68 protein-coding genes and 2 other annotated features are annotated in these 53,623 nt (G+C 49.1%); all 68 genes read right to left on the bottom strand.

Features of this window, described 5'->3' with window-relative positions:
• Positions 1 to 428: 428 nt before the first annotated feature.
• Positions 429 to 1,079: a KinB-signaling pathway activation protein gene (locus KNP86_RS14790; protein WP_034781671.1), complete on the bottom strand. Its 651-nt coding sequence runs from the start codon at positions 1,077 to 1,079 to the stop codon at positions 429 to 431.
• A 10-nt stretch (positions 1,080 to 1,089) separates the two neighbouring features.
• The gene (locus tag KNP86_RS14785; protein WP_021066632.1) at positions 1,090 to 2,121 is read right to left on the bottom strand and encodes an Mrp/NBP35 family ATP-binding protein; all 1,032 of its coding nucleotides are present in this window, start codon (positions 2,119 to 2,121) and stop codon (positions 1,090 to 1,092) included.
• Between the two features lie 141 nt (positions 2,122 to 2,262).
• Positions 2,263 to 2,655: a 30S ribosomal protein S9 gene (gene rpsI / locus KNP86_RS14780; RefSeq protein ID WP_021066631.1), complete on the bottom strand. Its 393-nt coding sequence runs from the start codon at positions 2,653 to 2,655 to the stop codon at positions 2,263 to 2,265.
• Positions 2,656 to 2,680: 25 nt separating this feature from the next.
• Positions 2,681 to 3,118 carry a 50S ribosomal protein L13 gene (gene rplM, locus KNP86_RS14775; RefSeq protein WP_034781675.1) on the bottom strand — a complete coding sequence of 146 codons (438 nt, stop codon included), beginning with the start codon at positions 3,116 to 3,118 and terminating at the stop codon, positions 2,681 to 2,683.
• Positions 3,119 to 3,272: 154 nt separating this feature from the next.
• On the bottom strand, positions 3,273 to 4,013 hold the full coding sequence (truA, locus tag KNP86_RS14770) for a tRNA pseudouridine(38-40) synthase TruA (protein ID WP_034781678.1): 741 nt from the start codon (positions 4,011 to 4,013) through the stop codon (positions 3,273 to 3,275).
• Complete coding sequence (locus tag KNP86_RS14765; RefSeq protein WP_034781681.1) at positions 4,010 to 4,801, bottom strand: energy-coupling factor transporter transmembrane component T family protein; 792 nt, start codon at positions 4,799 to 4,801, stop codon at positions 4,010 to 4,012. Before KNP86_RS14765 ends, truA begins: the two co-directional genes overlap by 4 nt.
• On the bottom strand, positions 4,798 to 5,676 hold the full coding sequence (locus KNP86_RS14760) for an energy-coupling factor transporter ATPase (protein WP_034781683.1): 879 nt from the start codon (positions 5,674 to 5,676) through the stop codon (positions 4,798 to 4,800). Before KNP86_RS14760 ends, KNP86_RS14765 begins: the two co-directional genes overlap by 4 nt.
• Positions 5,652 to 6,488 carry an energy-coupling factor transporter ATPase gene (locus KNP86_RS14755; protein ID WP_021066626.1) on the bottom strand — a complete coding sequence of 279 codons (837 nt, stop codon included), beginning with the start codon at positions 6,486 to 6,488 and terminating at the stop codon, positions 5,652 to 5,654. Before KNP86_RS14755 ends, KNP86_RS14760 begins: the two co-directional genes overlap by 25 nt.
• Before the next feature lie 69 nt (positions 6,489 to 6,557).
• Positions 6,558 to 6,911 carry a 50S ribosomal protein L17 gene (gene rplQ / locus KNP86_RS14750; RefSeq protein WP_012727650.1) on the bottom strand — a complete coding sequence of 118 codons (354 nt, stop codon included), beginning with the start codon at positions 6,909 to 6,911 and terminating at the stop codon, positions 6,558 to 6,560.
• A gap of 24 nt (positions 6,912 to 6,935) precedes the next feature.
• Entirely contained in the window at positions 6,936 to 7,880 is a 945-nt protein-coding gene (locus tag KNP86_RS14745; protein WP_021066625.1) for a DNA-directed RNA polymerase subunit alpha, read from the bottom strand.
• 92 nt (positions 7,881 to 7,972) lie between these two features.
• A complete protein-coding gene (rpsK, locus tag KNP86_RS14740) occupies positions 7,973 to 8,368 on the bottom strand; it encodes a 30S ribosomal protein S11 (RefSeq protein ID WP_021066624.1) in 396 nt (131 codons plus the stop codon).
• A gap of 16 nt (positions 8,369 to 8,384) precedes the next feature.
• Positions 8,385 to 8,750 (bottom strand): 30S ribosomal protein S13, encoded by a 366-nt coding sequence (gene rpsM / locus KNP86_RS14735; RefSeq protein WP_024372197.1) that lies wholly within the window; start codon positions 8,748 to 8,750, stop codon positions 8,385 to 8,387.
• 19 nt (positions 8,751 to 8,769) lie between these two features.
• Positions 8,770 to 8,883 carry a 50S ribosomal protein L36 gene (gene rpmJ / locus KNP86_RS14730; protein ID WP_003156543.1) on the bottom strand — a complete coding sequence of 38 codons (114 nt, stop codon included), beginning with the start codon at positions 8,881 to 8,883 and terminating at the stop codon, positions 8,770 to 8,772.
• Between the two features lie 30 nt (positions 8,884 to 8,913).
• Complete coding sequence (infA, locus tag KNP86_RS14725) at positions 8,914 to 9,132, bottom strand: translation initiation factor IF-1 (RefSeq protein WP_021066622.1); 219 nt, start codon at positions 9,130 to 9,132, stop codon at positions 8,914 to 8,916.
• Positions 9,133 to 9,237: 105 nt separating this feature from the next.
• Positions 9,238 to 9,996 carry a type I methionyl aminopeptidase gene (map, locus tag KNP86_RS14720; RefSeq protein ID WP_034781687.1) on the bottom strand — a complete coding sequence of 253 codons (759 nt, stop codon included), beginning with the start codon at positions 9,994 to 9,996 and terminating at the stop codon, positions 9,238 to 9,240.
• Entirely contained in the window at positions 9,993 to 10,643 is a 651-nt protein-coding gene (locus KNP86_RS14715; RefSeq protein WP_029594431.1) for an adenylate kinase, read from the bottom strand. The genes map and KNP86_RS14715 overlap by 4 nt, the downstream gene beginning before the upstream one ends.
• A 78-nt stretch (positions 10,644 to 10,721) precedes the next feature.
• Positions 10,722 to 12,011, bottom strand: a complete 1,290-nt coding sequence (gene secY, locus KNP86_RS14710; RefSeq protein WP_034781688.1) for a preprotein translocase subunit SecY — start codon at positions 12,009 to 12,011, stop codon at positions 10,722 to 10,724.
• The gene (rplO, locus tag KNP86_RS14705; RefSeq protein WP_021066618.1) at positions 12,011 to 12,451 is read right to left on the bottom strand and encodes a 50S ribosomal protein L15; all 441 of its coding nucleotides are present in this window, start codon (positions 12,449 to 12,451) and stop codon (positions 12,011 to 12,013) included. The genes secY and rplO overlap by 1 nt, the downstream gene beginning before the upstream one ends.
• Positions 12,452 to 12,482: 31 nt before the next feature.
• The gene (gene rpmD / locus KNP86_RS14700; RefSeq protein WP_021066617.1) at positions 12,483 to 12,668 is read right to left on the bottom strand and encodes a 50S ribosomal protein L30; all 186 of its coding nucleotides are present in this window, start codon (positions 12,666 to 12,668) and stop codon (positions 12,483 to 12,485) included.
• 15 nt (positions 12,669 to 12,683) lie between these two features.
• The gene (rpsE, locus tag KNP86_RS14695) at positions 12,684 to 13,184 is read right to left on the bottom strand and encodes a 30S ribosomal protein S5 (protein WP_021066616.1); all 501 of its coding nucleotides are present in this window, start codon (positions 13,182 to 13,184) and stop codon (positions 12,684 to 12,686) included.
• A 20-nt stretch (positions 13,185 to 13,204) separates the two neighbouring features.
• Positions 13,205 to 13,567 carry a 50S ribosomal protein L18 gene (gene rplR, locus KNP86_RS14690; RefSeq protein WP_012727661.1) on the bottom strand — a complete coding sequence of 121 codons (363 nt, stop codon included), beginning with the start codon at positions 13,565 to 13,567 and terminating at the stop codon, positions 13,205 to 13,207.
• Between the two features lie 34 nt (positions 13,568 to 13,601).
• Complete coding sequence (gene rplF, locus KNP86_RS14685) at positions 13,602 to 14,141, bottom strand: 50S ribosomal protein L6 (protein WP_034781691.1); 540 nt, start codon at positions 14,139 to 14,141, stop codon at positions 13,602 to 13,604.
• A 33-nt stretch (positions 14,142 to 14,174) separates the two neighbouring features.
• Complete coding sequence (rpsH, locus tag KNP86_RS14680; RefSeq protein ID WP_021066614.1) at positions 14,175 to 14,573, bottom strand: 30S ribosomal protein S8; 399 nt, start codon at positions 14,571 to 14,573, stop codon at positions 14,175 to 14,177.
• Positions 14,574 to 14,604: 31 nt separating this feature from the next.
• Positions 14,605 to 14,874, bottom strand: a complete 270-nt coding sequence (rpsN, locus tag KNP86_RS14675) for a 30S ribosomal protein S14 (protein ID WP_034781694.1) — start codon at positions 14,872 to 14,874, stop codon at positions 14,605 to 14,607.
• Between the two features lie 20 nt (positions 14,875 to 14,894).
• Positions 14,895 to 15,434 (bottom strand): 50S ribosomal protein L5, encoded by a 540-nt coding sequence (rplE, locus tag KNP86_RS14670; RefSeq protein ID WP_016508927.1) that lies wholly within the window; start codon positions 15,432 to 15,434, stop codon positions 14,895 to 14,897.
• A gap of 32 nt (positions 15,435 to 15,466) precedes the next feature.
• On the bottom strand, positions 15,467 to 15,775 hold the full coding sequence (rplX, locus tag KNP86_RS14665) for a 50S ribosomal protein L24 (RefSeq protein ID WP_021066612.1): 309 nt from the start codon (positions 15,773 to 15,775) through the stop codon (positions 15,467 to 15,469).
• Positions 15,776 to 15,812: 37 nt separating this feature from the next.
• Positions 15,813 to 16,181 (bottom strand): 50S ribosomal protein L14, encoded by a 369-nt coding sequence (gene rplN / locus KNP86_RS14660; RefSeq protein WP_012727667.1) that lies wholly within the window; start codon positions 16,179 to 16,181, stop codon positions 15,813 to 15,815.
• 43 nt (positions 16,182 to 16,224) lie between these two features.
• Positions 16,225 to 16,485 (bottom strand): 30S ribosomal protein S17, encoded by a 261-nt coding sequence (rpsQ, locus tag KNP86_RS14655; protein WP_021066611.1) that lies wholly within the window; start codon positions 16,483 to 16,485, stop codon positions 16,225 to 16,227.
• A gap of 33 nt (positions 16,486 to 16,518) precedes the next feature.
• A complete protein-coding gene (gene rpmC / locus KNP86_RS14650; RefSeq protein ID WP_012727669.1) occupies positions 16,519 to 16,722 on the bottom strand; it encodes a 50S ribosomal protein L29 in 204 nt (67 codons plus the stop codon).
• A complete protein-coding gene (gene rplP, locus KNP86_RS14645) occupies positions 16,709 to 17,146 on the bottom strand; it encodes a 50S ribosomal protein L16 (protein ID WP_016508922.1) in 438 nt (145 codons plus the stop codon). Before rplP ends, rpmC begins: the two co-directional genes overlap by 14 nt.
• Before the next feature lie 32 nt (positions 17,147 to 17,178).
• On the bottom strand, positions 17,179 to 17,838 hold the full coding sequence (rpsC, locus tag KNP86_RS14640) for a 30S ribosomal protein S3 (protein WP_034781696.1): 660 nt from the start codon (positions 17,836 to 17,838) through the stop codon (positions 17,179 to 17,181).
• Between the two features lie 13 nt (positions 17,839 to 17,851).
• Positions 17,852 to 18,184 carry a 50S ribosomal protein L22 gene (gene rplV / locus KNP86_RS14635; protein ID WP_034781699.1) on the bottom strand — a complete coding sequence of 111 codons (333 nt, stop codon included), beginning with the start codon at positions 18,182 to 18,184 and terminating at the stop codon, positions 17,852 to 17,854.
• Between the two features lie 20 nt (positions 18,185 to 18,204).
• Positions 18,205 to 18,480: a 30S ribosomal protein S19 gene (gene rpsS, locus KNP86_RS14630; protein ID WP_012727673.1), complete on the bottom strand. Its 276-nt coding sequence runs from the start codon at positions 18,478 to 18,480 to the stop codon at positions 18,205 to 18,207.
• A gap of 66 nt (positions 18,481 to 18,546) precedes the next feature.
• Complete coding sequence (rplB, locus tag KNP86_RS14625) at positions 18,547 to 19,377, bottom strand: 50S ribosomal protein L2 (RefSeq protein ID WP_034781701.1); 831 nt, start codon at positions 19,375 to 19,377, stop codon at positions 18,547 to 18,549.
• A gap of 34 nt (positions 19,378 to 19,411) precedes the next feature.
• Positions 19,412 to 19,693, bottom strand: coding sequence for a 50S ribosomal protein L23 (gene rplW, locus KNP86_RS14620; protein ID WP_034781704.1), 282 nt, complete (start codon positions 19,691 to 19,693; stop codon positions 19,412 to 19,414).
• Complete coding sequence (gene rplD / locus KNP86_RS14615) at positions 19,693 to 20,316, bottom strand: 50S ribosomal protein L4 (protein WP_034781706.1); 624 nt, start codon at positions 20,314 to 20,316, stop codon at positions 19,693 to 19,695. The genes rplW and rplD overlap by 1 nt, the downstream gene beginning before the upstream one ends.
• A gap of 28 nt (positions 20,317 to 20,344) precedes the next feature.
• On the bottom strand, positions 20,345 to 20,971 hold the full coding sequence (gene rplC, locus KNP86_RS14610; RefSeq protein ID WP_034781707.1) for a 50S ribosomal protein L3: 627 nt from the start codon (positions 20,969 to 20,971) through the stop codon (positions 20,345 to 20,347).
• 61 nt (positions 20,972 to 21,032) lie between these two features.
• On the bottom strand, positions 21,033 to 21,341 hold the full coding sequence (rpsJ, locus tag KNP86_RS14605) for a 30S ribosomal protein S10 (RefSeq protein ID WP_012727678.1): 309 nt from the start codon (positions 21,339 to 21,341) through the stop codon (positions 21,033 to 21,035).
• A 378-nt stretch (positions 21,342 to 21,719) separates the two neighbouring features.
• Positions 21,720 to 22,229 (bottom strand): nucleotidyltransferase family protein, encoded by a 510-nt coding sequence (locus KNP86_RS14600; RefSeq protein ID WP_214755080.1) that lies wholly within the window; start codon positions 22,227 to 22,229, stop codon positions 21,720 to 21,722.
• 110 nt (positions 22,230 to 22,339) lie between these two features.
• Positions 22,340 to 23,527: an elongation factor Tu gene (gene tuf / locus KNP86_RS14595; protein WP_131437953.1), complete on the bottom strand. Its 1,188-nt coding sequence runs from the start codon at positions 23,525 to 23,527 to the stop codon at positions 22,340 to 22,342.
• A gap of 115 nt (positions 23,528 to 23,642) precedes the next feature.
• Complete coding sequence (gene fusA, locus KNP86_RS14590; RefSeq protein ID WP_214755078.1) at positions 23,643 to 25,721, bottom strand: elongation factor G; 2,079 nt, start codon at positions 25,719 to 25,721, stop codon at positions 23,643 to 23,645.
• Between the two features lie 116 nt (positions 25,722 to 25,837).
• Positions 25,838 to 26,305 (bottom strand): 30S ribosomal protein S7, encoded by a 468-nt coding sequence (rpsG, locus tag KNP86_RS14585; protein ID WP_021066600.1) that lies wholly within the window; start codon positions 26,303 to 26,305, stop codon positions 25,838 to 25,840.
• Positions 26,306 to 26,352: 47 nt separating this feature from the next.
• Positions 26,353 to 26,775, bottom strand: coding sequence for a 30S ribosomal protein S12 (gene rpsL / locus KNP86_RS14580; RefSeq protein WP_012727683.1), 423 nt, complete (start codon positions 26,773 to 26,775; stop codon positions 26,353 to 26,355).
• 288 nt (positions 26,776 to 27,063) lie between these two features.
• Entirely contained in the window at positions 27,064 to 30,663 is a 3,600-nt protein-coding gene (rpoC, locus tag KNP86_RS14575; protein ID WP_214755076.1) for a DNA-directed RNA polymerase subunit beta', read from the bottom strand.
• Positions 30,664 to 30,685: 22 nt separating this feature from the next.
• Positions 30,686 to 34,234 carry a DNA-directed RNA polymerase subunit beta gene (rpoB, locus tag KNP86_RS14570; RefSeq protein ID WP_034781750.1) on the bottom strand — a complete coding sequence of 1,183 codons (3,549 nt, stop codon included), beginning with the start codon at positions 34,232 to 34,234 and terminating at the stop codon, positions 30,686 to 30,688.
• A 193-nt stretch (positions 34,235 to 34,427) separates the two neighbouring features.
• Positions 34,428 to 35,024 (bottom strand): class I SAM-dependent methyltransferase, encoded by a 597-nt coding sequence (locus tag KNP86_RS14565; protein WP_034781715.1) that lies wholly within the window; start codon positions 35,022 to 35,024, stop codon positions 34,428 to 34,430.
• 85 nt (positions 35,025 to 35,109) lie between these two features.
• Entirely contained in the window at positions 35,110 to 35,475 is a 366-nt protein-coding gene (gene rplL / locus KNP86_RS14560) for a 50S ribosomal protein L7/L12 (RefSeq protein ID WP_024372175.1), read from the bottom strand.
• 59 nt (positions 35,476 to 35,534) lie between these two features.
• Positions 35,535 to 36,041, bottom strand: a complete 507-nt coding sequence (gene rplJ / locus KNP86_RS14555; protein ID WP_214755074.1) for a 50S ribosomal protein L10 — start codon at positions 36,039 to 36,041, stop codon at positions 35,535 to 35,537.
• A 45-nt stretch (positions 36,042 to 36,086) separates the two neighbouring features.
• Positions 36,087 to 36,240, bottom strand: a sequence feature (ribosomal protein L10 leader region).
• Between the two features lie 59 nt (positions 36,241 to 36,299).
• Complete coding sequence (rplA, locus tag KNP86_RS14550; protein ID WP_034781720.1) at positions 36,300 to 36,986, bottom strand: 50S ribosomal protein L1; 687 nt, start codon at positions 36,984 to 36,986, stop codon at positions 36,300 to 36,302.
• A gap of 98 nt (positions 36,987 to 37,084) precedes the next feature.
• Positions 37,085 to 37,510: a 50S ribosomal protein L11 gene (gene rplK, locus KNP86_RS14545; RefSeq protein ID WP_021066593.1), complete on the bottom strand. Its 426-nt coding sequence runs from the start codon at positions 37,508 to 37,510 to the stop codon at positions 37,085 to 37,087.
• 147 nt (positions 37,511 to 37,657) lie between these two features.
• Positions 37,658 to 38,209 (bottom strand): transcription termination/antitermination protein NusG, encoded by a 552-nt coding sequence (gene nusG / locus KNP86_RS14540; RefSeq protein WP_034781725.1) that lies wholly within the window; start codon positions 38,207 to 38,209, stop codon positions 37,658 to 37,660.
• Between the two features lie 17 nt (positions 38,210 to 38,226).
• Positions 38,227 to 38,397 carry a preprotein translocase subunit SecE gene (secE, locus tag KNP86_RS14535; RefSeq protein WP_012727692.1) on the bottom strand — a complete coding sequence of 57 codons (171 nt, stop codon included), beginning with the start codon at positions 38,395 to 38,397 and terminating at the stop codon, positions 38,227 to 38,229.
• 34 nt (positions 38,398 to 38,431) lie between these two features.
• Positions 38,432 to 38,578 (bottom strand): 50S ribosomal protein L33, encoded by a 147-nt coding sequence (gene rpmG, locus KNP86_RS14530; protein WP_034781727.1) that lies wholly within the window; start codon positions 38,576 to 38,578, stop codon positions 38,432 to 38,434.
• Between the two features lie 127 nt (positions 38,579 to 38,705).
• The gene (sigH, locus tag KNP86_RS14525) at positions 38,706 to 39,347 is read right to left on the bottom strand and encodes an RNA polymerase sporulation sigma factor SigH (protein ID WP_034781729.1); all 642 of its coding nucleotides are present in this window, start codon (positions 39,345 to 39,347) and stop codon (positions 38,706 to 38,708) included.
• A gap of 221 nt (positions 39,348 to 39,568) precedes the next feature.
• A complete protein-coding gene (locus KNP86_RS14520; protein ID WP_034781731.1) occupies positions 39,569 to 40,096 on the bottom strand; it encodes a YacP-like NYN domain-containing protein in 528 nt (175 codons plus the stop codon).
• Positions 40,093 to 40,830 carry a 23S rRNA (guanosine(2251)-2'-O)-methyltransferase RlmB gene (gene rlmB / locus KNP86_RS14515; RefSeq protein ID WP_332908977.1) on the bottom strand — a complete coding sequence of 246 codons (738 nt, stop codon included), beginning with the start codon at positions 40,828 to 40,830 and terminating at the stop codon, positions 40,093 to 40,095. The genes KNP86_RS14520 and rlmB overlap by 4 nt, the downstream gene beginning before the upstream one ends.
• Before the next feature lie 121 nt (positions 40,831 to 40,951).
• Complete coding sequence (locus KNP86_RS14510; protein WP_214755072.1) at positions 40,952 to 41,359, bottom strand: Mini-ribonuclease 3; 408 nt, start codon at positions 41,357 to 41,359, stop codon at positions 40,952 to 40,954.
• Positions 41,356 to 42,753: a cysteine--tRNA ligase gene (cysS, locus tag KNP86_RS14505; protein WP_214755070.1), complete on the bottom strand. Its 1,398-nt coding sequence runs from the start codon at positions 42,751 to 42,753 to the stop codon at positions 41,356 to 41,358. Before cysS ends, KNP86_RS14510 begins: the two co-directional genes overlap by 4 nt.
• On the bottom strand, positions 42,722 to 43,411 hold the full coding sequence (cysE, locus tag KNP86_RS14500; protein ID WP_034781737.1) for a serine O-acetyltransferase: 690 nt from the start codon (positions 43,409 to 43,411) through the stop codon (positions 42,722 to 42,724). The genes cysS and cysE overlap by 32 nt, the downstream gene beginning before the upstream one ends.
• A 49-nt stretch (positions 43,412 to 43,460) precedes the next feature.
• Positions 43,461 to 43,664, bottom strand: a binding site (T-box leader).
• Positions 43,662 to 45,119 carry a glutamate--tRNA ligase gene (gene gltX, locus KNP86_RS14495; protein WP_200881520.1) on the bottom strand — a complete coding sequence of 486 codons (1,458 nt, stop codon included), beginning with the start codon at positions 45,117 to 45,119 and terminating at the stop codon, positions 43,662 to 43,664. Its footprint overlaps the feature before it by 3 nt.
• Positions 45,120 to 45,164: 45 nt before the next feature.
• Entirely contained in the window at positions 45,165 to 45,638 is a 474-nt protein-coding gene (ispF, locus tag KNP86_RS14490; RefSeq protein ID WP_214755068.1) for a 2-C-methyl-D-erythritol 2,4-cyclodiphosphate synthase, read from the bottom strand.
• Complete coding sequence (ispD, locus tag KNP86_RS14485; RefSeq protein WP_353048189.1) at positions 45,635 to 46,312, bottom strand: 2-C-methyl-D-erythritol 4-phosphate cytidylyltransferase; 678 nt, start codon at positions 46,310 to 46,312, stop codon at positions 45,635 to 45,637. Before ispD ends, ispF begins: the two co-directional genes overlap by 4 nt.
• 59 nt (positions 46,313 to 46,371) lie before the next feature.
• A complete protein-coding gene (locus tag KNP86_RS14480; protein ID WP_034781740.1) occupies positions 46,372 to 47,436 on the bottom strand; it encodes a PIN/TRAM domain-containing protein in 1,065 nt (354 codons plus the stop codon).
• 115 nt (positions 47,437 to 47,551) lie between these two features.
• Positions 47,552 to 48,928, bottom strand: coding sequence for a DNA repair protein RadA (gene radA / locus KNP86_RS14475; protein ID WP_034781742.1), 1,377 nt, complete (start codon positions 48,926 to 48,928; stop codon positions 47,552 to 47,554).
• Between the two features lie 54 nt (positions 48,929 to 48,982).
• Positions 48,983 to 51,418 (bottom strand): ATP-dependent protease ATP-binding subunit ClpC, encoded by a 2,436-nt coding sequence (gene clpC, locus KNP86_RS14470; RefSeq protein ID WP_034781743.1) that lies wholly within the window; start codon positions 51,416 to 51,418, stop codon positions 48,983 to 48,985.
• Between the two features lie 24 nt (positions 51,419 to 51,442).
• Positions 51,443 to 52,489, bottom strand: coding sequence for a protein arginine kinase (locus KNP86_RS14465; RefSeq protein ID WP_034781745.1), 1,047 nt, complete (start codon positions 52,487 to 52,489; stop codon positions 51,443 to 51,445).
• Positions 52,486 to 52,920: a UvrB/UvrC motif-containing protein gene (locus KNP86_RS14460; RefSeq protein ID WP_034781746.1), complete on the bottom strand. Its 435-nt coding sequence runs from the start codon at positions 52,918 to 52,920 to the stop codon at positions 52,486 to 52,488. Before KNP86_RS14460 ends, KNP86_RS14465 begins: the two co-directional genes overlap by 4 nt.
• Before the next feature lie 19 nt (positions 52,921 to 52,939).
• On the bottom strand, positions 52,940 to 53,407 hold the full coding sequence (locus tag KNP86_RS14455) for a CtsR family transcriptional regulator (RefSeq protein WP_034781748.1): 468 nt from the start codon (positions 53,405 to 53,407) through the stop codon (positions 52,940 to 52,942).
• Positions 53,408 to 53,623: the final 216 nt, after the last annotated feature.

Raw genomic sequence — 53,623 nt, 5'->3', positions numbered from 1 at the left:
CGTCCTGAGCCAGGATCAAACTCTCCAAAGAATTTGATATAGCTCTTTAAAAATGACGAAGCTTGCGCTTCATTCAAAAATTGTAAAACATTTTTGCCTCATCGTTCAGTTTTCAAAGACCAAGTGTCTGTCGTGTTAGCGACTTTTTAATAATAGCGATTTGTCTTTTGAAAGTCAACCGTTTTTTATTATTTTTTTCATCCGCTTTCTGTTGTTCAGATTTGAACAGCAGCGACGTTTATTAATATATCAGCGCCCCGCATTTTCGTCAACTGTTTTTCTAAAAAAACTTTATTTTCTTCGGGAATCTTTTTTCCAACGTTGAAAACCGACTTTCCTCACATAAAAACAACGTAGCGTCCTCCCACCTAGGGCGACGCTACGTTGTTGAAGAGTGTAACTATCGAGTGCTTCCGTTCCTATTGGTGTTAGGACGATTTAGAAGACACCCGTTTCTTAGATTTAGCTTTAGCCTGATTCTTCGTCGATGGTTTGGCATCCTCTGCTTGAGCAGGCGCTTGGAATCGATGTAGCATCAATACTTGATACGCGTTAGCAAATACGAGCGTCGCTAACGCTGGCCACAAGAGCGCAATCTCATCCGTCGCCTGAAGGGCTGGAATCCATTCGATCAATGTTATAACGATCATCAAGAAGAGCGTCGGGATGAACGCACTCGCGTTCGTCTGTTTCGCCTTACTCGTTGCGATAATCCATGAAACGATCACTAACACGACCATCTCCCCGATATACCGCCACATATGATCGTTACCAAAAGCGAGCATACGAAGGTAAACCGCATCAAATAGCGCGAAGGCGATTAACAGCACTTGTACACGATTCCATAGTCTTGGGCCACGGAACAAATCCAATCCGACCCGGTGGACAATCAAGTAGGCGAAGAAGCCCATCATGCTAATCCCGGTCCATGTGCTCGAGTAACTGAGTGCCGTCACGATTGCTTCCCACGATTGACTCACTAAATAGCCAGGATTGGCCAGCAAGTTCATAACGAACCCAAACAACGTCCCGAAGACGAGCGTCGTCCAAAATAACCTTAAAAATCCTTGTACCTTCATCTATAAACCATTACCCTTCTATCTGTTGAATGACCGCTTGCGCTAGTCCGTCGTATGTCTTCTCAAACGGATGCCCATCTCGGTAAACCGATGGTGCAAAGTCTTCTTCATTCTCATACGGCTGACCGAGCGGAATTTGCGCGAGCAATTTGCTCTTCAACGCTTCAGACAATTTTTCGCCGCCGCCATAGCCGAAGACGTACTCTTTCTCCCCTGTCACTTTACTTTCAAAATACGCCATGTTTTCGATGATACCAAGCACTTTGTGGTTTGTCTTGATGGCCATTGCCCCAGCACGCGCAGCGACAAAAGCAGCTGTTGCGTGTGGCGTCGTGACGATCAACTCTTGACATGCCGGGAGCATCGAATGAATATCGAGGGCGACATCACCCGTCCCTGGTGGCAAATCGAGGAGCAAGTAGTCTAGGTCGCCCCACTCCACATCGTTGAAGAAGTTATTAAGCATCTTCCCGAGCATTGGTCCACGCCAGATGACTGGAGCGTTATCTTCTACAAAGAAGCCCATCGAAATCACTTTCACGCCGAAACGCTCGACAGGAATGATTTTCTCGCCACGGACGACCGGCCGCTCTTCAATCCCGAGCATGTCAGGTACACTGAAGCCGTAAATATCCGCATCAATCAATCCGACCTTCTTCCCTGCCCGCGCTAGCGCGACTGCCAAGTTGACCGAGACTGTCGATTTCCCGACGCCACCTTTGCCCGAAGCAATCGCAATGAATGTCGTGCCAGCATTTTCACGGAGAATAGCAGGCTTCGTCGCTTCTTTCAAACTTTCGTCATTGAGCGCCTCGAAGCGAAGACCGACCGTCTTGAATCCTTTTCCTTTGAGCAACGTGACAATCTCTTGTTGAAGTTGGAGTTGCTCGCCGCTCCCGGTTTGACCGAGTGCCACTTTTACACTGACATAATCTTCTTTAATGCGAATATCCTTCACGCCAGCTGTATCTCCAAGCGTACGGTTGATTGTTGGATCGATCAACCCCGCCAATTCTTCACGAACTTGTTCTACTGTAAGCATGTGGTTTCCCCCTAATTTCTGTCTCGCTAACAGTATATCAAAAAAGCGTTTTCTTGAGGGAATGGAAACCAACAATTTCATGAGCAACAAAAAAACTCTCTACCCCGATGGGCAGAGAGTTTGAACCAAATTGTTCGAAGATTAACGCTTCGAGAATTGTGGTGCGCGACGTGCAGCTTTAAGACCGTATTTTTTACGTTCTTTCATGCGAGCGTCACGAGTCAAGAAGCCTTTTTCTTTGAGGCTTGGACGGAATTCTGGGTCCGCTTGAAGAAGCGCACGCGATACGCCGTGGCGAATTGCTCCAGCTTGTCCAGTGAATCCACCACCGTTAACGTTAACGATTACATCGTATTTACCTTCTGTTTCAGTCAATACGAGTGGTGATTTTGCCATCATGATCAAAGTCTCATGTCCGAAGTATTCTGAAATATCACGGCCATTTACAACAACTTTGCCGTCACCTGCAACGAGGTGAACGCGAGCCACCGAGTGTTTGCGGCGGCCTGTTCCGTAGTAACGTACATCTGCCATCGTTTAGTTCCTCCCTGTGTCCCGATTAACCGCGAAGTTCGTAAACTTCTGGTTTTTGTGCTGCGTGGTTGTGCTCAGCTCCAGCGTAAACGTGGAGTTTAGTGAATGATTGACGACCAAGTGATCCTTTTGGAAGCATCCCTTTGATTGCGAGTTCAAGCATACGCTCTGGGCGTTTTGCGAGAAGCTCTTTTGCAGTTTGTGATTTCAAACCGCCTGGATGACCTGAATGACGGTAGTAAATCTTGTCGTTCATTTTGTTACCAGTCAAGTGGATTTTCTCAGCGTTGATGATGATGACGTGGTCTCCGCAATCAACGTTTGGTGTGAAAGTCGGCTTGTGCTTACCGCGAAGAAGTGATGCTACTTCACTAGTCAAACGACCAAGTGTTTTGCCTTCTGCGTCGATAAGGAGCCATTTGCGTTCTACTTCAGATGCTTTTGCCATGAATGTCGTGCGCATGTGGAATACCTCCTAAAATGTCTGTTTGCTTAATTTTTTTAGTGCTTGTTTGATGCTTTATCATAATCCTAGTTTACGGGGCTAAGATTGTGGTTCATCTCTCAATGTGAAAATGAAATGCCAATGAATATAATACGATTTTATAGGGGGAATGTCAATCTACTTTTTCATAATTCACATTCCACAAGTATAGACCGTGCGGTGGGGCTGTAATCCCAGCGCTACGCCGGTCTTTTGAGGCGAGCATCCGGCTCACGTCTGCCGGCTCATATTTCCCACGCCCGACCTCTAACAACGTCCCTACCATAATACGGACTTGGTTATAAAGAAAGCCCGAGCCGACGAAACGAATATACATCTCATCGCCCGCTTCGACGAGCTCCGCTTCATAGATTGTGCGGACACGATCCTCTACCTCAGCCTTCGTCACTGAAAAGGAGGTGAAGTCGTGAGTCCCGACGAGCATGCGTAGCGCCTGTCGGATCCGCTCATGGTCGAGCGTGTACGTGACCGTTACAGCATGGTGGCGCCGGAACGGGTCCGCGTCGCTTCGGAAGAAATAGCGATACTCTTTCCGTTTTGCCCCGTAACGCGCGTGAAACGACGTATCGACCTCTTCGGCGGACCGGACAAGAATATCATCGGGCAACATTGCATTCAGCGCTTTGACGAACCGGTCGGCTGGCATAGCGAGGTGCGTATCGAAGTGTAGCACTTGCCCCCGAGCATGCACACGGGCGTCCGTACGACCCGAGGCCACTACTTTGACGGTCTGACTATGCATCCGCGCCAGCACACCCTCTACTTCGGCTTGAACCGTATTTCCGTTCGGTTGGACCTGATAACCGGCATAGTTCGTTCCATCATACGCAATCGTCAATTTAATTCGCTTCATCCTATCCCTCGCAATCCAATCAAGATGAGTGTGATGACCACGAAGATGATGAGTAACACCGTGTCACGACGGTGCCACGTCATCTCACGCAAGCGCGTCCTTCCTTCACCCCCACGGTACCCGCGGGCCTCCATTGCCGTAGCGAGGTCCTCAGCACGTTTAAACGCCGACACAAACAATGGGATCATGAGCGGGACGACTGCCTTCAAGCGATCCTTGAGCGGACCGCTCTTCAAATCGACGCCTCGCGCCTGCTGAGCCTTCATGATACGATCGGTCTCGTCGGCCAAGGTCGGAAGGAACCGGAGCGAGATCGACAGCATGAGGGCGATCTCATGGGCAGGCACTCGAAATCGTTCGAGGGGGCGGAGCCCTGCTTCAATCGAATCGGTCAATTCCATCGGTGTTGTCGTCAGTGTGACGAGTGTCGTCAACATGACGAGATAGAAGAAACGGAGCGAGACGATCAAGCCCATCCGGACGCCTTCCGAATAAATCGCGAACGGACCGAATGCAATCAACTCCGTCCCGTCCCGATTAAAGAACAGTTGCAACAACAGTGTAAAAATGATGAGGAATAAAATCATCTTTAATCCATTCCATAAATACCGCCATGACAATTGAGACAGTCTCACGGCGAACAAGGTAAAGCCGAGCAAGAACACGTTCGTCCATAAGTTATCAGCCAAAAAGACGATTGGAATGAAGCCGAGGATGAACAACGTCTTGGCTCGCGCATCAAGTGTATGGAGCCATGAATGTCCGGGAATGTACTGTCCGATGATCATGTCGCTCTCCCCTTTCTCAATTCGAGCGCGATCCAGTCCGCCAATTCGCCTTCGGTCCGTAAGGCCGGTGTCGCGACACCGAACGCAGGGGCAAGCTCACTCGCGAAACGAAGCACATGTGGGATTTCAAGCTGGAGCCCTTTGACAAGCGCCTCATCTTTGAACAAGTCAAATGGATTCCCATCAAAGGCGACCTCGCCCCGTTCCATGACGACGACTCGTTCTGCGTACGCTAACACGTCGTCCATATCGTGCGAAACGAGAATGAGCGTCAAATCGAGTTCTTGTTTTAAGCGTTTGAATAGTGCCAGCATCTCACGACGGCCGAGCGGGTCGAGTCCAGCCGTCGGCTCATCTACGACGAGAACGTCAGGTCGACTAGCGAGCACGCCGGCAATGGCGACGCGACGCATCTGTCCGCCCGAGAGATCGAACGGGGAACGGCCCCATAACGTTTCATCCAGGCCGACGAGGCGTAACGCAGCATGAGCCCGCTCTTTCGCTTCGTCTTCAGACGCCCCAAAGTTTCGTGGACCAAACATGACGTCGCGTTCGACCGTCTCTTCAAATAGTTGATGCTCCGGATATTGAAAGACGAGCCCAACGCGGCGCCGAAGCGGTAGCAGGCTTTGCTTTTTGTCGCGACGCTTCGTAATCGCACGGACTTCGATGTCATCGACGACGACACGCCCTTTTGTTGGTCGCAGCAGTCCGTTCATATGTTGAACGAGCGTTGACTTGCCTGACCCAGTATGGCCAAGAAACGCAACAAGCGCCCCCGACGGAATCATTACATTCACATCGCGCAGCGCGGTTCGTTCAAACGGAGTATTCAATTGATATTGGTAAGTCACTTCTTCAATGCTAATCGGCATAGATGGTTCACCAACTCCGAATGTTGTAGCATCAGACGATCGAGTGGTATGCCCCGTTCCTTCAGTTCGAGTTGCATCCGGACAATAAACGGTACGTCGAGCTGAATGGCTCGTAACGCCTCCGGATTTTGAAACACGTCTTCGGGTGTACCGGTCATCGCAATCTTGCCTTTTGACAATGCAATGATACGGTCGGCAAACAACACTTCGTCGAGCTCGTGGGTAATGGCGACAACGGTCATCCCTTCTGAGACGAGCTGTTGTACCGTTTCAATCACCTCTTTGCGCCCAATCGGGTCGAGCATTGAGGTAGCTTCATCGAGCACGAGGACATGCGGGCGCATTGCGAGTGCCGAAGCAATCGCAACGCGCTGCTTTTGTCCACCGGATAACTGATGCGGTTCACGGTCCGCTAGTTCCGATAATCCAACGCGCGCTAGACTGTCATCAATTCGACGAACCATTTCTTGACGTGGAAGTCCCATGTTTTCGAGAGAAAATGCCACATCATCGCGCACGGTCGCCCCGACAAACTGGTTGTCAGGATTTTGGAAGACGACACCGATCCGTTTCCGAACGTCCCACACGTCTGTGGCGTCCGTTGGATCGAGTGTCTCAACCCGGACTTCTCCTTCTTGAGGAAGCAAAAGCCCATTCCACAACTTCGTCAAAGTCGACTTGCCAGAACCGTTATGGCCAACGATAGCGAGCCATTCCCCTTTGTATACGTCGAGTGACAGCCCGTTTAAGGCTGGCTCGGTTTGTCCCGGGTAACGAAACACGATATCGCGTACCATAATTTGAGATTCCATCTGCCGACTCCTTTCCGATGTGGAAACAGGGCAATACGTCACCGCATGCCCTGTTGACTGCCTAATGAATTAGACGAGTTCGATGATTACGACTTCTGCACCGTCACCGCGGCGTGGGCCGACTTTCATGATGCGTGTGTATCCACCTTGACGTTCAGCGTAGCGTGGTGCCACGTCTTCGAACAATTTTTGGATTGCGTCTTTTTCTCCAGCGTTCTCTTTACGAACGAATGAAGCTACTTGACGACGGGCATGAAGATCGCCACGTTTCCCAAGAGTGATCAATTTTTCAACGACTGGGCGAAGTTCCTTCGCTTTTTGTTCAGTTGTTTGAATGCGCTCGTTGATAATAAGGTCAGTTGCAAGATCACGTAAAAGTGCCTTACGTTGTGAGCTTGTACGGCCGAGTTTCGAATAAGCCATTACATTTCCCTCCTTCGGTTGAACTTAGTCTTCTTTACGCAAGCCCAAACCGAGCTCGTCCAACTTGAGTTGAACTTCTTCGAGTGATTTACGTCCGAGGTTACGAACTTTCATCATCTCTTCCTCTGATTTGTTTGCGAGTTCTTGAACAGTGTTGATGCCCGCGCGCTTCAAGCAGTTGTACGAACGAACTGAGAGATCGAGTTCTTCGATCGTCATTTCGAGTACTTTTTCTTTTTGGTCTTCTTCTTTCTCGACCATAATTTCTGCATTGAGAGCCTCATCAGTCAAGCCAACAAAGATGTTCAAGTGTTCTGTCAAAATTTTCGCCCCGAGCGATACCGCTTCTTCCGGACGGATTGAACCATCTGTCCACACGTCTAATAGAAGCTTATCGAAGCTAGCATCTTGACCGACACGTGTTTTATCTACTTCGTAGTTCACGCGTTGAATCGGTGTGTAGATCGAATCGATTGGAATAACGCCAATCGGCATATCATCACGTTTGTTATCTTCTGCCTGGACGTAACCACGACCACGGCGAGCAGTCAAACGCATGCGAAGCGTCGCGTTGTCAGCGAGAGTCGCGATGTGGAGCTCAGGATTCAAGATTTCAACGTCGCTATCATGGGTAATGTCTGCCGCAGTGACAGCACCGGCACTTGAAACGTTAATCTCAAGCGTTTTCTCTTCGTCCGAGTACACTTTGAGAGCCAACTTCTTGAGGTTTAATACGATTTGCGTGACGTCTTCGACGACTCCGTCAATCGTAGAGAACTCATGAAGAACGCCATCGATTTGAACCGCTGTTACCGCTGCACCAGGGAGCGATGACAAAAGAATTCGACGTAGTGAGTTGCCGAGAGTAGTGCCATATCCACGTTCAAGCGGTTCCACCACGAATTTACCAAACGTAGCATCCTCGCTGATTTCGACCGTTTCGATCTTTGGTTTTTCAATCTCGATCATCTGAACCCCTCCTTGAGTGTATCCTGCCATGCAGCGCGAGCTGCATTGTATATGCTGTTTGTGCTAGGTAAGCCCTTCACACGCACAAGCGATTATACGCGGCGACGTTTTGGAGGGCGGCAACCGTTGTGCGGAACTGGTGTTACGTCACGGATTGCAGTTACTTCAAGACCAGTAGCTTGGAGGGCACGGATAGCCGCTTCACGTCCAGCACCAGGACCTTTAACGTTAACTTCTACTGTACGCATACCGTTGTCCATTGCAACTTTCGCTGCAGTTTCAGCAGCCAATTGTGCTGCGAACGGAGTCGATTTACGTGATCCTTTAAATCCAAGGTTACCAGAAGTAGCCCATGAGATCGCGTTACCTTGCGTGTCAGTGATTGTAATGATTGTGTTGTTGAATGTAGAGCGGATGTGTACCACACCGACTTCAACATGTTTTTTGACTTTACGTTTTGAACGTACATTTTGCTTACGTTTCGCCATTGTTCAATTCCCTCCTTTACTTCTTCTTGTTCGCTACTGTACGGCGTGGGCCTTTACGAGTACGCGAGTTGTTCTTCGTGTTTTGTCCGCGAACAGGGAGACTACGACGGTGACGAACACCGCGATATGCGCCGATCTCGATCAAACGTTTAATGTTGAGTGAAACTTCACGGCGAAGGTCACCTTCAACTTTAATTCCGTCAATTGCTTCACGGATACGGTTGATTTCGTCTTCTGTAAGATCACGTGTGCGTGAATCTTCAGATACGTTTGCAGCCTTCAAAATTTCTTGTGCTCTTGTTTTACCAATACCAAAGATGTATGTGAGCGAAATAACGATACGTTTTTCGCGTGGAATATCTACACCAGCAATACGTGCCATGTGTGCACCTCCTCTTAGATTAACCTTGTTTTTGTTTGTGTTTCGGGTTTTCGCAAATTACCATTACTTTACCCTTACGACGAATAACTTTACATTTTTCGCAGATCGGTTTTACCGACGGTCTTACTTTCATGATTATACCCTCCTCCTGGAAAAATCGGAGTTACTTGTAACGGTACGTAATCCGCCCGCGAGTCAAGTCGTACGGAGACAACTCGACAGTTACGCGGTCACCTGGAAGGATTCGAATGTAGTGCATCCGAATTTTCCCTGAGACGTGCGCGAGCACCGTGTGGCCGTTTTCTAACTCCACTTTAAACATTGCGTTTGGAAGTGGTTCGACAACAGTGCCTTCCACTTCAATGACATCTTGTTTCGCCATCATTTATTCCCCTTTCTATATGAAGATATTTAGGAGCACAGACGATCTATCGCATTGTACTGTGAGAGAAGGATCCGTAACGGATCAGCACGAAGCAATAGAGCCTCATTCACCGGAATCGAGTTTCGTTAAAATCTCGTATCCATCGTCTGTGATGGCGATGGTGTGCTCAAAGTGGGCGCACATGCTACCGTCCACTGTCACAACTGTCCAGTTGTCAGCCAGTGTCCGAACATAGCGTTGACCAGCGTTGACCATTGGTTCAATGGCTAACGTCATTCCAGTCTTCAGGCGCGGCCCTTTCCCCGGTGGACCATAGTGCGGAATTTGCGGTTCTTCATGCAAATTTTGTCCGACACCATGACCGACGTATTCGCGGACGACAGAGAAATCATGAGATTCCACATACGCTTGAATCGCATGCGAAATGTCTGTCAAACGCTGTCCAGCCTTAGCGTGCTCCAATCCTTTATACAGACTTTCTTCAGTCACGTCAAGTAACTGCTGTGTCTCTTCCGAGATTGTTCCCACTGGATACGTCCAAGCGGAATCTCCATGGTATCCGTTATAGTAGGCACCGATGTCGATCGAGATGATATCCCCATCGTTCAATACCCGTTTTCCGGGAATCCCATGAACAAGCTCTTCGTTCACTGAAGCACAAACGCTACCGGTAAACCCGTTATAGCCTTTGAACGACGGTGTCGCACCTTGGCTGCGAATGTATTCTTCCGCGATCCGGTCGAGCTCAAGCGTCGTAATACCTGGTTTGATGTGCTCTTTGAGCACCTGGTGTGTTCGAGCAACAATTTGCCCAGCCTCACGCATAATCGCTATTTCACGAGGCGTCTTCGTGATGATCATTCAGTACCACCGAGTAACGCTTTGACATCGGCGTATACGACATCGATTGGACGATCTCCATCCAATGTACGAAGATACCCTTTTTCAGCGTAAAAGTCAATGAGTGGTTTCGATTGCTCGATGTTGACGTCAAGGCGACGGCGGACCGTTTCCTCTTTATCGTCTTCACGTTGCATGAGAGCCGACCCATCCACATCACAGATGCCTTCCACTTTAGGTGGGTTGAAGATCACGTGATATGTCGCACCACACGTCGGGCAGATCCAACGACCTGTCAAACGCGGGACGAGAATTTCCGCATCCACATCGATATTCACGACATGGTCAATCTGTTTTCCCAAATCTTTAAGCAAACTTTCGAGTGCCTCTGCTTGAGCAACAGTACGCGGGAATCCATCGAGCAGGAAGCCGTTTTTCGTATCATCTTGACTCAAGCGTTCGCGTACGATTCCGATTGTTACCTCATCCGGTACGAGTTCGCCTTTATCCATGAACGATTTTGCTTCTTTGCCGAGTGGCGTTCCGCCTTTGATTGCCGCACGAAACATGTCGCCTGTCGAAATGTGTGGGATTTGGTACTCTTCAACGATTTTAGCCGCTTGAGTCCCTTTCCCTGCACCCGGTAAGCCCATGAGTACTAGATTCATCTCAGTTAGCCTCCAGTTTTGATTTTCACAACACGTCGTAAACACGACAGGAAGGAAGGGTGTACCCTTCCTTCCGCTTTAACGGATAAAGCCTTTGTAGTGTCGTTTTACGAGTTGACTCTCGATTTGTTTCATCGTTTCGAGGGCTACCCCGATGACAATCAACAAGCTCGTTCCTCCGATTTGCACCGAAGTTGGGAGACCGGCAAGCTTAATGAAGATTGTCGGCATGATCGCTACGAGCGATAAGAAAATCGCTCCGAAGAAAGTCAATCGATAAAGCAACTTCGTGATGTACTGTTCTGTTTGCGCCCCAGGACGAATCCCAGGAATATAGCCACCTTGCTTCTGCAGGTTTTCTGCCATCTGTTCAGGGTTTACCTGAATGAATGTATAGAAGTAAGCGAACGCGATGATGAGCGCTACGTAGATCGACATTCCGATTGGAGACGTCGTATCGAAGTAAGTCTGCAACTTCTGCGTCGTTTCCGGAGAAGCAATGAAGCTTGCAACAGTTGGTGGTGTCACCATGAAGGAAATCGCGAAGATGACCGGGATGACACCGGCAGCGTTTAGTTTGATTGGCAAATGCGTTGACTGTCCGCCCACAGGGGTACGGTTCGCCGTGCGTTTTGCGTATTGAATCGGAATTTTGCGAGCGGCCTGTTGAACATAAATGATCCCCATGGTCACTGCAAGAATGACGAGCAATAGCACAACCAAGTAAACGATGTTAATGAATAACGCGTCTCCAGCATTTTGGAGCTTCGTTTCATAAATCTGCGTAAAGATTCTTGGGAACCCAGCGACGATACCGGCGAAGATAATGATGGAAATACCATTCCCAACACCTTTCTCCGTCGTCATCTCACCAAGGAACATCAAGAACGCCGTACCTGCAGTCAGCACGATCGCGATCACGAAATAGGTTGCCGTGCCCCACGTCTCGTTGACGAGACCTGGATAGAGGCGGTTAAACCCGAACGACAATGACGTCGCTTGGATAAACCCTAACATGATCGTCCCATAGCGCGTGACCGTCGCTAGCTTTTTACGCCCAGACTCGCCTTGTTTTGCCCATTCGGCAAACTTCGGAACGACGTCCATTTGTAAGAGCTGCACAACGATCGATGCCGTGATGTACGGCATGATCCCCATTGCGAACAGGGAGAAGTTCTGTAAAGCATTTCCTCCAAACAAGTTCAAGAAGTCTAAAAGACCACCTGAGTCAAAACGCAACACATCCGTATTCACCATCGGCACCGGGATATGGGCCCCGATGCGGAAAATGATGATGATTGCGAGTGTGAAGAGAATACGCTGTCGAATATCTTTCACGCGCCACATATTGGAGATCGTCTGAAACATCAGATCACCTCAACTGAACCGCCAGCTGCTTCGATCGCTTCTTTCGCTGCACCCGAGAATTTGTTGGCTTTTACAGTCAATTTTGTTTCAAGCTTGCCGTTAGCAAGTACTTTGATTCCGTCTTTAGCAGAGCTGACAACACCAGTCTCAATTAAGAGTTCTGGAGTAACTTCAGTACCTGCCTCGAAACGGTTAAGCGTGTCTAGGGAAACAACTGCATACTCTTTACGAGTAGGGTTGTTGAAACCGCGTTTTGGAAGACGACGGTAAAGTGGGTTTTGCCCACCTTCGAATCCTGGACGAACGCCACCGCCCGAACGAGCTTTTTGACCTTTATGTCCACGGCCAGAAGTTTTACCGTTACCAGTCGCCATACCGCGACCGACACGGTTGCGTTCGTGACGCGAACCTGGAGTTGGCTTCAATTCATGGAGTTTCATAGTGGCACCTCCTTATTTAGTAAGATCTTTATTATTCGTTGATTTCGTTTACAGTCACAAGGTGCGACACTTTTTTGATCATACCGCGCATCGCTACGTTGTCAGGGACAACGACAGTCTGATGCATTTTACGAAGACCAAGTGTACGTACTGTTACACGCTGATCTTCCGGACGACCAATAGTGCTGCGTGTGAGGGTGATTGCGAGTTTCGCCATGTCTAATTCCCTCCCTTATTTAAGAAGTTCTTCTACGCTTTTACCGCGTAGTTTAGCAACTTCCTCTGCTTTTTTAAGCTCTGTCAAGCCTTTAACCGTCGCACGGACGATGTTGATTGGTGTGTTAGATCCAAGCGATTTCGAAAGGATGTCACCTACACCTGCGAGTTCGAGCACTGCACGAACTGGACCACCAGCGATAACCCCAGTACCTTCAGAAGCTGGTTTCATGAATACACGACCTGCTCCGAATACTCCTGTGATTTCGTGTGGAATTGTTGTACCGACCATCGGTACTTGAACCATGTTTTTCTTAGCGGCTTCAATAGCCTTGCGGATCGCTTCTGGCACCTCTTGTGCCTTACCTGTACCGAAACCGACGTGACCATTTTTGTCACCTACGACGACGAGAGCGGCGAAACGGAAGCGACGGCCACCTTTCACGACTTTCGCGACGCGGTTTACGGTAACAACGCGTTCTTCAAGTTGTTCCATGTTAACGTCTAACTGGCGCATCGAGTGTCCCCTCCTTTTTGTTAGAATTTAAGACCTGCTTCACGAGCTGCTTCAGCAACAGCTTTGACGCGGCCATGATAGAGGTATCCACCACGGTCGAACACAACAGTGTCGATACCTTTCTCGAGTGCACGTTCAGCTGCAAGTTTACCAACAGCTTTCGCTGCTTCAACGTTGCCGCCGTTTGTAAGATCGAGAGCTTTATCTTTCGAAGATGCTGACACAAGCGTTGTTTGTGCTGCATCATCGATGAGTTGAACGTAGATGTGCTTGCTCGAGCGGAATACGTTCAAACGTGGACGAGCTGCTGTCCCTGTGATCGTACGACGTACACGAGCATGACGTTTCTTACGAACTGCATTTTTGTCTGCTTTTGTGATCATTTATGCCACTCCTTTCCGTTCATTTCGTGACGAATTACTTACCAGTCTTACCTTCTTTACGGCGAATACGTTCATCAGAGTAACGAACACCTTTACCTTTGTAAGGTTCTGGAGCACGGTACGAGCGGATTTGAGCTGCAACGTGACCGACGCGCTCTTTGTTAATCCCTTTAACGACGATTTGCGTGTTTGAAGGAACTTCGATCTCAATACCTTCTTCAGCAACGTACTCGATTGGGTGCGAGTAACCGAGGCTGAGGACGAGTTTGTTACCTTGCTTAGCTGCACGGTAACCAACCCCTGAGATCTCAAGTGTTTTCTGGAATCCGTTAGACACACCTTCCACCATGTTGGCGATAAGGGCACGTGTCGTCCCGTGGATCGTACGGTTCTCTTTCGAGTCATCCGGACGAACGACGTTCAATTCGTTCTCTTCAACTTTGATTTCCAAGGCTGGGTTAGCTGAAAGCGAAAGTTCACCTTTAGCACCTTTTACTGTGACCGTGTTGTCTTCTGCAACCGTGACAGTAACGCCAGCTGGAATCGTAACTGGTTTTTTACCAATACGTGACATTGATTACACCTCCGTTCTTGTTAGAAAAGTGACTTACCAGATGTAGGCGAGCACTTCGCCGCCGACTTGTTGTTGGCGAGCTTCTTTATCAGTCATAAGACCTTTTGATGTCGAAAGAACTGCGATACCGAGTCCTCCGAGTACTTTTGGTACTTCATCAGCTTTTGCGTATACACGAAGACCTGGTTTCGAAATGCGTTTGAGACCAGTGATAACACGTTCGTTGCTTGCTCCATATTTAAGGAACAGACGAAGTGTACCTTGCTTAGCGTCCTCGATATATTCAACATCGCGAATGAAACCTTCACGCTTGAGGATCTCTGCAACCTCACGTTTGATATTAGAAGCTGGAAGCTCTAATTTTTCATGGCGAACCATGTTAGCGTTACGGATACGTGTAAGCATATCTGCAATTGGGTCTGTCATTACCATGCGATGTACCTCCTTTCACACTGTTAGTGGATTACCAGCTTGCTTTTTTAACACCAGGGATTTGACCTTTGTATGCAAGATCACGGAACTTGATACGGCTGATCCCGAATTTACCCATGTAACCATGTGGACGACCTGTGATACGGCAACGGTTATGAAGACGTACAGGTGAAGAGTTACGTGGCAATTTGCTGAGTCCGATGTAGTCGCCTTCAGCTTTCAATTGTGCACGTTTCTCAGCGTACTGGGCAACGAGTTTCTCGCGTTTGTGTTCGCGATTCACCATTGACTTTTTAGCCATGTTGTCGACCTCCCTTTAGATTATTTTTGGAATGGCATTCCGAGAAGTGTGAGCAATTCACGAGCTTCTTCGTCTGTGTTCGCTGTTGTAACAACAACGATGTCCATACCGCGTACTTTCGTTACTTTATCGTAATCGATCTCAGGGAAAATAAGTTGCTCTTTCACACCAAGCGTGTAGTTACCGCGTCCGTCGAATGCTTTCTTCGATACACCGCGGAAGTCACGTACACGTGGAAGTGAAACAGTTACCAATTTGTCGAGGAAATCGTACATACGCTCGCCACGAAGAGTAACCTTCGCACCGATTGGCATGCCTTCACGAAGTTTGAAACCAGCGATTGATTTCTTAGCCTTCGTTACGAGTGGTTTTTGACCAGAAAGAATTGATAATTCTTCCACTGCCATGTCAAGAGCCTTCGAGTTCGAAACAGCGTCACCTACACCCATGTTGATGACGATCTTGTCGACCTGTGGGACTTGCATGACTGAGTCATAGTTGAATTTATCCATCATCGCTTTCACGATGTCGCTTTTATACTTCTCTTGCAAACGGTTCATAGTCGAATGGACCTCCTTTCGTCACGTTCTTCTTATTTATCGAGTACTTCGCCCGATTTCGCGACACGAACTTTTTTACCATCGACTACTTTGAAACCAACGCGAGTCGGTTTGCCCGTTTTAGGGTCGAGTGGCATGACGTTCGAGACGTGAATTGGTGCTTCGATTTCAAGGATACCGCCTTGTGGATTCGCTTGTGATGGTTTCGAGTGTTTTTTAATCACGTTGATACCTTCTACGACTACGCGGTTCTTGCTTGGCATAGCTTTGAGGATAACCCCTTGCTTGCCTTTATCTTTACCAGACATTACCTGGACTGTATCGCCTTTTTTAACATGCATCGTTTTGCGCACCTCCTTATAGGATTGAAATTGGAAATTAAAGTACTTCCGGTGCCAACGAAACGATCTTCATGAATTCTTTTTCACGAAGTTCACGTGCAACTGGCCCGAAGATCCGAGTGCCGCGTGGGCTCTTGTCATCTTTGATGATGACTGCTGCGTTCTCATCGAAACGGATGTACGAACCATCTTTACGACGAGCGCCGCGTTTTGTACGAACGACAACTGCTCTGACAACGTCACCTTTTTTAACAACGCCACCTGGTGTTGCTTGTTTTACCGTCGCGACGATGATGTCACCGATGTTGGCAGTCTTACGACCTGAACCACCGAGGACTTTAATTGTCAACAGTTCACGCGCGCCAGAGTTGTCTGCTACTTTCAAGCGAGATTCTTGTTGAATCATGCGAGTGTACCTCCCTCCGGATGTTTATAGATCCGAACTGTTATTAGATGATTACTGATTCTTCTACTACTGTTACGAGACGGAAACGTTTGTCTTTAGAAAGCGGACGTGTTTCCGCGATGCGGACGACATCGCCGATTTTAGCGACATTGTTCTCATCGTGCGCTTTAAATTTCTTCGTGTAGTTTACACGTTTGCCATAAAGCTTATGACGTACTTTTGTTTCAACTGCAACGACGATCGTTTTGTCCATTTTGTCAGACACGACGCGTCCAGTGAGTACTTTACGCTTATTGCGTTCCATGAGTGTTACCTCCTCTTAAAGAATCCGATTAGATTAGCCGTTGTTGATGCCGAGTTCGCGTTCACGAAGAATCGTTTTAGCACGCGCAATCGACTTGCGTACTTCACGGATACGAGCAGGATTCTCAAGCTGACCTGTAGCTAATTGGAAACGAAGGTTAAAGAGTTCTTCTTTCCACTCGCCTACTTTACCGTTGAGCTCTTCAGTTGTTGATTGACGGAGATCAGTTGCTTTCATTCGTATCACCACCATTTTCTTCACGTTTCACGAACTTACATTTCACTGGAAGTTTGTGCGCTGCAAGACGAAGTGCCTCACGTGCAACTTCCTCAGATACACCCGCGATTTCGAACATTACTTTGCCAGGCTTAACTACAGCTACCCAGCCTTCTGGAGCACCTTTACCCGAACCCATTCGGACTTCGAGAGGCTTTTTCGTGTATGGTTTGTGTGGGAAGATCTTGATCCACACTTTACCACCACGTTTCATATAACGTGTCATTGCGATACGTGCTGATTCGATTTGACGGTTTGTGATCCAGCTCGCTTCGAGCGATTGGAGACCGAATTCACCGAAATGTACTGTTGTGCCGCGTTTTGCATTTCCGCGCATTTTACCACGGTGTACACGACGATATTTCACGCGTTTAGGTAACAACATAGTGTGTTGCCTCCTTCCTGAAAGAGTGTTTATTATTCAGCGTTTTTAGCTGTGTTGTTTTTTGTTGGAAGAACTTCACCATGGTACAACCAGACTTTAATTCCGATTTTACCATAAGTTGTGTCAGCTTCAGCTGTTCCGTAATCGATATCGGCACGGAGTGTGTGAAGTGGAACTGTTCCTTCCGAGTACTTCTCTGAACGAGCGATATCAGCGCCACCAAGACGACCAGAAACTTCTGTTTTGATCCCTTTGATGCCAGTGCGCATCGAACGTTGGATTGATTGTTTCATTGCACGACGGAATGACACACGGCCTTCCAATTGACGAGCGATGTTTTCAGCAACAAGTTTAGCGACAGCGTCCGCGTTTTTCACTTCAACAACGTTGATGTGAACACGTTTGCCTTCAGCAAGCTTGATGATGTTTTTGCGGAGTGACTCGATTTCCGAACCACCCTTACCGATAACCATACCTGGTTTCGCAGTGTGAAGCGAAATGTTCACGCGATTTGCAGCGCGTTCGATTTCTACTTTAGAAATACTAGCATCCTTCATTTTGTTTTCGATGTATTCACGAATAACGAAGTCTTCATGAAGGAGATCTGCGTAGTCTTTCTCAGCGTACCAACGCGAATCCCAGTCTTTGATAATACCAACGCGAAGACCGTGCGGATTTACCTTTTGACCCACTACATATCCCTCCTTATTTCTCAGTTACCACGATGTGGATGTGGCTTGTGCGTTTGTTAATACGGCTTGCGCGACCCATCGCACGTGGGCGGAAGCGTTTGAGTGTTGGACCTTCGTTGACGTAGATTTCCGACACCACAAGGTTCTCAATATTCATATCGTAGTTGTGCTCTGCGTTTGCAATCGCTGACTTCAATACTTTTTCAACGATTGGCGACGCTGCCTTGTTCGTGTGAGCAAGGACAGAGAGCGCTTCGCCGACTTGTTTCCCGCGAATTAAGTCTACAACGAGACGTGCTTTGCGAGGAGCAAGACGGACCATATTAGCTGATGCTTTAGCTTGCATGGATTTGACCTCCCCTCAAATTACCGTTTCGTTTTCTTGTCTGATCCGTGACCTTTGTACGTGCGTGTTGGAGCGAATTCACCAAGTTTGTGACCGACCATGTCTTCTGTCACGAATACTGGTACGTGTTTACGACCATCGTGTACACCGAACGTGTGACCCATGAATTCTGGGAAGATTGTCGAGCGACGTGACCAAGTTTTGATGACTTGCTTCTCACCAGATTCGTTGAGTTTGTCAACTTTAGCGAGCAAATGGTGATCTGCGAATGGACCTTTTTTCAAGCTGCGACCCATGATAGAACCTCCCTTTGGAATGATTCGGGAACGGCTCTTTCGAACCGCCCGAGAATCATGTAGTAATTATTTCTTGCGACGACGAAGAATGTACATGTCGCTCGATTTGTTTTTCTTACGAGTTTTAAGACCAAGAGCTGGTTTACCCCAAGGAGTAAGTGGGCCCGAACGACCGATTGGCGCACGACCTTCACCACCACCGTGTGGGTGATCAACCGGGTTCATTACAGAACCACGTACTGTTGGGCGTTTGCCTAACCAACGTGAACGTCCTGCTTTACCGATGTTTACGAGTTCGTGTTCTTCGTTACCAACTGAACCGACTGTCGCGCGGCAAGTGCCGAGGAACAAGCGTGATTCACCTGATTGAAGACGAACGATGACGTACTTGCCGTCACGTCCTTGGATTTGTGCCGATGCACCAGCCGCACGAACAAGCTGACCGCCCTTACCAGGCTTAAGCTCGATGTTGTGGATAGTAGTACCGACAGGGATGTTCACGAGTGGAAGAGCGTTCCCCACTTTGATATCCGCCTCAGGACCAGACATGATTTCCATGCCTACTTTGATGCCCTTAGGAGCGAGGATGTAACGTTTCTCACCATCTGCATAGTTGATGAGGGCGATGTTCGCTGAACGGTTTGGATCGTATTCGATCGTAGCAACGCGTCCGACGATGCCATCTTTGTTACGTTTGAAATCGATGATACGGTATTTGCGTTTGTGCCCGCCACCTTGGTGACGTACAGTCAAACGACCTTGGTTGTTACGACCGCCTTTTTTCGAAAGCTTTTCAGTTAACGATTTTTCAGGACGGTTCGTTGTGATCTCTGCAAAGTCGAGAGATGTCATGTTACGGCGACCGTTAGTGGTCGGCTTAAACTTTTTAATTGCCATCGAGGATTCCCTCCTTTTCTTCTAAGGTAGTAAATTAACCGAGGAAGTCGATTGTGTTGCCTTCAGCAAGGGTTACGATCGCTTTTTTACGACGAGCTGTGTAACCAGAGTGACGACCGACACGTTTCGCTTTCGGTTTCATGTTCATTGTGTTTACCGAAGCAACTTTCACATTGAAGATTGTTTCGATAGCGTACTTCACTTGCGATTTAGTCGCTTTAACGTCGATCTCGAAAACGTATTTGTTAGCTTCCATGAGGCTAACAGAACGCTCAGTGATGATAGGACGTTTGATGATATCGTATGCTTGAGCCATTATGCAAGCACCTCCTCTACCTTCGCAACCGCATCTTTAGTGAAGATGACTTTGTCGTTAGCAACGAGGTCAAGAACGTTAACGCCTGCTGCCTCGATCACAGTCACTCCTGGGATGTTACGAGCTGCGAGAGCGATAGTCTCATTGTAGTCCGCTGTGACTACAAGAGCCTTACGTTCTACTGACAAGCTGTTCAAAACAGCAGCCATGTCTTTTGTTTTTGGTGCATCGAAAGCAAGGCCTTCGAGGACGATCATTTCGTTGTTTTTCACTTTCGACGAAAGCGCCGAGAGAAGTGCTAAACGACGAACTTTTTTAGGAAGCTTGTAAGAGTATGAACGTGGTGTTGGACCGAAGACTGTACCACCACCAACCCATTGTGGTGAGCGGATAGAACCTTGGCGCGCACGACCAGTTCCCTTTTGTTTCCATGGTTTACGGCCGCCACCGCGTACTTCCGAGCGACCTTTCGTATCGTGAGTACCTTGACGGCGTGATGCTTGTTGCATGACGATCGCGTCGTAAAGTACTGAGTCGTTAGGCTCGATACCGAAAATGGCTTCTGCCAATTCGATCTCGCCAACTTGTGAACCTGTTTGGTTAAGCAAAGCTACTTTAGGCATTCGTAATTCCTCCTTTCCGTGCAGTTAATTAGTTACCTTTTACCGCTGTTTTGATGATGACGTTCGACTTGCGAGCGCCTGGGATTGCGCCTTTAACGAGTACAAGGCCGCGTTCCGCGTCAACTTTGACAACTTCAAGGTTTTGAATCGTTTTACGCTCGCCACCCATTTGACCAGGAAGAAGCTTCCCTTTAAATACGCGGTTAGGAGCTACAGGACCCATCGAACCAGGACGACGGTGGTAGCGCGAACCGTGAGCCATTGGTCCACGTGATTGTCCGTGACGCTTGATCGCACCTTGGAATCCTTTACCTTTCGATGTACCTGTTACGTCTACTAATTCACCTGCAGCGAAAATGTCCGCCTTGATCTCTTGACCGATTTCGTATCCTTCTACTGAAGTACGAATCTCTTTCATGAAGCGCTTAGGTGTCGCGTTTGCTTTCGCAGCGTGACCTTTTGCCGGTTTGTTTTGACGTGATTCTTTGATGTCGCCGAAACCGAGTTGAACTGCTTCGTAACCGTCTGTTTCAACTGTTTTAAGTTGAAGCACAACGTTTCCTTCGACAGCAACTACTGTTACCGGTACGACTTCGCCTGCTTCGTTGAAGATTTGAGTCATACCAAGTTTTGTTCCTAAGATTCCTTTAGCCATGAGATACACCTCCTGTTTAATAATTATTGTCTCTTCTGGCTAGTATCTACTATATGAAGAATTAAAGTTTGATTTCGATGTCAACACCTGATGGTAATTCGAGGCGCATAAGCGCATCAACCGTTTTTGGTGTTGGGTTAACGATGTCGATCAAGCGTTTGTGTGTACGCATCTCGAACTGCTCACGAGCATCTTTGTACTTGTGAACCGCACGAAGGATCGTGTAGATCGATTTTTCAGTTGGAAGCGGGATTGGTCCCGAAACCTTTGCACCTGAACGCTTCGCAGTATCAACGATTTTCTCAGCTGATTGATCGAGTACGCGATGGTCGTATGCTTTTAAACGAATACGGATTTTTTCATTTGCCATGTAAGTTTCCCTCCTTTGTCGCCTATTTTTAAAAATAGACAGTTCTCCGCGGAAATTTCCACACCGGCCATGGCAAAGCTGCCTGGCGTGTCATAACCTCCCGCTTCATCGCAGCGTGCTTGTGTCAGCAGAGGTATCCGATCATTGCAAATCAACGATTGGACCCGATTTCTGCTGTAAAGTCTCTCACCACTCGCACAAACACTTAATCATTATATCGAATCTACATATGAAATGCAAGATTTGATTTTTAAATTGCGCCGGATGTCTGATGAGTTGTTCAACGTTCACTAATGTAACAAGATTTGAACCCATTTGCAAGCTATTTTCCTTCTTTTGTTGAACTATTTGTTACAAGAACCGCCATGCCAACTCTACCTAGCGTTTCATACGTGCTCCGAAGCGTTCCGTGACGGATTCGATGACCGAGGCTGGGGCTCGTTTCAAGCAGGTTTGGACGATCGTTTCATTCATTGGATGAGTCTCGAAGTATTGACTTAACCGTTCAAGCTTATCGATACGGTTCATTACCGTATACAGTACGACCCACTCTTCGAGATGCATCCAACTGCCGACCGGTTCAATATATGGATGTGTATAGATCCCATCGGTGCACTTCATCCGAAAGCTGGCCATCACATCAATGTCTCCGCCCTCGAACTCATATTCGCCAAAATAGGTCGTCACGTAATCTGGATGAGGCGTCGACTCGACTTTCTTTCCAGCACGGCTCAGTACTTGATCGACTCGCTCGAATTGATCCGGTTCGACAAACACATCCAAGTCGTTCGCCGTTTCAATTAGCCCATGATGCTTCAGTAACGTCGACCCACCGAACCGACACGCGATCCCGTTCAGCCGACATAACGTTTCGACTTGCTTCTCCATCTTCGTCTCCCCTTTCGTTCGACATATGTCCCATCTTACCACGTCTTGCCACAAAACAAAAAAGCAGCCCGCAAAATGCGGACTGCTTGAAAGGTCAGTGAATCAATCGATTACTCGATGATTTCAGTTACTGAACCAGCGCCTACTGTACGGCCACCCTCACGGATTGAGAAACGTGTTCCGTCTTCGATCGCGATTGTAGAAATCAATTCGATCGTCAACTCGATGTTGTCTCCTGGCATTACCATTTCAGTACCTTCTGGAAGGTGAACGATACCTGTTACGTCAGTTGTACGGAAGTAGAACTGCGGACGGTAGTTCGCGAAGAATGGCGTGTGACGGCCACCCTCTTCTTTAGAAAGAACGTAGATTGAAGCTTTGAATTTTGAGTGCGGCGTGATTGAACCTGGCTTAGCAAGTACTTGTCCACGCTCGATGTCTTCACGTGATACACCACGGAGAAGAGCACCGATGTTGTCGCCAGCTTCAGCGTAGTCGAGAAGCTTACGGAACATCTCTACACCAGTACATACAGTTTTCTTAGTTTCTTCTGTAAGACCAACGATTTCAACCTCGTCGTTGACGCGGAGAACACCACGCTCAACACGACCAGTCGCTACAGTACCGCGACCAGTGATTGAGAATACGTCCTCAACTGGCATCATGAATTCTTTGTCCGTGTCACGAACTGGCTCAGGGATGTACTCATCAACTGCGTTCATGAGTTCCATGATTTTTTCTTCCCACTGAGCTTCGCCGTTAAGCGCGCCAAGTGCTGAACCTTTGATTACAGGGAGGTCGTCGCCTGGGAAGTCATATTCAGAAAGAAGTTCACGGATTTCCATTTCAACGAGCTCAAGGAGTTCTTCGTCGTCAACCATGTCAACTTTGTTCATGAATACGACGATGAAAGGAACACCTACTTGACGTGAAAGAAGGATGTGCTCACGTGTTTGTGGCATTGGGCCATCAGTTGCCGAAACAACGAGGATCGCGCCGTCCATTTGTGCAGCACCAGTGATCATGTTTTTAACATAGTCAGCGTGACCTGGGCAGTCAACGTGTGCATAGTGGCGTTTTTCTGTTTCGTACTCGATGTGAGCTGTTGCGATTGTGATACCGCGCTCACGCTCTTCAGGAGCACCATCGATTGCGTCAAACTTTGTAGCTGTTTTCCCTTGTGCTTTTGAAAGTACAGCTGAGATCGCTGCAGTCAAAGTTGTTTTACCGTGGTCGACGTGGCCGATTGTACCAACGTTAACGTGCGGTTTAGAACGGTCGAATTTTTCTTTACCCATTCTAGATTCCTCCTCTATTAGACAATTAGTTTTTTATTTAACTAGGAAGACGTAGGCTACTTTTAACATACGTCCTCCTTAGCTTACAACAATCAATTAAGCGTTACAACCGTTATTAGCCGTTCGCTTTTTTGATGATTTCTTCTGCGATTGACTTCGGTACTTCTTCGTAGTGATCGAAGTGCATCGAGTACGTTCCGCGTCCTTGCGTACGTGAACGAAGCGATGTCGCATAGCCGAACATTTCTGAAAGTGGAACCATTGCTTTAACGACTTGAGCGTTACCGCGTGCTTCCATACCTTCTACGCGTCCACGGCGTGACGTGACGTCACCCATGATATCTCCCAAGTATTCTTCTGGGATGACAACTTCAACACGCATCATTGGCTCAAGGATAACAGCTTTCGCTTGCTCCTTAAGTTGTTTAACCGCCATCGAAGCAGCAACTTTAAACGCCATCTCGTTCGAGTCGACATCGTGGTACGATCCGAAGACGAGGGCAGCTTTAACGTCAACTACTGGGTAACCAGCGAGGATACCGTTTTCGAGAGCTTCTTCAATCCCGTTTTGAACAGCTGGGACGTATTCACGTGGTACAACACCACCGACGATCTTGTTCTCGAATGCGAATCCAGCGCCTTCTTCGTTCGGCTCGAATTCTACGACAACGTGACCGTACTGACCGCGTCCACCAGATTGACGTACGAATTTCGAATCGATCTTCGCAGCGCCACGGATTGTCTCACGGTAAGCAACTTGTGGTGCACCGACGTTTGCTTCTACTTTGAATTCGCGACGCATACGGTCAACGAGGATATCAAGGTGAAGCTCACCCATACCAGAGATGATTGTTTGACCAGTCTCTTGGTTTGTTTCAGTGCGGAAAGTTGGATCCTCTTCTGCGAGTTTCGCGAGGGCTTGACCCATCTTGTCTTGGTCAGCTTTCGATTTAGGCTCGATAGCGACCGAGATAACTGGTTCTGGGAATGTCATTGACTCGAGAACGACGTTGTCTTTCTCTGAGCAAAGTGTATCACCAGTCGTAGTATCTTTGAGACCAACAGCCGCGGCGATGTCACCAGCGTATACCATTGGAATCTCTTCACGGCTGTTCGCGTGCATTTGAAGGATACGACCGAGGCGCTCACGCTTGCCTTTAGTCGAGTTCTTCACATACGAACCAGCTTGTGCTGTACCAGAGTACACACGGAAGAACGTCAATTTACCGACGTAAGGATCCGTCATGACTTTGAACGCAAGTGCCGAGAACGGCGCGTCATCTGAAGGCTCACGCGTGATTTCTTCTTCTGTGTCGAGGTTGATCCCTTTGATTGACTCAACATCAACTGGTGATGGGAGGTAATCAACAACAGCGTTCAACATCAATTGAACACCTTTGTTTTTGAAGGCCGAACCAACGAGTACAGGGTAGAATTCTACGCTGAGTGTTGCTTTACGAATACCAGCTTTGAGTTCGTCGATTGAGATCTCTTCGCCTTCGAGGTATTTCATCATCAACTCTTCGTTGTAGTCTGCGACCGCTTCGATCAATTGACCGCGAAGTTCTTCAGCTTGGTCAGCCATGTCAGCTGGGAAGCCATCTGTTACTTCGATGTCAGTACCGAGGTCGTTCGAGTACATGTACGTCTTCATTTCGACGAGGTCGACGATTCCTTTGAATTCGTCTTCCGCACCGATTGGAAGTTGGATTGGGTGTGCATTTGCATGCAAGCGCTCGTGAAGTGTTTTCACCGAGTACAAGAAGTCCGCACCGATCTTATCCATCTTGTTGACGAATACGACACGTGGAACACCGTAAGTCGTCGCTTGACGCCATACAGTTTCTGTTTGTGGTTCAACACCTGACTGAGCGTCAAGTACTGCAACTGCGCCATCAAGTACACGGAGTGAACGTTCAACTTCAACCGTGAAGTCTACGTGTCCAGGTGTATCGATGATGTTTACACGGTGGCCATTCCACTGTGCAGTTGTCGCAGCAGAAGTGATCGTGATTCCACGCTCTTGCTCCTGCTCCATCCAGTCCATTTGTGAAGCTCCTTCATGAGTTTCACCAATTTTATGGATACGACCTGTGTAATAAAGAATACGTTCAGTTGTTGTCGTCTTACCGGCATCGATGTGAGCCATGATCCCGATGTTACGAGTATTCTTTAGGGAGAATTCTCTTGCCATACTGGGTATTCTCCTTCCGCATGTGTTTTTCGTGTGCTGGCACACGATATGATTATACCCGAAAGCCACTCCATTAAGCCACCGCTTGGTGACGTGGAGTGGTCTTTACGTTTAACTTACCAACGATAGTGAGCAAACGCTTTGTTCGCTTCTGCCATCTTATGCATGTCTTCGCGTTTCTTAACAGACGCACCAGTGTTGTTGGCTGCATCCATGATTTCGTTCGCGATACGTTGCTCCATCGTTTTCTCGTTGCGGAGACGAGCGTAGTTCACGAGGTAACGAAGACCAAGTGTCGTACGGCGCTCTGGACGAACTTCAACAGGAACTTGGTAGTTTGCTCCACCAACACGGCGAGCTTTAACTTCAAGTACAGGCATGATGTTGTTCATTGCTTCTTCGAACACTTCCATAGGCTCTTTGCCTGAGCGTTCAGCGATGAGGCCAAATGCGTTGTAAATGATAGTTTGAGCTGTACCTTTTTTACCGTCTAACATGACACGGTTAATGAGGCGAGTTACCAATTTCGAGTTGTAGATCGGATCTGCGATAACGTCACGACGTTCTGCACGGTTTTTACGCATCCGAGTACCCTCCTTTCAAAATTTCAGTAGTTTTTAGTTAGCGAGAATTACTTCTTCGCAGCTTTCGGACGTTTCGTACCGTATTTAGAACGGCCTTGCATACGTCCGTCCACACCTGCAGTGTCAAGCGCACCACGAACGATGTGGTAACGTACCCCTGGTAAGTCTTTTACACGTCCTCCACGGATAAGAACAACGCTGTGCTCTTGAAGGTTGTGGCCAATACCTGGAATGTACGCAGTCACTTCGATTTGGTTAGTCAAACGAACACGAGCATACTTACGTAATGCCGAGTTCGGTTTCTTCGGAGTCATTGTACCAACACGTGTACAAACACCACGTTTTTGTGGCGAGCTCACGTTTGTTTGTGACTTGATGAAACTGTTGTAACCTTTGTTAAGTGCTGGAGAGTCAGATTTAACGACTTTCGATTTACGTCCTTTACGGACTAACTGGTTGATAGTAGGCATCTTTGAAGATCCTCCCTTCCTGAATTATGCTATTTTCTAGACCCACCGACCCGGGTGGTTCATTTAAGGTCATAACGAAACGCTTTTACGAGGCGTAGGCATTCCATGACCTCGCAAAAACGTGAGTTATACCTTGAAAGTGGCAATAATAGCAGCCAAACCTTTCCGAAGAAAGATCGGGTGACGTCCGAGTAGCTTGCCGACTGCTGGACACCGTTGTCATCGACAACAACCGATTGGCGGCACTAAATCATAGTAGCACCGCCAACCTATGCTGTCAAGACGTTTTTATTCTACAGTCGTGTCTTCGAGGACGGCTTTCGTCTCATCTTCTTTGAGCTGTACATCGCGGTAAACCGGCATCCCAGTACCAGCTGGAACGAGTTTCCCGATGATGACGTTCTCTTTGAGTCCGAGAAGATAGTCGCGCTTGCCTTTGATGGCAGCATCTGTCAACACACGAGTTGTTTCTTGGAACGAAGCGGCCGAGAGGAACGAATCTGTCTCAAGCGACGCTTTCGTGATTCCGAGAAGGACCGGTTTCGCTGTTGCCGGGCTCTTGCCTTCGCGGAGTGCATCTTTACATGCTTCTTTGAAGACGCTGATGTCGACGAGCGAACCAGGGAGGAGCGGCGTATCACCAGACTCGATGACTTTGACGCGGCGAAGCATTTGGCGAACCATAACTTCGACGTGTTTGTCGCCGATCTCTACCCCTTGCATCCGGTAAACTTTTTGTACTTCTTGGAGAAGGTAGTTTTGTACGCCAGATACACCACGGACGGCGAGCAATTCTTTCGGATCGATCGAACCTTCCGTGAAGACTTCCCCAGCTTCTACCGTATCTCCGATTTGAACACGAAGACGTGCTCCAAACGGAATCGTGTACGTACGTGTCTCGCTAAGTCCTTCGACCGTGAGTTCACGTTTGTCACGCGATTCTGTGAAATCGATGACCGTACCCGGGATTTCCGAGATGACCGCTTGCCCTTTCGGGTTACGAGCCTCGAATACCTCTTGGATACGCGGAAGACCTTGTGTGATATCATCTCCGGCTACCCCACCTGTGTGGAAGGTACGCATTGTAAGCTGCGTTCCTGGCTCACCGATTGATTGCGCGGCGATGATTCCGACAGCTTCGCCGACTTCAACGTTCGAGCCAGTCGCCAAGTTGCGGCCGTAACATTTTTTACATACGCCGTGTGACGTGTTACATGTAAAGGCTGTCCGGATTTCAACTCGTTCGATTCCAGCGTCGACGATGTCGCGAGCGAGATCTTCGGTAATCAATTGGTTCTTCTCGACCATGACTTCACCCGTTTCCGGATGTGCCACTGTCTCGAACGCTGTACGGCCGACGAGGCGGTCATACAAGTTTTCGATTTCTTCCGTGCCTTCGCGGAGAGCGGCGACGCGGATACCGCGGTCCGTTCCACAATCTTCTTCACGGATGATGACATCTTGGGCTACGTCAACGAGACGACGCGTCAAGTAACCTGAGTCAGCCGTCTTAAGGGCTGTATCGGCAAGACCTTTACGCGCACCGTGTGTCGAGATGAAGTATTCCTGTACCGTCAGACCTTCACGGAAGGAAGATTTGATCGGAAGTTCGATGATGCGGCCAGATGGAGCGGCCATCAAACCACGCATCCCTGCGAGCTGCGTGAAGTTGGACGCGTTACCACGGGCACCTGAGTCAGACATCATGAAGATTGGGTTCAAGCGATTGAGGGATTTCATCAATCGTGATTGAATCTCATCCTTCGCTTCGTTCCAAGAGCGTACAACGCGCTCGTAACGCTCATCTTCAGTGATGAGACCGCGACGGAATGACTTCATGATTTGATCGACTTGAGTTTGCGCTTCATCAAGGATTTCTTGTTTGTCCGGAAGAACGATGATATCAGCGATTCCGACCGTCACACCGGCTTTCGTCGAGTGTTTGAAGCCGAGATCTTTCATCCGGTCAAGCATGCGGCTTGTTTCAGTCGTTTCGAACTTCTGGAACACTTCCGCGATGACTTTTCCAAGGAATCCTTTTTTGAACGGCTCGACCAAAGGACGTGAGGCGATTTCTTCTGCCACGTTGGCACCTTTGTCGATGAAGTACTTGTCAGGCGTTGCTTCCTGTAAGTTTTCCATCGTCGGCTCGTTCAAGTATGGGAACGTGTTCGGCAAGATCTCGTTAAAGATCATCTTACCGACCGTTGTGATCAACAATTTCTCGTTTTGCTCATCTGTGAACGTCGGGTTGTTGAGCGTACGTGCTGGAAGAGCGACACGTGTATGCAAGTGGACATAGCCATTTTGATACGCGATGAGCGCTTCGTTCACGTTCGACAAAATTTTCCCTTGTCCGACGGCATCGTCGCGTTCAAGCGAGATGTAGTAGTTACCGAGGACCATATCCTGCGATGGTGTAACGACTGGTTTTCCATCTTTCGGGTTCAAGATGTTTTGCGCCGCGAGCATAAGAAGACGAGCTTCGGCTTGCGCTTCGGCAGAAAGTGGTACGTGGACCGCCATTTGGTCACCATCGAAGTCGGCGTTGTAGGCCGTACATACGAGCGGGTGAAGACGAATCGCACGACCCTCGACGAGAATCGGTTCGAAAGCTTGAATCCCTAGGCGGTGAAGCGTAGGGGCACGGTTCAAGAGAACCGGGTGCTCACGAATGACTTCTTCGAGGACGCCCCAGATTTCTGGTTGCATCTTCTCAATCTTACGTTTGGCGTTCTTGATGTTCGAAGCAATGCCGCGACCGACAAGTTCTTTCATCACGAACGGTTTGAAGAGTTCAAGCGCCATCTCTTTCGGGAGACCACACTGGTACATCTTCAAGTTCGGTCCAACGACGATAACTGAACGTCCTGAATAGTCGACCCGTTTACCAAGAAGGTTTTGACGGAAACGACCTTGTTTCCCTTTCAACATGTGTGAAAGTGATTTCAATGGACGGTTACCTGGACCTGTTACCGGACGACCACGACGACCATTGTCGATGAGGGCGTCAACCGCTTCTTGAAGCATACGCTTCTCGTTTTGCACGATGATGTTCGGCGCGCCGAGGTCGAGCAAACGTTTGAGACGGTTGTTACGGTTGATGACTCGACGATATAAATCGTTCAAGTCAGATGTCGCAAAGCGTCCACCGTCGAGCTGCACCATCGGGCGAAGCTCAGGCGGAATGACAGGAAGTACTTCGAGGATCATCCAATCTGGATCATTGCCTGATGTGAAGAATGCATCGAGCACTTCAAGGCGTTTAATCGCACGTGTACGACGCTGACCTTGAACTGTCTTCAATTCTTCGCGGAGTTCTCCGACTTCCTTCTCGAGTTGCACGTCTTGAAGGAGTGTCCGGATCGCTTCCGCACCCATGTCTGCTTTGAAGTCACTACCGTATTTTTCACGGTAGAGACGATATTCTTTTTCCGAGAGAAGTTGTTTCTTCTCGAGCGGAGTGTCACCTGGCTCCGTCACGACGTACGACGCGAAGTAGATCACTTCTTCGAGTGCACGTGGTGACATGTCGAGAACAAGCCCCATTCGGCTTGGAATCCCTTTGAAGTACCAGATGTGCGAAACTGGTGCCGCGAGCTCGATATGGCCCATACGCTCGCGACGCACTTTCGCTTTCGTCACTTCAACGCCACAGCGGTCACAAATGACTCCTTTATAACGGATCCGTTTGTACTTTCCGCAGTAACATTCCCAGTCTTTCGTAGGACCGAAGATTCGTTCACAGAACAATCCGTCCTTCTCTGGTTTGAGTGTACGATAGTTGATCGTTTCCGGCTTTTTGACTTCCCCGTAAGACCACGAACGGATCTTCTCAGGTGAAGCCAAGCCGATTTTCATATATTCAAATCGATTAACATCTACCAAGGGGCCGACCTCCCTTTTCGCCTTATTCCTCTTCCGTAACAGTCGGTTGAACGACTTGTTCTAACGCCGATGTTGCGTTCGGGATGTTGTCGTCATCTTCATCTTTCATTTCAACTTCTTCATCGTCCGCAGACATCATCTTGACTTCCATACCGAGCGCTTGGAGCTCTTTGATCAAGACGCGGAACGACTCAGGAACGCCCGCTTTCGGAACGCTCTCACCTTTCACGATGGCCTCGTATGCTTTCACACGGCCAACCGTGTCATCCGACTTGATTGTAAGGATCTCTTGGAGCGTGTAGGCTGCGCCGTACGCTTCAAGTGCCCATACTTCCATCTCACCGAAACGCTGTCCACCGAACTGTGCTTTACCACCGAGCGGTTGTTGTGTAACGAGCGAGTATGGTCCTGTCGAACGAGCGTGAAGTTTATCATCAACCATGTGCGCGAGTTTGATCATATACATGACACCGACCGAGACGCGGTTATCGAACGCTTCACCAGTACGACCGTCATAGAGACGAGTCTTGGCATCTTTGTCCATTCCAGCTTCTTCAATCGTTGCCCATACGTCTTCCTCACGCGCACCATCGAATACAGGTGTCGCCACTTTGATGCCGAGCTTTTTAGCCGCCATTCCAAGGTGGAGTTCGAGTACCTGACCGATGTTCATCCGTGATGGTACACCTAGTGGGTTAAGCATGATGTCAATCGGTGTGCCGTCCGGCATGTATGGCATGTCTTCTTCAGGGAGGATCCGCGAGATAACACCTTTGTTACCATGACGTCCCGCCATCTTATCCCCTTCGTGAATCTTACGTTTTTGAACGATGTAGACACGAACCATTTGGTTCACGCCTGGTGAGAGTTCGTCACCGTTTTCACGATCGAACACTTTGACGTCCAAGATGATGCCGTCGCCGCCGTTTGGTACACGGAGTGACGTATCACGGACTTCACGTGCTTTCTCACCGAAGATCGCGTGCAAGAGACGTTCTTCCGCCGTCAATTCAGTCACGCCTTTAGGCGTTACTTTACCGACGAGGATATCGCCATCCTTGACTTCCGCACCGATGCGGATGATTCCACGATCGTCCAAGTTGCGAAGCGCGTCATCGCCGACGTTTGGAATATCACGTGTGATTTCCTCAGGTCCGAGTTTCGTGTCGCGTGATTCTGACTCGTACTCTTCGATATGAATCGATGTGTACACGTCATCTTTCACGAGACGCTCACTCATGATGATCGCATCCTCATAGTTGTAACCGTCCCATGTCATGAAGGCGACAACGACGTTACGGCCGAGCGCGAGCTCACCCATATCCATCGATGGACCGTCAGCAAGGATTTCTCCTTTTTCGACACGGTCGCCAGCAGCGATGATCGGCTTCTGGTTGTAGCATGTCCCTTGGTTCGAACGGACATACTTTTGAAGTTTGTAGCGGTCAAGGTCACCCGACACCTCAGAACCGTTCACGTCAGACGTGCGGCGGACCAAGATTTCGCGCGCTGTGACACGCTCGACGACACCTGGGAATTTCGCGATAATCGCGGCTCCAGAGTCTTTCGCTGACACGTACTCCATACCAGTACCGATAATCGGTGAATCAGGTTGGAGAAGCGGTACAGCTTGACGTTGCATGTTCGCTCCCATGAGGGCACGGTTCGAGTCATCGTTCTCGAGGAACGGGATACATGCCGTCGCGGCAGAAACAACCTGTTTCGGCGAAACGTCCATGTAATCGACTCGGTTTGGCTCAACTGACAAGTTTTGTCCGCGGAAACGGCAAAGGACTTGTTCGTTGGCGAAACCGCCTTCTTCTGTGAGCGGCATGTTCGCCTGGGCAACGACGTAGAGATCTTCTTCATCCGCCGTCATATATTGAATCTCGCTCGTGACGAGACCTGTTTCTGGGTCGACTCGACGGTACGGTGCTTCGATGAAGCCGTACTCGTTTACTTTCGCATAAGACGAAAGCGAGTTGATGAGACCGATGTTCGGTCCTTCTGGTGTTTCGATTGGACACATCCGACCGTAGTGCGAATAGTGAACATCTCGAACTTCGAAACCGGCACGCTCACGTGTCAAACCACCCGGTCCAAGTGCAGAGAGACGACGCTTGTGCGTGAGCTCTGCGAGCGGGTTTGTTTGGTCCATGAACTGTGACAACTGCGAGCTACCAAAGAACTCTTTTAGCGACGCGATTACCGGGCGAATGTTGATGAGTGCCTGTGGTGTGATCGCGTTTTGATCTTGAATCGACATCCGCTCTTTAACAACACGTTCCATACGAGAAAGCCCGATCCGGAATTGGTTTTGGAGAAGTTCTCCGACTGAACGAAGACGACGGTTTCCTAGGTGGTCGATGTCATCTGTTGTTCCGACTTCGTGTAGCAAGTTAAAGAAGTAGTTGATCGATGCGATGATATCAGCCGGCGTGATATGTTTCACGCTGCGGTCGATATTGCCGTTACCGATAATGTTCAAGATACGCTCTCCATCTGGGTCATCTGGTGAGATAACTTTGATCGATTGAAGACCGAACGGTTCACCTTCAGCGACGCCGCCTGTCGGCTCAGCATCCATATAACCGAGGCCGTTTTCCAAATGTGGAAGAACGCGGTCAAGGTTGCGACGATCGAGGATTGTTCCAGCTTCAGCGATGACTTCGCCTGTTTCTGGATCAACGAGCGTCTCGGCCAATTTTTGACCGAAGAGACGGTTTTTAAGATGAAGTTTTTTGTTCATCTTGTAGCGACCGACGTTTGCAAGGTCGTAACGTTTTGGGTCGAAGAAACGAGATACGAGAAGTGACTTCGCGTTCTCAACCGTTGGTGGTTCACCAGGGCGGAGACGCTCGTAAATTTCGATCAACGCTTTTTCTGTTGATTCTGTATTATCTTTTTCAAGGGTATTGCGAAGATATTCATCATCCCCGAGAAGGTCGATAATCTCTTGGTCCGTACCGAATCCGAGGGCACGCAACAACACCGTTACCGGGATCTTACGGGTACGGTCGATACGAACGTAAACGATATCTTTAGCATCTGTCTCAAGTTCGAGCCATGCACCGCGGTTCGGAATGACTGTCGCACCGAAACCACGCTTACCGTTTTTATCGAGTTTGGCGTTGTAATAAACGCTCGGCGAACGAACAAGCTGGGAAACGATAACGCGTTCTGCACCGTTAATGATAAATGTTCCCGATTCTGTCATGAGCGGGAAATCTCCCATGAACACTTCTTGTTCTTTGAGCTCACCTGTTTCTTTGTTTTGTAGACGTACTTTTACGCGCAATGGCGCAGAGTAAGTAACGTCTCGCTCCTTCGATTCATCAATCGAATACTTCGGCTCACTGAGCGAATAATCGATGAACTCGAGCACAAGGTTTCCAGTGAAGTCGGAGATTGGCGAAATGTCCGTAAACATCTCTTTCAATCCTTCACGTAAGAACCACTCGTAAGAAGCAGTTTGAATTTCAATCAAATTCGGAAGCTCTAATACCTCACTGATACGGGCAAAGCTTCTTCTCTGACGGTGACGACCGTACTGAACAAGTTGACCAGTCAACTGATTCACCTCTCAGACCCCCAATTCTCTATCGAATTTTTCGGGCGTAATAATCGAACATTGTCATTGAATGTCGTCTCTTTTCCGCGTCTAAAAAGCGGCAAACGCGGCAGTTCAAGGCGAATTCCATTCCAATGGCATTTTATAATGTTAGCATATACGTTATAGCGAGTCAACAAGACTTCACCGTTTGTCAAGAGCGAATTGCTCGGAAAATGAAATAGCCTTTTTCTTTCACAACCGTCTCGACTTGACCAAACACATCTTCAAGCAACTTCTTGGCAGAAGGCGCTCCTTGTTTCTTTTGGATGACGACATAGAGCGCTCCACCTACGACGAGATGCGCATGCGCGCCTCGCAGAATCGTGTGGACCACTTGCTTTCCGGCCCGAATTGGCGGATTGGTCACGATTGCGGCGAACTGTTCGTCACCGACCGCGTCGTAAGCGTGGCTGAGCCGCGTCTCGATCGTCACTCCGTTCTGGGCGGCGTTTTGCTCTGACAAGGCAAGCGCTCGCTCGTTCACGTCGACGAGGAGTGCTTCACGCCCAGAGGCGTCGGCAAGCGAGATCCCCATCGGACCGTAGCCACAGCCCACATCTAAAATGCGCCCTTCGACGTCAGGCACTTCAAATGATTCGATTAAGAGACGTGACCCAAAATCGACCGATCCTTTCGAGAACACGCCGCGGTCCGAGGTGAAGCGATATGTCTTCCCTCGCAACTCGTACGTCCATGTCTCAGGGGCACTTTTCGAACTAGGGTCGTTCGTATAGTAATGATCTCCCATGCATTGAACCTCCTAACCCACTCTTCAAGGAAATAAAAGAAGCTCGCCATAGCGAGCTTCTATAGGTTGTGAAGTAAAAGTTGGATTACTTAACTTCGACAGTTGCGCCAGCTTCTTCAAGCTTAGCTTTGACTGCGTCTGCGTCTTCTTTAGAAACGCCTTCTTTGACTGGAGCCGGAGTTCCGTCAACGAGTGCTTTCGCTTCTTTAAGACCGAGGCCTGTAAGTTCACGAACTGCTTTGATGACGTTGATTTTACCAGCGCCAGCGTTTGTGAGGATTACGTCGAATTCAGTTTGCTCTTCAGCTGCTGCTGCGCCTGCACCTGCAACTGCTACTGGAGCTGCTGCTGATACGCCGAATTCTTCTTCGATTGTTTTTACGAGTTCGTTAAGTTCGAGAACCGTCATTGATTTGAGGTCTTCGATGAATTGCTCTTTGTTGAAAGCCATTATGGTTTTCCTCCTTTGATGTTGTAAAGATTGGTTTTGGTTACGCTACGAGACAAAAATTAAGCAGTTTGCTCTTCTTTTTGTTCTGCGATTGCGTTTGTTGCGACTGCGAGCCCACGGATTGGAGCTTGAAGTACGCTGAGAAGCATCGAGAGAAGACCATCGCGTGATGGAAGTTCTGCAAGGGCTTTAACTTCTTCGAGTGAAGTTACTTTGCCTTCGATGATTCCGCCTTTCAATTCGAGCGCTTTGTGCTCTTTCGAGAAGTCGTTCAAGATCTTCGCAGGGGCAACAACGTCTTCGTTAGAGAAGGCGATTGCTGTAGGACCTGTGAAGACTTCGTCAAGACCTTCGAAGTTCGACTGAACTGCCGCGCGGCGAAGAAGACCGTTTTTGTATACTTTGAACTCGATTCCAGCGTCACGGAGTGATTTACGGAGTGTAGTCACTTCTTCAACTGTAAGTCCACGGTAGTCAACAACGATTGTTCCGACGCTCGCTTGCATTTTTTCAGCGATCTCATCGACGAGTGCCGATTTATGAGATACGATTTTTTCGCTTGCCATGTGTTTGCACCTCCTAGTCAATTCTTATACCGGACGAGAGGCTGCTCTCCAAAAAGAAATCCCTCGTATGAAGACATACGAGGGCGTAATTGTTTGAAAGTAAACCTGTGACAACAGGCTCAAGTTCGAGCAAAGACACCTCGGAAGGGTTTACGGACCGATGTCCACCTTCTGTCTACGGTAATCCAACATATTCGGTTGAACGTGTATTACTTTAACAGCGGTATCACACGTTGTCAACAGTTTATTTCAAGTAGATTACTTGATGAAGTCGGCAGTCGCGACACGGATTCCAGGACCCATTGTCGAAGAAAGCGCGATGTTTTTAAGGTAAGTTCCTTTTGCAGTAGCAGGCTTCACTTTCATGAGTGTCTCGATGATTGTCTCGATGTTCTCAGAGAGTTTTGTTGCTTCAAATGACTTCTTACCAACTGGTACGTGGATGTTACCGGCTTTGTCAACGCGGTATTCTACTTTACCAGCTTTGATGTCCGCGATTGCTTTCGCAACGTCGAACGTGACTGTGCCTGTTTTCGGGTTAGGCATGAGGCCTTTTGGTCCGAGAACGCGACCAAGTTTACCAACTTCACCCATCATGTCAGGTGTCGCAACGATTACATCGAAGTCGAACCATCCTTGTTGGATTTTAGTGATGAACTCAGAGTCACCGACGTAGTCAGCGCCAGCCGCTTCAGCTTCTTTAACTTTTTCGCCTTTTGCGAAGACGAGAACTTTTTGTGTTTTACCAGTACCGTGTGGAAGTACGACGGCACCGCGGATTTGTTGGTCCGCTTTCTTCGGATCTACGCCGAGACGGACAGCAACTTCGATTGTTTCATCGAATTTAGCAGTAGCTGTTTTCTGAACGAGTTCAACGGCCTCAGCGAGTTCGTATGACTTCATGCGGTCAACAAGCTTAGCTGCTTCTTGGTGTTTTTTACCCATGATTCTTTTCCTCCTTGTGGTTAGCGGAATTTCCTCCCACATAATGAAGGGATTGAAGGTGAGCATAATATTCACCGACAATCCCAGAGACTAATAAATTAGTCTTCGATTACAATACCCATACTACGCGCAGTACCTTCAACCATAAGCATCGCTGTTTCAACAGACGACGCGTTAAGGTCAGGCATTTTAAGTTCAGCGATTTCGCGAACTTTATCACGCTTAACCGTTGCTACCTTCTTACGGTTTGGTTCACCAGAACCGCTCTCGATACCAGCAGCTTTCTTCAAAAGAACTGCAGCTGGTGGAGTTTTCGTAATGAATGTAAACGAACGATCTTCGTATACCGTAATGACTACAGGAATAATCAATCCGGCTTGGTCTTGTGTACGAGCGTTGAACTCTTTACAGAATCCCATGATGTTAACACCTGCTTGACCAAGTGCTGGACCTACTGGTGGTGCTGGGTTAGCTTTACCAGCTGGGATTTGAAGTTTAACGAGTTTAGTAACTTTTTTCGCCACGAGACACACCTCCTTAAGTCTAAAATGTGGTTTCTTGGACGTTGTGCGCCCTCCCACTCAATCTATTAGGTCGAGTTTGTACCGAAATATAGCACAACATCAAACATTTCCGATTGTACCATCCGTTTCCGAGAATGGCAAGTGGTATTAGTTAATTTTCTGAACTTGTTCGAAATCAAGCTCAATTTTTGTTTCACGGCCGAACATGTCAACGACAACTTTGAGCTTCTCTTTATCGGCTTCGATTTCATCAATCGTACCTTCAAAGTTCTCAAATGCGCCTTCTTTGACACGGACGAGGTCGCCGAGTTCGTAGTTGTAACGATCTTTCTTCTCGATGAGACCCATCTGTGACAAGACGTTCGTCACTTCGTCCGGTTGAAGCGGGATCGGCTTGGCGCCGCCGCCCGTTGAACCGAGGAAGCCGGTGACGTTCGGCGTGTTCCGCACGACATACCACGAGTCGTCAGTCATGACCATCTCGACGAAGACGTAACCTGGGAAGCTCTTCACTTCTTTTTCTTTAATCTTCTTCTCGCCACTCTTGAGCGTGACTTCTTCTTGCGTTGTTTCAGTCGGAACGAGGACGCGGAAAATTTTATCTTCCATGTTCATCGAACCGATCCGACGTTCTAGGTTTTCTTTGACGTTGTTTTCAAATCCAGAATACGTCTGGACAACAAACCATTGTTTCTCCACGGCTTTCACCTCTTTCCTTAGTTAATTAATAGGTTGACGAGATAGCTGACACCAGTATCTACGCCGAACACGAACAGGCCGATCACGACGACCGTCGCGATGACCGTGATGGTATATTTTGTGAGCTCTTTACGAGTCGGCCAACTCGTTTTCTTTAACTCTTTCCATACATCGCGCAAAAAGTTCATGGTAGCTTCCTCCTACGTTGAATGCCAATCTACATTACTTCGATTCTCGGTGTGTCGTATGCGCATTGCAACGCCGACAGAACTTTTTCAGCTCGAGCCGTGTCGTCACGTCGTCTTGTTTCATGGTCGAATAACCGCTCGACCCGCAATCCGAACACGCGAGACTTACTTTCTTTGCCATTCATGAGCGCCCCTTTCGACAGCTCTCCTATAAAAAAGAGCGAAAAAAAAACGCCTCCTGTAAATGGCGTCTACGGACAAGGCGCTGCCTTAAAAGTATCACATAGGAGGCGTGCGGTCAATATCGGTTAGCTCGTCATCGTTTTGACGTCGACATGCCGCTCAAACTTTTTCTTCACACGCTGTAACGCATTATCAATCGATTTCACATGGCGGTCGAGGTCGTCCGAGATTTCTTGGTACGAACGGCCGTCCAAATAAAGACGCAACACTTTTCGTTCCAAGTCACTCAGGAGCTCTTCCATCTTTTCTTCCATGAACAGTTGTTCTTCTCGCGTCACGAGCAAATCCTGCGGGTCCGTCGGATGCGGCGGCAAGATCACATCGAGCAGTGTCCGGTCCGACTCGTCGTCAAAGATTGGCTTGTCGAGCGAGACGTAAGAATTGAGCGGGATATGCTTTTGACGGGTCGCCGTTTTGATGGCAGTGATCATTTGACGGGTGATGCACATCTCGGCAAAACTTTTAAACGAGGCGAGCCGCTCATCGCGGTAATCCCGGACACCTTTATACAGACCGATCATGCCTTCTTGCACGATGTCCTCGTGATCGGCACCGATCAAAAAGTAAGACCTTGCCTTCGCCCGGACGAAATATCGGTAACGTTCAATCAAAAACTCAAGAGCGTCGCTGTCCCCCTCATTACGCGCAAGAAAGACCAGCTCTTCGTCGGACATGCTTTCAAATTGCTCGTATGGCCATCCGTTCATGTTTCATACCCCCCGGCGATTGATGAACTTATGTAAGTTTGTGCTCTCATTATAGGCGTCGGTTAAAACGACCGTCAAATAAAATTCTAAAAATTCCGTCAATTACATATCGTGTAACTCATACATCTATTAGTATACAACATTTCTTTCCAAATAAATGTCAAATTAAAAACAAAAGACGAGTCCATTTGATGAACTCGTCTGTGATATCCTTCACCGCCTCATTTACGACGGCGTATTTCTTCCAATCGGGCTCTTATGTCTGGTGAAAGGTCAATCGTTTTTCGATTCGACCGATCCTGCTCGAGTGCCGACCGTTCTTTTTCAATCAACACCTGGGCGTGCTTCCAATCCTTCAGTAACTCATTGGCAGGAACCCGGAGCGCTCCTTGTCCGAAGATAACCCACTGTTCGGTGAAGTCGTTCGTCGCGACAAACAACGTCACGAGCCGATCATCGACAAGGGCGTGCGCACGGCGTTCAATCCATTCATCCGCCGTCTCGTTTTCTTTCGTATAGACGACCGCGACACGACTTTGATTCGCTTTCGATTCCCGCCCGTATCGCATATGGGCATCGAAGACGATTGTCACTTCGCGACCCGTGACCGCTTGGTACTCGGCCATCGCTTCAATCAAATCGTTTCGCGCTTTCTCAAAATCGATGTCGCGCAGCTTTCGAAGGTGCGGCCATGCGCCAATAATGTTATATCCATCCACGAGGAGCAATTCCCGTTTCTTGATGCTCATGACAATGGGTTACGTGAGCGATGCACTTCATACAAGAGAAGCGCGGCCGCGACCGAGGCGTTCAGCGATGTGACGTGACCGACCATCGGCATGTGGACGAGGAAGTCACACGATTCGCGTACGAGGCGGCTCATCCCTTTACCTTCACTACCGATGACAACGACGAGCGGCATGTTCCCATCGAGGCGACGATAATCTTGGCTCTCGCTCGCGTCTGTCCCGACAACCCATAGTCCTTTCTCTTTCAGTTCTTCAAGTGTCCGCGTCAAGTTTGTGACGCGTGCGACCGGAATGTACTCGATCGCGCCTGTCGAAGCTTTCGCCACCGTCTGCGTCAAACCGACCGAGCGGCGCTTCGGAATGATAATCCCGTGCGCCCCGACCGCATCCGCTGTCCGTAAAATCGAACCGAGGTTATGCGGGTCTTCGAGTTCATCGAGCAGGATGAACAACGGCGTTTCTCCTTTTGACTCGGCAAGGGCGAACATATCTTCGATCGACTTATATTCGTAGGCGGCGACCGCAGCGACGACACCTTGGTGATGTTCGCTACCAGCCATCTTCTCGAGTTTCGTTTTCGGGACGAACGAGACTTGAACCGATGCCTCGTTGGCCATGCCGATGATTTGAGCGAGCGGCCCTTTCTGTTGCCCTTCCATAATAAAGACCTTGTTCATATCGCGACCGCTCCGGAGCGCTTCCATCACCGGGTTGCGCCCGTAAAGGAAGTCGATTCCTTCCTCGAGAACGTCGACTTCTTGATAGTCTGGTCGTTCTAGTTTTTGACGCTTCGGTCGATCATTTCGTTCGCCGCGTGGACGATCAAATGACCGTTGCTCATGCGCCCTTCCTCCGTCATGTCGTTTCGAATGACTCGGTTTCGAGCCATGTGAACGCTTGTTCGATGAGTTCTTCAAGACGATCCCTTCTTTCCATTAGATATGTGTAACCAATCAATGCTTCGAACGCTGTCGAATAGCGATACGTATGAACATCTGTCCGCTTCGGGATTGAACCGGATTTCGCGTTCTTCCCACGGCGGACGACAGCCGCCTCATCATCACTCAAGACACCTGTCTCGAGCCAGTGGGTCACGACCCCAGCCTGCGCTGCCGCATTCACGTAGCGGATGGCGCCACGATGTAGGTCGTTCGGCTTCGTCATCCCTTGTCCGAGCAGTCGTTTGCGTACCGCCATCTCATAGACGGCGTCCCCCATATAGGCGAGGGCGAGGGCGTTCAGTTGAGGGGCGAGTTGTTTCATAACCGTTTCCACCGCACCCCTTGGGCTGTATCCTCGAGTTGAATCTTCTGTTCTTTCAAGAGATCTCGAATCTCATCGGCACGCGCGAAATTCCGCTCCGCCCGAGCCGTGTTCCGCTCTTGAATCAATTGATCAATTTCCGCGTCAAGAAGCTCTAGCTCTTTCTTGATTGTCAAACCAAGCACACCTGTCAATTCTTCGAAGAGAGCAATCACGTGTTCGAGCGTGACTTTCGAGACGTGGTCCGCTTTTGCGTAGATGTTCGCTTCACGTGCCAAGTCAAATAGGACGGTCACTGCATTCGCCGTATTGATATCATCATCCATCGCTTCGATAAACGTTGTTTTAATCGTCGCAAGCTTGCGTTCCATCGCCTCGCTCGGCTCTTCAAGGCCGGCCGTGACCGATAAGCGGTATTCAACGTTTTGATACGACTCCTTGATGCGATCCCATCCGTTCGCCGCTTGCTCGATCAACTCACGGCTATAGTTGATCGGATGACGATAGTGGACCGATAACATGAAGAAGCGGAGCACCATCGCATCCACTTCCTTCAACGCCTCATGGACGAGCAGGAAGTTCCCGAGCGATTTTGACATCTTTTCATTCTCGATATTGATGAATCCGTTATGCAGCCAGTAGTTGGCGAACTTCGTATGATTGCACGCCTCCGACTGTGCAATCTCGTTCTCGTGGTGCGGGAACTTGAGGTCGTGTCCTCCAGCATGAATATCAATCGTTTCGCCGAGGTGTTTCTTTGCCATTGCCGAGCACTCGATATGCCAACCTGGACGACCTTGTCCCCATGGGCTCTCCCACGCCGGCTCGCCTGGCTTCGCCGCTTTCCATAAGACGAAATCGAGCGGGTCTTCTTTCTTTTCCCCAACGTCGACACGTGAACCCGCGCGCAAGTCTTCGATCGATTGCTGGCTCAATTTTCCGTACGTCTCGAACTTACGAGTACGGAAATAGACGTCCCCACCTGCCTCATACGCAAAATCTTGCGTCTCAAGTTCGCGGATGAACGTGATAATCTCGTCCATCGTGTCTGTAACGCGTGGATGGACGTCAGCCGGTAACACGTTCAAAGCACCAGTGTCTTCTAAATAGGCGTCGATAAAACGGTTCGTCAGCGTCCCGACGTCTTCACCGAGTTCGTTCGCGGTCCGGATGATTTTATCGTCCACATCCGTGAAGTTGAGCACATATTTGACCTCATAACCTCGGTACGCTAAATAACGACGAACTGTATCGAAGGCGATGGCCGGCCGGGCGTTACCGACGTGAATGTAATTGTAGACGGTCGGTCCGCATACGTACATCGACACTTTCCCCGGAACGATCGGGACGAACGGTTCTTTCTTATTCGTGAGGCTGTTGTAAAACTGAATCATGTGTTTTTTCCTCCATCCGTTTCTCTAATGACGCAAGCTTCCGCTGCAAATCAGCGACGGCATTTTCGAGTCGCTCTTGGCATTCACGGTCCGGGTCCGGCAATCGATGATCGAGGTCATGTTGTTTGACCCGCTCCCCGTTTCGGATGACGACTCGGCCTGGAATCCCGACGACTGTCGAGTCAGACGGGACGTCTTTTAAAACGACGGAACTCGCCCCGATTTTGACGCAATCGCCAATCGTGATATTTCCGAGCACTTTGGCCCCAGCTGAGATGAGCACATCGTTCCCGATGGTCGGATGTCGCTTCCCTTTCTCTTTGCCCGTCCCACCAAGCGTCACGCCTTGATAAATGGTCACGTTATTACCGATGATGGCGGTCTCGCCGATGACGATGCCGAACCCGTGATCGATGAACACCCCTTCGCCGATGACCGCACCGGGATGAATCTCAATCCCTGTCAACCAACGGCTCGTCTGAGCAATCATTTTCGCCAACAATTTCACGTTACGCGTCCACAGTCCGTGCGCAATCCGATGTGCCCAAAGCGCATGCAAACCAGGATATGTTAAGATGACTTCTGCTTTCGAGCGGGCAGCCGGATCGAGCTCGAGCACGTTCCGAATATCCTCACTCACACTTTTCCAAAATCCCATAATTGTTCTCCTTTTCCATATCAAAAACAAAGACGCCCCTGTGCCAAGGCACAGAGACGCCGTAAGCGCGGTTCCACTCTGTTTGGGAAAGTTCCCCTCTCAAGTCTCGTTAACGCCGAGTCGCGGTCCCGACTACATATCGCCGGAACGGCTCCGAGGTGCACTTCGACGGGGGACGCTTCTAGAACTTCCAGCCTAGGTTCTAGTCTCTGTTAAGTGTCATACCGCTTACTTTCCTCATCGTTGCCTTTTAAGCTAATAATGTTGTGAGACGTGCCAAGACACGCTCTTTGCCAATCAATGAAATGGCGTTCGGAAGCTCTGGTCCGTGCGTCTGCCCGGTCGTCGCGACCCGGATCGGCATGAACAAGTTTTTCCCTTTTTGACCTGTTGCTTTTTGTGTCGCTTTCGTCGCTGCTTTGATAGCTTCAGGCGTGAACTCCTCAATCGCTTCAAGTTGAGTCTTGAATTCGGCGAGGACAGCCGGTACCGTTTCACCAGCGAGAACCGTATTGGCCTCTTCGTCGTAATCGACCTCATCTTTAAAGAATAGGTCCGTCAACGACACGATTTCAGCACCGTGCGTCATTTGTTCTTTATAGAGGGCGATGAGCGCCGTCGCCCAATCCGCCTGTTCCATCGACAAGGCGTTCGGTAAACGTCCTGCTTCTTGTAAGAATGGTAAACTGAGTGCCACCACTTCGTCAAGCGAAGCCTGTTTCATGTAGACACTGTTGATCCAAGCGAGTTTCTGTTGGTCGAAGACGGCCGGGCTCTTCGAAAGACGACCGGCGTCAAACATCTCGATGAACGCTTCTTTCGTGAAGATCTCTTCTTCTCCGACCGGCGACCAGCCGAGAAGCGAGATGAAGTTAAAGAGCGCCCCTGGGAGATACCCGAGGTCGGCATACTGCTCGATGAATTGGATGATCGACTCATCACGTTTCGAGAGCTTCTTATGGTTTTCGTTATAGATCAATGTCATATGGCCGAACGAAGGGTAGTCCCAACCGAGCGCATCATACACCATCATCTGTTTCGGTGTGTTGGCGATATGATCGTCCCCACGCAATACGTGGCTGATTTTCATCAAGTGGTCGTCGACGACGACAGCAAAGTTATATGTCGGGATCCCATCCTGTTTGACAATGACCCAGTCGCCGAAGTCTTTCGATTCGAACGAGACATCCCCTTTGACGACATCCGTCCACTTGTACGTGACCGCTTCTGGTACGCGAATCCGAATCGATGGTTTACGTCCCTCGGCTTCGAACGCCGCACGTTCTTCTTCGCTCAAGTTACGATGGGCACCCGAATAACGAGGTGCTTCGCCACGTGCGATTTGGGCTTCGCGCTCCGCCTCAAGTTCTTCAGACGTCATATAGCACTTATAAGCGAGTCCCTTGTCCATCAACTCGTTCACGTATTGATTGTAAAGGTCGAGGCGTTCCATTTGGAAGTACGGGCCGAAGTCGCCGCCGCGGCCTGGGCCTTCATCCCAATCGATGCCGAGCCATTCCAAGTATTTCATTTGGCTCTCGACACCGTTCTCGACGTTCCGTTTCTGGTCCGTATCCTCGATTCGGAGAATCATCTTTCCGCCAGCATGGCGAGCGTATAAATAGTTAAATAGCGCGGTCCGGGCGTTCCCGATATGAAGGTGACCCGTCGGACTCGGCGCATAGCGTACGCGCACTTCACTCATAATATTTCCACCTTTCTTCTCTTCTGCCCAAATAGTATACCACTTTTGTCAAGCGCGGTTGAGCAGGATGACCGCCTGAGCGGCAATTCCTTCTTCACGTCCTGTGAAGCCGAGCTTTTCGGTCGTCGTCGCTTTGACGTTCACTTGGCTGATATCCGCTTCAAGCAACTCGGCGATAACCGCTCGCATGTCGTCGATGTACGTTCGGAGCTTCGGTCGTTCCGCCATCACCGTCGCATCGACGTTGCCAAGCAAATAGCCTTCTGCTTTGACGAGTTGCCACACGTGTTGTAACAACACTTTCGAGTCTGCATCCTTAAACTCAGGGTCCGTGTCCGGGAAATGCTTGCCAATATCGCCCGCTGCAATCGCCCCGAGCGCCGCGTCGGCAATCGTATGCAACAAGACGTCCGCATCTGAGTGGCCAAGTAGGCCGCGGTCATGCGGAATCTCGATTCCTCCTAAAATAAGCGGGCGCCCTTCCGCGAACGCGTGTACATCAAATCCTTGTCCGATTCTCATCGATAATCCTCCTTCGTTAAAATCGCTTCTCCAAATAATAAATCTTCTGGGGTTGTCATTTTAATGTTGTGATAGTCCCCTGCAAGGACAATCACTTTTTTACCAGCCCACTCGAATAAACTCGCATCGTCCGTCCCGATAAATCCTGACGCTTCCGCCTGATCATGAACCGCTCGGATGTCAGCCGCAGGAAATGCTTGCGGGGTTTGCGCCAGCCAGAGCGCCTCACGCGGCACAGTCTGTGTGATGTGTCCGGTTGCGACTTGTTTGACCGTATCTTTGACCGGCACAGCAAGAATCGCACCTTCCGTTTGGGCAGCTTCCGCGATAGCGTGAAGTTGATCAATACGCACAAACGGCCGTGCCCCATCATGAATCAAGACGACGGCATCCGGGTCGACGACTTGTAAACCCGACCGAACGCTCTGTTGTCGTTCTTCCCCACCCGTTACGTATGTAATCGGGGTCTCTAAATGATGTAACTGTCGTTCGAACCACCCTTGTTCCTCAGGGCGCACTGCGAGCACGATGCGCTCACACCATGCATCTTTCGAGAACGCTTCGACCGTCCATACGATAATCGGCTTCCCTTGTAACGTCAGCATCAATTTATTCTCATCGGCTCCCATCCGCTTCCCTTTCCCTGCGGCTGGGATGACCACGGTATAACGCACCATTCCATTCACCTCTGTTCGTGAAAAAAGAGAGCGCTAATGCGTCTCTTTTTCCATGCTTATTCAGGACGCGCAAAAATCATACGGCCAGCCGATGTTTGAAGAACGCTCGTCACGACAACAGGCAATGTCTTCGAAATCAACTTGCGCCCACCTTCAACGACGACCATCGTGCCGTCTTCGAGGTACGCGACGCCTTGATTTTGTTCTTTACCTTCTTTAATGACCGTCACGACCATCTCTTCCCCCGGGATGACAATCTGTTTGACTGAATTTGCCAAATCATTAATGTTCAGCACAGGGACATTTCGAACTTCGCACACTTTATTCAAGTTGTAGTCGTTCGTGACGACAATCCCTTTTTTCAATTCGGCCAACTTGATCAATTTAATGTCCACTTCGGCGACGTCTTCAAAGTCCCCATCATAGATTTCTACTTCGATCCGGTCGTTGTCTTGTAACTCCTTCAAAATATCAAGACCGCGACGACCCCGGTTCCGCTTCAGCGTATCCGACGAATCAGCGATATATTGAAGCTCGCCGATGACGAATTGTGGCACGATGAGCGTGCCTTCGATGAAACCGGTCTTCGAAATGTCGGCGATCCGACCGTCGATAATGACGCTCGTATCCAAAATTTTATCGTTCGAGCGGCGCAACGGTTCTGCTTCCGGCTTCTCGCGTTCACTCTTGACGAACAGTTTAATCCATTCGTTCCGCTTCCGATAGCCGACAGCGAAACCGAAGTACCCGAACAAGGCGGTCACGAAAATCGGTACGATTTTGCTGAGTAAGAAGATATTTGTTACTTCTAATGAGACACTGATCAAAAAGGCAATCAATAAACCAATAATCAATCCGATCGACCCGAACAAAATATCACCGACCGGTAAACGGACGAGCCGTTCTTCAACAAAACGGATAAATTTAACGACCCCATCGGTCAAGAATAAACTAAGAATGAAGAAGATAAGTCCACCAATCAAACTAGCCACATAAGGAATCGTCAACCAAGCCGGCACATTCACTCCGAGGTCACCTAACAGCAACATCGCTTCGATAATACCGAACCAACCGACGACGAGTCCGATTAAAATAAATCCGATTCGTACAGCAATCTTCACTCATTCCACCTCCTTTATTATGAATTAAAATTTCAAGAAATTAACACTTTCATTGTAACATGGTTTTTTTGAAAGCGTTCGTTACAAAGCGTTAAAAACTGCCGGAAGCGCCCCGTCAGAACGGGATGGCAAGTTGGAGCGCTTCATCGACAGTACTGACACCGACGACATCGATACCAGGTGGGGCCGTCCAGCCCCCGAGGTTATTTTTCGGGATAATCGCCCGCGTAAATCCGAGCTTGGCCGCTTCGGCGACACGCTGTTCAATCCGTGACACCCGACGCACTTCCCCGGTCAATCCAACTTCGCCGATGCAAACATCCGTCGGACGGGTCGGACGATCGCGGAAACTTGACGCAATCGAGATACAAATCGCCAAATCAATCGCAGGCTCATCCAACTTGACACCGCCCGCCGCTTTTAAATAAGCATCTTGCGTTTGGAGTAAAAGCCCTGATCGTTTCTCAAGGACGGCCATGAGGAGCGCGACCCGGTTCTGGTCGATCCCTGTTGCCATCCGACGTGGATTTCCGAATGAGGTCGGGGAAATTAATGCCTGCAGCTCGACGAGCACCGTCCGCGTCCCTTCCATCGACGCGACGACAGTTGAGCCCGAGACCCCGGCAGTCCGTTCTTCTAGGAAAATTTCAGACGGATTGAGCACTTCTTCGAGACCGCCTTCCTTCATTTCAAAGATACCGATCTCGTTCGTCGATCCGAACCGATTTTTGACGGCCCGTAAAATACGGAACGTGTGGTGACGTTCGCCTTCAAAGTAAAGAACGGCATCGACCATATGCTCGAGCAGACGAGGTCCCGCAATCGACCCTTGTTTCGTCACGTGACCGACGATAAAGACGGCAATTCCACGGGTCTTAGCGATTTTCATGAGCGCTGCCGTACATTCCCGAACTTGGGCGACACTACCTGGCGCCGACTGAATCTCATCCATATAGACGGTTTGAATCGAGTCGATAATGACGAACCCTGGTTCCTCTTCATCGATGACCCGTTCAATCATCAACATATCCGTCTCCGCGAGGACATATAAGTCCTCGGTCGGGAGGCCGAGCCGCTCGGCGCGAAGTTTCGTCTGTTTGAGCGATTCTTCCCCGGAAATATAGAGCACTTTCCGTCCACTGTGCGCCAAATGGGCGCTCACTTGAAGCAAAATCGTCGACTTTCCGATTCCCGGATCGCCACCGACGAGGACGAGTGAGCCTGGAACGATTCCGCCCCCAAGCACGCGGTCAAACTCCTGACTGTTCGTATGGACCCGCGTCTCTTCTTGTGACACAACGTCCGACAGACGCTCCGGCTTCAGCTGTCTCGAGGAGCTATGGACGAATGCGGCCCCCCGCTTCGCCTTTTTCTCTTCGACAAACTCTTCAACGAGCGTATTCCACTCGTTACAACCTGGGCAACGCCCCATCCATTTTGCGGATTCGTATCCGCATGACTGACATACGTACTTCGTTTTAATTTTTGCCATGATGTTCCTTTCCGTCTAAAAAAGCCCCCTCACATGAGAGAGGGAGCCTTGTAGTTACTGAACGACACCTTCATTACGGACGACGAATTCGCCGTCTTGTACATCGAGCGCCACTTTGCTGCCTTTTGTGATGCTGCCGCTGAGCATCGCCTCTGAGAGTCGGTCCTCAACCTCACGCTGGAGCGCACGGCGGAGTGGACGAGCCCCGTATTCCGGGTCGTACCCGACTTCAGCGATTTTCTCGAGCGCTGATTCGGTGAGACTGAAATCAATGCCTTGTTCTCCGAGACGTTTCGTAAGTGTCTCGGCCATAAGTTTGACAATTTCTTGGATGTGCTCTTTTTGGAGCGAGTGGAAGACAGTGATCTCGTCAATCCGGTTCAAGAACTCGGGACGGAACGCTTTTTTCAACTCTTCCATGACTTTGTCTTTCATTTCGGTATATTCACGTTTCACATCATCTTCAACCGTGAATCCGACATATTTGTTGCGTTTGAGGGCTGCCGCACCGACGTTTGACGTCATGATGATGACCGTGTTCCGGAAGTCGACCGTACGCCCTTTCGAGTCAGTCAAGCGACCGTCATCGAGCACTTGAAGCAAGATGTTGAACACTTCAGGGTGGGCCTTCTCAATCTCATCAAGCAAGATGACCGAATATGGTTTGCGACGAACCTTCTCAGTCAATTGACCGCCTTCTTCATAGCCGACGTAACCTGGAGGCGACCCGACGAGACGGCTCGTCGCGTGTTTCTCCATATACTCAGACATGTCGATTCGGATGATGGCGTCTTCGTCACCGAACAACGCTTCAGCCACAGCACGAGCCAACTCGGTTTTCCCGACACCAGTTGGTCCGAGGAATACGAACGAACCAATCGGACGTTTCGGATCTTTCAATCCGGCACGAGCCCGGCGAATCGCCCGCGAAATCGATTTGACGGCCTCATCTTGACCGATGACCCGGCCGTGGAGAATCGATTCGAGTTTGAGGAGACGATCTGTCTCTTCTTCGGCGATCTTCGTCACCGGGACACCTGTCCAGTTGGCGACGACTTGCGCAATATCTTCTTTCGTTACTTCGAGTTTTTCGTTCCCTTGCTTATTCTGCCATTCCGACTTGAGCTGTTCGAGCTCATCCCGGAGTTTCTGTTCGGTATCACGTAACGAGGCAGCCTTCTCGAACTCTTGACTCTGTACAGCCGAATCTTTCTCTTTGCGAATCGACTCAAGACGAGCCTCGAGTTCTTTCAAATTCGGCGGTGCCGTGAACGAACGAAGTCTTACTTTCGAAGCAGCCTCATCGACGAGGTCGATCGCTTTATCCGGAAGGAAACGGTCCGAGATGTAGCGGTCCGAGAGAACGACGGCTTCATGAATCGCTTCATCTGTGATTGTGACGCGATGGTGCGCCTCGTAACGGTCACGTAACCCGAAGAGGATTTGTTCTGCCTCATCCGTTGTCGGTTCATTGACTTGGATCGGTTGGAACCGGCGTTCGAGTGCCGCATCTTTCTCGATATACTTCCGGTACTCATCAAGTGTCGTCGCTCCGATACATTGGAGTTCACCACGTGCGAGTGACGGTTTCAAAATGTTCGACGCGTCGATTGCGCCTTCAGCGCCGCCAGCTCCAATCAATGTGTGCAATTCGTCGATGAAAAGAATGACGTTCCCAGCTTGGCGAATCTCATCCATTACCTTTTTCAATCGGTCCTCAAATTCACCGCGGTATTTCGTTCCGGCGACGAGTGTTCCCATATCAAGTACCATGACACGTTTATTACGAAGAGTTTCTGGAACTTCGTTATTAATGATCTGTTGAGCGAGACCTTCGACGACTGCCGTTTTCCCGACCCCTGGTTCCCCAATGAGGACCGGGTTATTTTTTGTCCGGCGAGACAACACTTCGATGACGCGTTGAATCTCGCCAGCGCGGCCGATGACTGGGTCAAGACGCGACTCACGCGCCTGTTGGGTCAAGTCACGGGCCAAGCCGTCTAGCGTTGGTGTCGCGGCACTCGTTCCAGGTTGTGACGCATTAGAAGATGACTCCGTGTTTCCTAAGAGTTGAAGTACTTGCTGACGTGCCTTCGTCAAACTGACTCCAAGGTTGTTCAAAACACGAGCCGCCACACCTTCGCCTTCACGAATCACGCCGAGTAAAATGTGCTCGGTGCCGACGTAAGAATGTCCAAGTTTTCGAGCCTCGTCCATCGAGAGTTCGATTACTTTTTTTGCACGCGGTGTATAGTGAATCGTTGAGCCGTTTTCTGATCCACGGCCAATGAGTGCCTCTACTTCTTGTTGAATCTTTTCAGACGTGAGTCCGAGGGCGAACAGTGCTTTAGCAGCAATCCCTTCCCCTTCACGGACGAGTCCGAGTAAAATATGTTCCGTACCAATATTATGATGGCCAAGTCGTACCGCTTCCTCTTGTGCTAAAGCTAATACGCGCTGAGCTCGTTCTGTAAATCGACCAAACATCATTGACAAAACCTCCTTAAAGTTGGATCAAACTAAGCCATGATCTAACGTTCGACGAACGAGAGTCGCTCGTTCGCGATCTCGTTCTTTCGTAGATAATGTTTTCCCGAAATGTTTTTGTAGGAAACCTGATTGAAGCTTTACAATTAATTCGTGAAACTGAGGTGGACTCCAGTCGGACAAAATACCAAGGTCACTCGCCAAGTGCAAATCCGACAGACGTTCAATCGCTTCTGTCGATGATAACAGTTTCGCATAACGTAAAATTCCGTATGAGCGATAAAACTGGTCCTCTAACTCGTCTTGGTTGCTAGCCAGTAGCTCTTCCCGTGCTTGTCGTTCCGCCTGAATGACTTGCTCCGTAACTTCCATAAAATCTGTCAACAACTGTGATTCATGACTGCCGAGTGTGCGTTGATTCGATAATTGAAACAATCGTCCCGCCGCGTCGCTACCTTCTCCATACCGTCCCCGAATCGTATATCCGAGCTTGCGAAGCTCTTTCAATATAGGAGTAATTCGCCCTGTCAACGTTAGCCCTGGGAGATGGAGCATCACTGACGCTCGAAGTCCTGTACCGATATTACTTGGACAAGTCGTTAAATATCCGAGCTGTTCGTCATATGCGTATGGGAGAGATTCGCCACAGAGAACATCGACTCGTTTCGCGAGTTCAAACGCTTCTTCCACTTGATAACCCGGGAGTAACGTTTGAATTCGTAAGTGATCTTCTTCATTAATAAGCACACTGATCGTTTCATCTTCACTTAACAAGACGGCACTTTCTTCTTTTCCAGCAATCGTTGGGCTAATCAAATGTTTTTCAACGAGTGCTTGTCGTGTCACTACATCGTAAGTGCCCATGTGCAAATATTCGAAGCCTTGCAATCCGCCAAGTGACGTTTCAACACGTTGACAAAGCTGATGTTGACTTTCTTTAGATAAAACCGGAGAAAAGACTGTATCTTTTAAGTTACGCGCTAGACGGATACGAGTGGAGATGACTAAGTCATCAAGTTTCGCTCGCTCTTTCATCTTCGGACCGAGTGGATGCTTGAGAAATGGTTCCATCATGCCTCACCTTGTCCTTTCAGTTGAATTATTTCTTTTTTAATTCGCGCTGCACGTTCATAATCTTCTTGTTCGACGGCTCGTTGTAACTCCCCTGCTAACTTTTGGAGTCGCTCTTCGATTCGCTCGTCGGGTGTGCGCAAGGCATCAGGCATCGAACCGACGTGAACATCATGGCCTTGCTGGTACTGCCGAGTGATTTTAATCAGTTCATCACGAAACACCGTATAACAAGTAGCGCATCCAGCTTTTCGTAAATGAGCCAGCTCGTTTTGTGTCAGTTGACACGTGGGACAGCGTTTCACGACCGGCACATAACCTGACATGATTTCTACTGTACAATTACGACATAGTTTACGCGTTACAGGAATTCCATTCTCCACTACTTGAATTTCATTGACGGCAGGTCGCCGTTTGCATCGTTCACATAGCATAGATGTATGCCTCCGTCAGTCAATGGTAACTAAGTAATTTCATTAATGCGAGTAACTGTTGTCTTCGAATCAAGTGTCGATCTTCAGCGTTCAAGCCGAGCGCTTCATCAGACAATAAATGATACAACAAGCGCACTTCCCGCTCACTCAACATCCCTTCTTCAAATAAGCGAATCAAGATGTTCTCGACAAGCTGTTCGGAAAGACGAGGATGGTCTTGTAAAATATCCATCAAGCTGACCAACACGTCTTGCTTTTCATGTAAAATTACGCGGCGAATGCGAATATATCCCCCGCCCCCACGCTTACTTTCGACCAAATAGCCCTTCTCGACCGTAAAGCGCGTATTAATGACGTAGTTGATTTGAGACGGAACACATTCGAAACGCTTGGCAATATCTTGCCGTTTAATCTCGATTGCTTCGGCCTGGCTCTCCTTCAGCACTTGTTTTAAATACTGTTCGATTACATCCGATATGTTTCTCATCTCCACCACCCTCTGACCATCTTTGACTTTTGACTATATTCTATCATTGATTCAAAAAAAGGCAAACGAAAAGCGATGTCGCAACTGCGACATCGCTAGATATACAAAAAAAGAACGACCAAGCGGATGCTTGATCGTCCTTCGCGTTGGCCTGGCAACGTCCTATCCTCACAGGGGGAGACCCCCAACTACTTTCGGCGCTGAAGCGCTTAACTT

The organism is Exiguobacterium sp. s16 (genome assembly GCF_018618115.1).
Classification (GTDB): Bacteria; Bacillota; Bacilli; order Exiguobacteriales; family Exiguobacteriaceae; genus Exiguobacterium; species Exiguobacterium mexicanum_A.
The sequence above is the reverse complement of the archived record's forward strand: the minus strand, read 5'-3'. Positions and strand labels throughout refer to the sequence as shown.

Bases quoted from the DNA above. Each gene is read 5' to 3' on its own strand.
- KNP86_RS14790 (WP_034781671.1), bottom strand. From the start codon at position 1,079: ATGAAGGTACAAGGATTTTTAAGGTTATTTTGGACGACGCTCGTCTTC.
- KNP86_RS14785 (WP_021066632.1), bottom strand. From the start codon at position 2,121: ATGCTTACAGTAGAACAAGTTCGTGAAGAATTGGCGGGGTTGATCGAT.
- rpsI (WP_021066631.1), bottom strand. From the start codon at position 2,655: ATGGCAGATGTACGTTACTACGGAACAGGCCGCCGCAAACACTCGGTG.
- rplM (WP_034781675.1), bottom strand. From the start codon at position 3,118: ATGCGCACGACATTCATGGCAAAAGCATCTGAAGTAGAACGCAAATGG.
- truA (WP_034781678.1), bottom strand. From the start codon at position 4,013: ATGAAGCGAATTAAATTGACGATTGCGTATGATGGAACGAACTATGCC.
- KNP86_RS14765 (WP_034781681.1), bottom strand. From the start codon at position 4,801: ATGATCATCGGACAGTACATTCCCGGACATTCATGGCTCCATACACTT.
- KNP86_RS14760 (WP_034781683.1), bottom strand. From the start codon at position 5,676: ATGCCGATTAGCATTGAAGAAGTGACTTACCAATATCAATTGAATACT.
- KNP86_RS14755 (WP_021066626.1), bottom strand. From the start codon at position 6,488: ATGGAATCTCAAATTATGGTACGCGATATCGTGTTTCGTTACCCGGGA.
- rplQ (WP_012727650.1), bottom strand. From the start codon at position 6,911: ATGGCTTATTCGAAACTCGGCCGTACAAGCTCACAACGTAAGGCACTT.
- KNP86_RS14745 (WP_021066625.1), bottom strand. From the start codon at position 7,880: ATGATCGAGATTGAAAAACCAAAGATCGAAACGGTCGAAATCAGCGAG.
- rpsK (WP_021066624.1), bottom strand. From the start codon at position 8,368: ATGGCGAAACGTAAGCAAAATGTACGTTCAAAACGTAAAGTCAAAAAA.
- rpsM (WP_024372197.1), bottom strand. From the start codon at position 8,750: ATGGCACGTATTGCTGGTGTAGATATTCCACGCGAAAAACGTATCGTT.
- rpmJ (WP_003156543.1), bottom strand. From the start codon at position 8,883: ATGAAAGTAAGACCGTCGGTAAAACCGATCTGCGAAAAATGTAAAGTT.
- infA (WP_021066622.1), bottom strand. From the start codon at position 9,132: ATGGCGAAACAAGATGTCATTGAAGTGGAAGGCACTGTTGTCGAACCA.
- map (WP_034781687.1), bottom strand. From the start codon at position 9,996: ATGATCATCACGAAGACGCCTCGTGAAATAGCGATTATGCGTGAGGCT.
- KNP86_RS14715 (WP_029594431.1), bottom strand. From the start codon at position 10,643: ATGAATCTAGTACTCATGGGCTTACCGGGTGCAGGGAAAGGGACTCAA.
- secY (WP_034781688.1), bottom strand. From the start codon at position 12,011: ATGTTTCAGACGATCTCCAATATGTGGCGCGTGAAAGATATTCGACAG.
- rplO (WP_021066618.1), bottom strand. From the start codon at position 12,451: ATGAAACTCCATGAATTGAAGCCAACTCCAGGTTCGCGTCACGAACGC.
- rpmD (WP_021066617.1), bottom strand. From the start codon at position 12,668: ATGGCGAAACTCGCAATCACCCTCACACGCAGCACTATTGGTCGTCCG.
- rpsE (WP_021066616.1), bottom strand. From the start codon at position 13,184: ATGCGCCAGTTAGACGTTAACATGGAACAACTTGAAGAACGCGTTGTT.
- rplR (WP_012727661.1), bottom strand. From the start codon at position 13,567: ATGATCACAAAAGCAGACAAAAATGCAGTTCGTAAGAAACGTCATGCT.
- rplF (WP_034781691.1), bottom strand. From the start codon at position 14,141: ATGTCACGTATTGGTAAAAAACCAGTTACGATTCCAGCTGGCGTTACT.
- rpsH (WP_021066614.1), bottom strand. From the start codon at position 14,573: ATGGTAATGACAGACCCAATTGCAGATATGCTTACACGTATCCGTAAC.
- rpsN (WP_034781694.1), bottom strand. From the start codon at position 14,874: ATGGCTAAAAAGTCAATGGTGAATCGCGAACACAAACGCGAGAAACTC.
- rplE (WP_016508927.1), bottom strand. From the start codon at position 15,434: ATGAACCGTTTGCAAGAGAAGTATAAAAGCGACATCGTGAAAGCGATG.
- rplX (WP_021066612.1), bottom strand. From the start codon at position 15,775: ATGCATGTTAAAAAAGGCGATACAGTCCAGGTAATGTCTGGTAAAGAT.
- rplN (WP_012727667.1), bottom strand. From the start codon at position 16,181: ATGATTCAACAAGAATCTCGCTTGAAAGTAGCAGACAACTCTGGCGCG.
- rpsQ (WP_021066611.1), bottom strand. From the start codon at position 16,485: ATGGAACGCAATAAGCGTAAAGTACTCACTGGACGCGTCGTGTCTGAC.
- rpmC (WP_012727669.1), bottom strand. From the start codon at position 16,722: ATGAAAGCAACTGATCTCCGTCAATCAACAACTGAAGAGCTCAACGGT.
- rplP (WP_016508922.1), bottom strand. From the start codon at position 17,146: ATGTTGTTACCTAAACGCGTGAAATATCGTCGTGTACACCGTGGTAAA.
- rplV (WP_034781699.1), bottom strand. From the start codon at position 18,184: ATGCAAGCTAAAGCATCAGCTAATATGGTCCGTCTTGCTCCTCGCAAA.
- rpsS (WP_012727673.1), bottom strand. From the start codon at position 18,480: ATGGGTCGCAGCTTGAAAAAAGGTCCATTCGCAGATCACCATTTGCTC.
- rplB (WP_034781701.1), bottom strand. From the start codon at position 19,377: ATGGCAATTAAAAAGTTTAAGCCGACCACTAACGGTCGCCGTAACATG.
- rplW (WP_034781704.1), bottom strand. From the start codon at position 19,693: ATGGCTCAAGCATACGATATCATCAAACGTCCTATCATCACTGAGCGT.
- rplD (WP_034781706.1), bottom strand. From the start codon at position 20,316: ATGCCTAAAGTAGCTTTGCTTAACCAAACAGGTTCACAAGTTGGCGAG.
- rplC (WP_034781707.1), bottom strand. From the start codon at position 20,971: ATGGCTAAAGGAATCTTAGGAACAAAACTTGGTATGACTCAAATCTTC.
- rpsJ (WP_012727678.1), bottom strand. From the start codon at position 21,341: ATGGCAAATGAAAAAATCCGTATTCGTTTAAAAGCATACGACCATCGC.
- KNP86_RS14600 (WP_214755080.1), bottom strand. From the start codon at position 22,229: ATGGAGAAGCAAGTCGAAACGTTATGTCGGCTGAACGGGATCGCGTGT.
- tuf (WP_131437953.1), bottom strand. From the start codon at position 23,527: ATGGGTAAAGAAAAATTCGACCGTTCTAAACCGCACGTTAACGTTGGT.
- fusA (WP_214755078.1), bottom strand. From the start codon at position 25,721: ATGGCAAGAGAATTCTCCCTAAAGAATACTCGTAACATCGGGATCATG.
- rpsG (WP_021066600.1), bottom strand. From the start codon at position 26,305: ATGCGTAAAAACCGTGCAGAACGTCGTGACGTTATCGCAGATCCGATC.
- rpsL (WP_012727683.1), bottom strand. From the start codon at position 26,775: ATGCCTACTATCAACCAGTTAGTCCGTAAAGGACGTAAATCGAAAGTC.
- KNP86_RS14565 (WP_034781715.1), bottom strand. From the start codon at position 35,024: ATGGGAGATCATTACTATACGAACGACCCTAGTTCGAAAAGTGCCCCT.
- rplL (WP_024372175.1), bottom strand. From the start codon at position 35,475: ATGGCTTTCAACAAAGAGCAATTCATCGAAGACCTCAAATCAATGACG.
- rplJ (WP_214755074.1), bottom strand. From the start codon at position 36,041: ATGGCAAGCGAAAAAATCGTATCTCATAAATCGGCACTCGTCGATGAG.
- rplA (WP_034781720.1), bottom strand. From the start codon at position 36,986: ATGGGTAAAAAACACCAAGAAGCAGCTAAGCTTGTTGACCGCATGAAG.
- secE (WP_012727692.1), bottom strand. From the start codon at position 38,397: ATGAACTTTTTGCGCGATGTATGGAAAGAGTTAAAGAAAACGAGTTGG.
- rpmG (WP_034781727.1), bottom strand. From the start codon at position 38,578: ATGGCAAAGAAAGTAAGTCTCGCGTGTTCGGATTGCGGGTCGAGCGGT.
- sigH (WP_034781729.1), bottom strand. From the start codon at position 39,347: ATGAACGGATGGCCATACGAGCAATTTGAAAGCATGTCCGACGAAGAG.
- KNP86_RS14520 (WP_034781731.1), bottom strand. From the start codon at position 40,096: ATGAGCATCAAGAAACGGGAATTGCTCCTCGTGGATGGATATAACATT.
- KNP86_RS14510 (WP_214755072.1), bottom strand. From the start codon at position 41,359: ATGAAACAACTCGCCCCTCAACTGAACGCCCTCGCCCTCGCCTATATG.
- cysS (WP_214755070.1), bottom strand. From the start codon at position 42,753: ATGATTCAGTTTTACAACAGCCTCACGAATAAGAAAGAACCGTTCGTC.
- cysE (WP_034781737.1), bottom strand. From the start codon at position 43,411: ATGGGATTTTGGAAAAGTGTGAGTGAGGATATTCGGAACGTGCTCGAG.
- ispF (WP_214755068.1), bottom strand. From the start codon at position 45,638: ATGAGAATCGGACAAGGATTTGATGTACACGCGTTCGCGGAAGGGCGC.
- radA (WP_034781742.1), bottom strand. From the start codon at position 48,928: ATGGCAAAAATTAAAACGAAGTACGTATGTCAGTCATGCGGATACGAA.
- clpC (WP_034781743.1), bottom strand. From the start codon at position 51,418: ATGATGTTTGGTCGATTTACAGAACGAGCTCAGCGCGTATTAGCTTTA.
- KNP86_RS14465 (WP_034781745.1), bottom strand. From the start codon at position 52,489: ATGATGGAACCATTTCTCAAGCATCCACTCGGTCCGAAGATGAAAGAG.
- KNP86_RS14460 (WP_034781746.1), bottom strand. From the start codon at position 52,920: ATGCTATGTGAACGATGCAAACGGCGACCTGCCGTCAATGAAATTCAA.
- KNP86_RS14455 (WP_034781748.1), bottom strand. From the start codon at position 53,407: ATGAGAAACATATCGGATGTAATCGAACAGTATTTAAAACAAGTGCTG.